Genomic DNA, 55807 nt, shown 5'->3' on the forward strand with positions numbered 1-55807 from the left:
TCGCCGATACCACCGGATGCGCCGGTGACGAGAGCCTTGCGGCCGGAAAGATCAAACATCTCTTTGATTCCTTGTTACTGGAGCGCCTAGACCTTTGCTCAGGCGAGCAAGGCGGCGAGTGCAGCGTCGATATCGGCGGGCGTATTGACGGCGATACCGTTGACGGTCTTGTCGATGCGACGGGCAAGCCCGGTCAGCACCTTGCCGGAACCGAGTTCATAAAGCGTCGTGACATTGTTGGCGGCAAACCACTCGACCGTCTCGCGCCAGCGGACCTGGCCGGTAACCTGCTCGACCAGCAGCCGGGCGATCTCGTCGGCATCGCTGACCGGCGCGGCCAGAACGTTGGCGATGACGGGCACGACCGGATTGCGCTTCTCGACCTTGGCGAGCGCCGCGCGCATGGCATCGGCGGCTGGCGCCATCAGGGCGGAATGGAAGGGGGCCGAGACCGGCAGCATCAGCGCGCGCTTGGCGCCCTTTTCGGACGCGAGCGCCGCCGCCTTCTCGACAGCCGCCTTCTCGCCGGAGATGACCAGCTGGCCGCCGCCATTGTCGTTGGCAATCTGGCAGGAACCGAGCACCGAGGCTTCGCGGCAGACGGCTTCGACGTCTGCGTGCTCGAGACCGATGATCGCCGCCATCGCGCCCTTGCCGACCGGAACCGCCGCCTGCATGGCGTTACCGCGGATGCGCAGGAGACGCGCCGTGTCGGCGATGGAGAAGGTGCCGGCTGCACAGAGCGCCGAGTATTCGCCGAGGGAATGACCGGCGACGAAGGAGACCTTGGACTTGATGTCGAGACCCTTGGCTTCGAGAACGCGAATGACGGCCATCGATACGGCCATCAGCGCCGGCTGCGCATTTGCCGTCAGCGTCAGCGTTTCCTCGGGGCCGTTCCACATGATCTCGGACAGCTTCTGGCCGAGCGCTTCATCGACTTCGGCAAAGACGGCGGCCGCTTCCGGAAAAGCGTCGGCCAGATCCTTGCCCATGCCGACAGCCTGGCTGCCCTGACCGGGGAACGTGAATGCAATGCTCATGGGATAGTCCCTTCCCTAGATCACTATGATTTCGGGTCGGCTCGACACGAAATCATAGTGATCGGTTCTTATGAGGTGGCGCGGGATACGGGCGAAAACTGCACACATTTTTCGCCAAGCCCGCTCCGGCTTCCTCTCCATTCACATTCCTTACCGGCGAGTCAAGCTTGCAGGCCTGCCCGGAGGGCGCCGTCGGCGGCTTTTGCCCTTGATCTTCAACAATCAAGGCGTAAGTTTGCCGCCCGATGTCGTTCTGCCCTCAGACGAACGCCAGGGCAAAGGCGACCACTCCATTCCCGGCGCGCGCGCCCCTTTCCTCCCCAGGTCGACGCCCGCCCTTCACAAGGATACTTATCTAGATGCGCTACAACACGCTTGGCCGCACCGGCATCAAGGTCTCGGAAATCTGCCTGGGCACCATGACCTGGGGATCGCAGAATTCGCTCGCCGAGGCGCACGAGCAGCTGGATCACGCCTTCGACAAGGGCGTCAACTTCATCGATACGGCAGAGCTCTATCCGACGACCCCGCTCTCGCCCGAAACCTATGGCGACACGGAGCGCTTCATCGGCGAATGGCTGGCCAAGCGCGGGCGTCGCGACGATGTCATTGTCGCGACCAAGGTCGCCGGCCCCGGCCGCCCCTATATCCGCGACGGCAGCCCGACCACGCCGGAGGGCATCGAGCAGGCGATCGACGCCAGCCTCAAACGGTTGAAGACCGACTATGTCGACCTCTATCAGCTCCATTGGCCAAACCGCGGCCACTACCATTTCCGCAACGCCTGGTCCTATGATCCGTCCAGGCAGGACAAGGCGCATGCCGCCGCCGATCTCCGGGCGATCCTCGACAAGCTCGGCGACCTCGTGAAGGCCGGCAAGGTTCGCGCGATCGGCCTCTCTAACGAAACGGCCTGGGGCACGATGAAGTTCATCGACATGGCCGAGCGTCACGACCTGCCGCGCGTCGCGTCGATCCAGAACGAATACAACCTGCTCTACCGCGCCTACGATCTCGACCTTTCCGAACTCTCGCATCACGAGGATGTGGGCCTGCTTGCCTATTCACCGCTCGCAGCCGGGCTTTTGAGCGGCAAGTATCTGGGCGGCGGCAGGCCCAAGGGTTCGCGCCTTGATATCAACGGCGACCTCGGCGGCCGCTTCACGCCGCACCAGGAGCCCGCCGTCGAAGGCTATGTCAAACTTGCGCGCGAGCATGGGCTCGATCCGGCGCAGATGGCGATCGCCTTCTGCCTGGCGCGTCCGTTCATGGCGTCCGTCATCATCGGCGCGACGTCGATGGAACAGCTGAAGACCAATCTCGGCGCCGTCGACCTCACCCTGTCGCAGGACATCATCAACGGGATCCGGCGGCTGCACCGCCTCTACCCCATGCCGATCTGAAGCGAGAATCGATCGCCGATGCCGGTGCCCCAGACAAAAGCGGAATTGCTGCAGGCGATCGACGTCCAGTTCGCCAGGCTGATGCGCGAGCTGGAACGCATCCCTGGCGAGCTCTACCGCGAAGCCTCGCTCGACGGGCACGCCAAGGGCACCCGCATGAGCGTCGGCGATCTCGTCGCCTACCTCATCGGGTGGGGCGAACTGGTCATCAAATGGATCGATCGCGATCAGCGCGGCGAACCGGTCGACTTTCCCGAGACAGGCTACAAATGGAACGAGCTCGGACGACTGGCGCAGAAGTTCTACGGCGATTTTTGCACTCTGCCGCCGGCGGAGCTCATCGCCCGACTGCGGCGCAGCAAGGAAACACTCGAAGCGCTGATTACGGCGCGGGACGATCAGGCCCTCTATGGGCGGGCGTGGTACGGGAAGTGGACGCTCGGCCGGATGATTCAGTTCAACACGTCCTCTCCCTACGCCAATGCGCACGGCCGCCTGCGCAAATGGAAGAAAGCCAAGGGGCTGGCCTAGAATCCTAAAAATGCCGGCAAGCCTTGCCTTCTGCGGAAAAATGCGTATAAGCGCGCTGTTCGAAATGCCCGGTCTTCTGGCTGGTGGCTGAACGGAGGGCCGGTTTCCCATAAGGGGAGCCGTTAGGATTGCACGTCTTTCCGGCCTCCCGTGTCTCCGCTCTCGACCGTCTCGATACAACACTTTCTTGCCGGCTCCTGCGAGCCCATAAGAACAGTCGTTGAGGCTTAGCCGCCGAGGTCCGGGCTGATTAACGCAAGAAAGGCAAGCCACAATGGCTCTTTATGAACACGTATTCCTGGCCCGCCAGGACATCACGCCGCAGCAGGTCGACGGTCTCGTCGAGCAGTACAAGGGCGTGCTCGAAGCAAACGGCGGTAAGGTCGGTCGCGTCGAGAACTGGGGCCTGAAGTCCCTCACCTACCGCATCAAGAAGAACCGCAAGGCTCACTACGTTCTCATGGACATCGACGCTCCGGCAGCGGCTGTTCACGAAATCGAGCGTCAGATGCGCATCAACGAAGACATCCTGCGCTACATGACGATCGCCGTCGAGAAGCACGAGGAAGGCGCGTCTGCCATGATGCAGAAGCGCGATCGCGACGACCGTCCGCGCCGCGATGGCGACCGTCCGGAGCGTGGCTTCGGCGACCGTGGTCCGCGTCCGGACCGTGGCGACCGCGAAGACCGCCCGCGCCGTCCGCGCGAAGACCGCGCGTAATCAAGAAGCTTTAGGAGATTAAGACAATGGCTGAAGTTTCTTCCGCTCCGGTTCGTCGCCCGTTCCACCGTCGCCGCAAGACCTGCCCCTTCTCGGGTGCAAACGCTCCGCGGATCGACTACAAGGACATCCGTCTGCTGCAGCGCTACATTTCCGAGCGCGGCAAGATCGTTCCCTCCCGCATCACGGCCGTTTCCCAGAAGAAGCAGCGCGAACTCGCCCAGGCGATCAAGCGTGCACGCTTCCTCGGCCTGCTGCCCTACGTCGTTTCCTAAGAACGGCTGACTCTCCGTCAGTCTTCTGACTCGACGGAAAGCGACTTGTTGGGAGAGGCGCTCCCCTAAGGTGAGCGCCTCTTTCTCTCCCTTCCGCGATGGGCGCGGATCGGAACCGGCGCGATGCGCCAAAATCCCATGCTGGGGACAAGCCTTTGGCCATCCCCTAACTGCACGAAGCAGGACAGCGAACGTGACGAATGTGAACAGGACATCGCTGCTGACCGGCGTTCTCGCCGGCTTTACCGCCGCCCTCTTGTCGATGGGCGCGAACACGCAGTCGTCTCTTGCTATCGTCCTTTATGCGGCTTCCGCCCTTCCGATCCTGATTGCCGGCCTTGGCTGGGGCAATGCCGCCGCGATTGCCGCGATCGTTGCCGCCGGCGGCACGGCCGCCGTGCTCGTCTCGCCCTACTTCGCGCTGCTGATTCTCGTCGTTACGCTGATCCCGGCCGGTTGGCTGAGCCACCTCGCCAATCTCGCCCGCCCGGCGTCCGAACTCGGCGGTCCGGACGAGGCGCTTGCCTGGTATCCGCTCTCCGACATCTTGAGCCATCTCGCCGGTCTTGTGACGGTCGGCATGATCATCGTCGGCCTCATCGTCGGCTACGGCGCGGACATTTCCGACCGGATGGTCGATATCGTCATTCAGGCCGTTAAGGCGCAGGACAGCGCCTACAACCCGGACGCGGCGGCGATCGCCCAGATCAAGTCGCTGTTCACCCTCGCTTTGCCGCTCGTCCAGGGCGCGATCTGGGTGCTGATGCTGTTTACCGCCTACTACCTCGCCACCCGCATCGTGCAGATGTCCGGCCGGTCGTTGCGCCCGCGCGAGGACATCCCCTCGACGCTGCGCATGCACCGCAACGCGATCTTCATTTTCCTCGGCGGCCTGGTCCTCACCTTTCTCGGCGGCGCACCCGCGACGATCGGCGCGCTGGTCTGCGGAACCTTCGGCGCGGGCTTCCTGCTTGCCGGTTTCGCCTCCTTCCATTTCCGCACGCGCGGCAAGTCCTGGCGGCTTCCCGTGCTGTGGATCGCATACCTGTCGGTGCTCGTGTTCACGATCCCGGCATTCTTCTTCCTCCTTTCCGGCCTGATCGATACGCGACGCACCATCGCGGTCACGCCGGTTGGAAAAAACTGACCAACGAACTGGAACTCTGAAAGGAAACCAACATGGAAGTCATTCTTCTCGAACGTATCGCCAAGCTCGGCCAGATGGGCGAAACCGTAAAGGTTCGCGACGGCTTTGCCCGTAACTACCTCCTGCCGCTCGGCAAGGCGCTGCGCGCCAACGCTGCCAACAAGGCCCGTTTCGAAGCTGAGCGTTCGACGCTCGAAGCCCGCAACCTCGAGCGCAAGTCGGAAGCCCAGGCTGTTGCCGAGAAGCTCGACGGCAAGTCGTTCATCATCGTCCGCTCGGCTGGCGAAACCGGCCAGCTCTACGGTTCGGTTGCTGCCCGCGACATCATCGAAGTGCTCGCTGCCGAAGGCTTCAACGTCGGCCGCAACCAGGTCGACCTCAACCAGCCGATCAAGTCGATCGGCCTGCACAAGGTCACGCTGCACCTGCACTCGGAAGTCGAGATCTCGGTTGAAGTCAACGTTGCCCGTTCGGCCGAAGAAGCCGGCCGCCAGGCCAAGGGCGAAAGCCTGACCTCGGCCGACGCCATCTACGGCGTTGACGAAGACGCCCTGAAGCCGGAAGACTTCTTCAACCCGGAAGCCGAATTCGAAGGCGAAGAAGAATAAGCCTTAAAGGCCATTCGACATGCGAAAGCCCGGATCATCGATCCGGGCTTTTTTCTTGGCCGCTGCGCGGCCGTCTCCGGCAATGGCTCTGTGGGCCCCGGCCGTCTTATCCGTGGGCGGCAACAGGCGTGACGCCGATGTTCGCCTGGCCCGGCACAACGCGGACCGGCGCGTCCTTGTCGACGCGCACGACGACCGAAAGGCCGGGCGACAGCATTTCCGCCAGCGGCTGGCCGGGATCGACGACGATGCGCACGCCGACACGCTGGGCCACCTTGGTGAAGTTGCCGGTGGCGTTGTCCGGACGAATGATGCTGAACTCCGAACCGGCGGCGGGCGAGAACCGCTCGATACGCCCCGTCAGCTCGTTCCGTTGCAGGGCGTCGACCGCGATGGTGACGGGTTGGCCCGCCTTCATGCCGTCGAGCTGCGTTTCCTTGAAATTCGCGACGACCCAGACGTCGTTCGGCACCAGCGCCAGGAGTTGCGAGCCGGCCGTCACATATTGACCGATCCGCGCGCCGATCTCACCGAGACGGCCGTCCCGCGGCGCGACGATGCGGGTGTTGTCGAGATCGATCCGCGCGAGTTCGACGGCAGCCTGCGCGCCGGTCACCGCCGCTTCCAATCCGGCACGCGCGCCGAGGGTCGTCGCGAGCGCCTGCTTCGACACGTCGAGCCCGGCTTCAGCCTGGCTCACGGCAGCGTCGGCCTGTTCGAAGCCGGCACGCGCCTGGTCGGCGTCGCTGCGGGTCGAGACGCCCTTTTCGGCGAGCGGGCGGATGCGATCCCAGGTGGCGCGCGCCCGGTTGAAGGCGGCCTTGGCGCTGTCGAGCTGCGCCTGGCTCGCGGCAATGCCGGCCTTGGCGGAAAGCTCCTGTTGAAAGGAATTGGCAAGAGCGGCCTTCTGCCCGGCAAGCGTCGCCTCCGCCTGCGCCAGCTTTTGCGCGTAGATGCGGTCGTCGATCTTGACCAGCAGCTGCCCGGTCTTGACCGTCTCGTAGTCATGCACCGGAACGTCGGCGACATAGCCCGAAAGCTGCGGGCTCATGATCGTTACAAAGCCGCGCACATAGGCATTCTCCGTCGTTTCCACCGAACTGTGGAACGGCGGCAGCCGCCAGGCGTAGAGCACGAGCGCGATACCGGCGATGCCGGCGAAAAGAACGATAATGGTGGTGGGCGAGCGCAAGAATTTCAACATGGTCGTCAACTCTGTCAATCAGGTGGCCGGCGTCAGTGCAGGACCGGACAATCTCTGCCTGAGCCAGTTGTGGAAGATGTGCAGCAACAGCCCGGCGAGCGCGAAAAGCGCGACCGCTGCGGCCAGCAGGAAGGCGTCGTTGTAGGCGAGGATGTAGGCTTCGCGGGTCACCTGCTGCGACAAAAGCACGGTGCCCTCGCCGCCAAGCAGGGTCTTGTCGCCCATCACCTTGTTGTAGGCGGCGGAAAGCTGGTTGACGCGCTGGGCGACCAGCGGGTTCGAGAGCACCATCTGATCCGCAAGAATGCTGGAGTGGAACTTTTCGCGGATCGTGACGAAGGTGCCGAAGGCCGCAGAACCGATCAGGCTGCCGATGCTCTGGGTGAAGAGGAAGATCACGATGAAGCTTAAGATGTAGCTCGGCCCCTTGGCGAGCGCCGCCTTGAAGCCACGCGCCATCGCCGGCGGCAGGAAGAGCGCCGTTCCGGACGCAATCATGGCCTGGCTCAGATACATCTGCTCCGGCCGCGTCAGGCTCGTCGCCTGGCTGTCCAGGTAGGCGCCGGTCGCAAGCAGTCCGAGCGCAAGGATATGCACCCGCTCCGCATGTTGTGGGTTCATCAGCAATGCACAGAGCAGGCCGCCGGCAATCGCGGCGGCAAGGATGATCCAGTAGAGCGTCGCGACCTGCTCGAACTGGAGACCGAGCTGCTGGTAGAAATTCGTCGCGATCGTCGACTGTTCGGAGGCCACCAGGCGGAAAATCAGGAGAACGGCAGCGAAGTGCACGATCTCCTTGGAAGCGATCCAGCGTACGTCGATCAACGGCACCTGGCGATGCAGCTCGATCAGCACCACGGTCGTCAGTGTTGCAATCGAGACGACGAGCAGGACGCCGAGCCAGGGCGCCTCGAACCACCAATAGAGGCGCCCCATGGTCAGGACCACGGCAAGGCACCCGAAGGCGACGGCAACGAGCAGGTAGCTCAGGATATCCAGGCGCTGGATGACCTTGGCGTGCGGCACCGGTGTCAGCGGCAACAGGTAAATGATCGGCAGCGCGATCAGCGCCAGCGCCATTTCCAGCGTGTAGAGCGCATGCCACTGGCCATATTCGATCAGGGTCGGCGAGATCAGCCGGGTGACCGGCGCGGAAATCGTCGTGCAGGTGAGTGCCAGTGCCAGACCGACCGTCAGCTTTCGCGCCGGCGGAAAGGCTTCGAGCATATAGAGGAAGCCGAGCGTCGACATCGGCGCTGCGGCAATGCCGCTGATGAAGCGCACGACGATCGCCGAATGCAGATCGGAGACGAAGACGTTCATCAGCGAGACGAGGACGAAGCCGGCGATGCTGATTTCGGCAAAGCGGCGCAATCCATACTGGGCGCGGATCTTCACCAGCGCGATCGACAGGCTGACATTCGGCGCCATGTAGGCCGCCGAGAGCCAGCCGGCCTCGACGGAGGTCGCCGAAAGCGAACCCTGGACCTGCGAGAGATTGGCCAAGGCGAGGTTCATCCCCAGCCCCTGCGTCAGGAACAGGAGCACGGAGCCGAGGACATAGACCGCCGAAAGCAACAGGCCTTTCTCGACGGGGGCCGGCACGGGGGCTGGCGCCGGTTCCGGCGCAATAACGGTCTCTCCGCGTTGGTCCTCGTCAACCACCTCCGCGGCCTCAAGCTCGGAGGCAAGGCGATTGTCGTTTGCGGCGGTCGTCGCGACTGCGCCCATCGCCGTCACTCCCGCGCCAGCGACTGAACATTGTCGGCGATCGCACGAACCACCCGCTTTGTCACGGCCAGCTCGGCTGCGTCGATGCCTTGCAGCACTTCGGCCCGTATCTCGTCGGCAAGCCTCAAGATCTCGTCGGCAACCGTGCGGCCGAGTTCGGTCATGTGGACCTGCTTGGCGCGCCGGTCGGAGACCTCGACCCGCCGCTCGATGAAGCCCTGCTTCTCCATGCCGTCGAGCAGGCGCACCAGCGTCGGGGTTTCGATGTCGAGCTCGTCGGCAAGCTCCCGCTGGTTCAAGCCATCCTTCTTCGTCAAGGCGAAGAGCGCGCGGGCGCGCGACAACGTCAGCCCCCTCTCCTTCACCCGCGCATCAAACACGGCCCGCAGCTTGCGATTGACCAGCGACAGGGCGTCGAACAGCTCGCGATTCACGGTGGGCTGATACATTTATACCTTTTCCATATTACTAGCATGCTAATTATATTGCCTCTATCTAATCCAAAGAAGGTGAAAATTCAAGATCTGGATTTGAGGCTGGCGAGGACGGCGCTACACTTCTCTTCGTCGGGAAGGTTCGGGTGATTCGCGGCGTCAACGACCAAATTTGTGACGACGGCATAATCCGCACATTTGCGACCCCCCGCCTGTGGATCAGTCGAACAATGGGAACAGCGCCGGGCGCGGTGACGTCGCTCCGCGACTGTGTCCTCCGTGCACTTGACCCGGCCAGCGGTAAAACGCAAACCGGTGCCACACCAGACAGAGGCAGAGATAAAACGACATGAACGACGCGTCGCGAAAGCTATCCCCTATCGGCAAGGATCAGGCGGACCAGCACTATCGCGAGGCGCCGAACAACCTCGAAGCAGAACAGGCCCTGCTCGGCGCGATCCTCGTCAACAACGACGCCTACTACCGAGTCTCGGACTTCCTGAAGCCGGTACATCTGCACGAGCCGCTGCATCGCAAGATCTATGAAGTCGCCGGCGACATCATCCGCATGGGCAAGATGGCGAACCCGGTCACCATCAAGACCTTCCTGAAGGCCGACGAGAAGGTGGGCGACGTCACGGTCGCGACCTATCTTGCGCGCCTTGCCGGTGCGGCCGTGTCGATCATCAACGCGGAAGACTATGGCCGGGCGATCTATGATCTCGCGCTACGCCGTTCGCTGATCACCATCGGCGAGGACATGGTCAACATCGCCTATGACGCGCCGCTCGACATGCCGCCGCAGGGCCAGATCGAAGATGCCGAGCGCCGGCTGTTCGAGCTGGCCGAGACCGGCCGCTACGACGGCGGCTTTCAGTCGTTCAACGACGCGGTGGCGCTGGCGATCGACATGGCGGGTGCTGCCTTCGAGCGCGACGGCAGCCTGTCCGGCATTTCCACCGGCATCCACTCGCTCGACGGCCGCATGGGCGGCCTGCAGCGTTCGGACTTGATCGTGCTTGCCGGACGTCCGGGCATGGGCAAGACCTCGCTTGCCACCAACATCGCCTACAACATCGCCGCTGCCTACGAGCCGGAAGTCCAGGCGGACGGTTCGTTCAAGGCGAGAAACGGCGGCGTCGTCGGCTTCTACTCGCTCGAAATGTCGTCCGAACAGCTCGCCACCCGTATCATCTCCGAGCAGACAGAAGTGTCCTCGTCGAAGATCCGCCGCGGCGACATTTCCGAGGCCGAGTTCGAAAAGCTCGTCGCCTGCTCGCAGATGATGCAGAAGGTGCCGCTCTACATCGACCAGACCGGTGGCATCTCGATCGCCCAGCTTTCCGCCCGCGCGCGCCGCTTGAAGCGCCAGCGCGGCCTCGATTGCCTGGTGGTGGACTATATCCAGCTCATGACCGGCTCGGGCAAGTCCAGCGACAACCGCGTGCAGGAAATCACCCAGATCACCACCGGCCTGAAGGCGCTCGGCAAGGAACTGAACGTTCCGATCATCGCGCTGTCACAGCTCTCCCGTGGCGTCGAAAGCCGCGAAGACAAGCGGCCACAGCTGTCCGACCTTCGCGAATCGGGCTCGATCGAGCAGGACGCCGACGTCGTGCTCTTCGTGTTCCGTGAGGAATACTACGTGAAGAACCTGGAGCCGCGCGACGAGTTCGACCCGAAGTACGAAGAGTGGAAGATGAAGATGGAGCAGGTGAAGGGCACGGCCGACGTGATCATCGCCAAGCAGCGTCACGGACCGACGGGCACCGTCAAGCTCGCGTTCCAGTCGGAATTCACGCGCTTCACCGATCTCGCCGATCCTTCGTTCACCCAGTACGAAGAACACTAGACTGTTTGAAAGAACGCAATTCCGGACGGAAAACCGTTTCACACTTTTCCTGGAATTGCTCTCGAGTTCCGTGGGGGCGGCCGGAGCGGGCTGGGAAAGTGTTTGCGGTTTCCCAGCCCGCTCTCAACCCTCTACCAAGAGGCGCCCAGCAACAGACGCAACAAGGCCACCGAAACGACGCCGATGGCAACAGACGCCAGCAGCGGCAGCCGCATGGCGGCGACAGCCGTCGCGGCAGCGGCAATCGTCTCGGCCGGGCCGGTCACGAAGGCCGTCGGCGCGATGACCGCCATCAACACTGCCGGCGGTATGGCTTCCAGTGCGCGCTTCTGGTTCTCCCCGATCGTCACATAGCGGATCAGGACGAGGCCGCCGATGCGGGTCGCGATTGTCGCGACCGCCATGGCGACGATCGCAAGAAGGGTGTTCAGGTCAACGGTCATGCGTGCGCCTCCCTGTGTGCGCCGGAGAAGAGCGCGACCACGACCCCAGCCGCAGCACCGGCGGCGATGTACCAGACCCCCGGCAGCAATTGATGCGTGAGCACGGCGGCGAAAGCGCTTGCGGCGAGAACGGCACCCGTCTCGCGCCCTTTCCAGAAGCCCATGACCAACACGATGAAGACGGCAGGGAACGCGAAATCGAGACCCGTGACCTTCGGATCCCCCAGAAACGCCCCGAGCAGCGCGCCGGCAAGGCTCGTCAGCACCCAGACGCAGTAAAACGGCACGGCAAGGCCGGCATACCAGGCGGGTGTCAGCCTGCCGTTGCTCGCGCGCATCTCGGCCATCGCCCAGATCTCGTCGGCCAGAAGCAGCATCGACGCATAGCGCGCCGGGCCGGAGAAAGCGTCGAGCTTGCCGCCGATCGAGGCGCTCATCAGCACATGGCGGATGTTGACGAGCAGGGCCGAAAAGCCGAGAGCGGCCCAGGATGCCGGATGCGTCCAGATATCCATGGCGACGAACTGCGACCCGCCGGCAAAGACCAGCGCGCTCATCAGCGCCACTTCGGCCGGCGCAAGGCCCTTGCCCGCCGCCACCGCACCGAACACCAGGCCGATCGGCATGACCGCGACGATCAGCGGCGTCATGGCGATCGCCGCGGCCCGGAACTCCTGAAATGCACTTCTATCCTGCAACGTCCAAGTCTCCATTGGCACGGCCGCGCCGCGCGTGCTTCGCGCGCGCGACCGCAATAGCTCAATGTTCTAGGCGTTGGGTTGGTGGTCGTCTTGAACGAAAGTGATCAACCGGCGCGGAACGCCCCGGGCGTCACACCGGTACGCGCCTTGAAGTGACGGCTGAAATGCGCCTGGTCGGCAAAGCCGCACTGATAGGCTGCATCCACCGCCGACCAACCGTGCCGCAGCAGCGTCTTGGCAGCCCGCACGCGCTTGTCGGTGAGGAAGGCGTGCGGGGTAATGTGGAACTCCTTGCGGAAGGCGCGGATCAGGTGCGCGCGGCTGAGGCCTGCGACTTTCGCCAGTTCCTCGAGCCCGACATCCTCGGCGTAGTTTTCGACAAGATAGTCGCGCGCCCGGTGCACGGCCGAATGCTCCCGCGTCTCGATCGGCGTGATGATCGTGCTGCCATGGCGCTCGAACATGGCGGCAAGCACCGCGAACATTTTTTCCTCCTCCTCGAGCGTCGCCCCCGACACCTCGAGCGTCCGGTGGGCCCGATGGAAGGAGAGAGCCAGGTCCGGCGCCTGCAAGACGCGCTTGGAGAAGGATGGCGTCCCCTTGAAAGCGCGTCCGGTGACGTCCTCGATGATGTTCACCAGCAATTCGGCGCTCGGATAGACCATGCGGTAGCGATAGCCGCTGCCGCCCGGATGACCGTCGTGAATTTCGTCGGGATTGATGAGATAGAAGTATCCGGGGCCGGCCTCCGAGCGCTCGCCCTTGATCTTGCTGATCTGCGAGCCGGCCTCGATGGCGCCGATGCTGAAGGTTTCGTGCGCATGCGGGGCAAATTCGTGGGTGATGAAGGTCGCCGTCAGGCATTCCATGCCCATGAAACGCGAGTCGCGCCAGAAGCGCGTGCGCTCGGCGCCCTCTATCGGCATGACATCGATGGCTTCTTCCTGCGAAATCGTCTGCATGGCAAAACCATAGTGCGCCTGCGCGGCTGCGTCTTGCACAAAAGTGCTCGTTTGCCTGGTCCACCCCGCCCGGGCACCGGGACGGCGGAGCATTTGCGGCGCTCTGCGCTTGGCTGTATTGATCCTTGATCATCCACGCAGAGTGCCCGGCATGCTTCCTCCAGAATTCACTTCCGCTTCCAACCGGCTCACGATCGATCTTGGCGCGCTTGTCGACAACTGGAGGGCGATGAACAAGCGCTCCGGCAAGGCGCGTGCTGCCGCCGTGCTCAAGGCGGATGCCTATGGCATCGGCATCGCGCAGGCGGCCCCTGCCCTTTATGCGGCCGGCGCCCGCGATTTCTTTGTCGCCAATGCCGAGGAAGGTGCGGCACTCCGTCCGCTCGCCCCGGACGGCCGGATCTACATCCTCGCCGGCATGTGGCCGGGCAACGAGGCGCTGTTCTTCGACAACGACCTGGTGCCGGTCATCAATTCGGACGAGCAGCTCGCCGTGTTCATGGCCGCCCTTTCCGAGCATGGCGACCACCCCTGCGTGCTGCATGTCGATACCGGCATGAACCGGCTGGGTCTCTCTGTCGAGCACGCCGTGGCGCTGGCGACCGATCCGGCGCGGCCGGCAAGCTTTTCGCCGGTGCTGATCATGAGCCATCTCGTCAGCGCCGACGATCCCGACCATCGGCTGAATGGCCTTCAGCTCCGTCGCTTCCACGAAGCGACGGCTGCCTATGAAGGCGTCGATGCGAGCCTTGCCAACTCGGGCGGCGTCTTCCTCGGGCCCGACTACCACTTCGACCTGACGCGACCGGGTATCGCCGTCTATGGCGGCGAGGCGGTGAACGAGGTCCGCAACCCGATGAAGCCGGTGGTGACCGCGGAAGCGCGGATCATCCAGGTGCGCGACGTGGCGGCCGGCGGAACAGCAAGCTACGGCGCCTCTGCCCGTTTCGACCGCGACAGCCGCATCGCCACGGTCGCGGTCGGCTACGCCGATGGCTATCACCGTTCGGTCTCCGGCGGCGGCGTCACACTCAGACAGGCAACGCCATCAGGGGCCTTCGGTTTCCTGCACGGCCAGAAAGTGCCCCATGTCGGCCGCGTCACCATGGACCTCAGCCTCTTCGACGTGACGGACCTTCCCGAGAGCGCAGTACGACCGGGGGATTACATCGAGCTCTTCGGCCGGCACATCGCCATCGACGATGTCGCGCGCGCCGGCGGGACGATCGGCTACGAGATGCTGACCAGCCTCGGCCGCCGCTATGTCAGGCACTATATCGACACCGTCTGAAGCGCTCATTGCGATCATTTTTCGGTCACCTTCACTGAAATTCACCTTTTGTTCCGCGCTTTGCGGCATTATGTGACGACACAGGTGATTCTTTGCCGCCGACGTCCGATCACGACGTCGGCGGTCCCACATTCCGAAAGTCGATGCCGATGGCGAAAGCGCGTACCCAATTCATCTGCCAGAACTGCGGCACGGTCCACACCCGTTGGGTGGGCAAATGCGAAGGCTGCGGCGAGTGGAACACGATCATCGAGGACGATCCGACGGCGGGCATCGGCGGCGGCCCGTCGCGCGCACCGAAGAAGGGACGCCCGGTGGCACTGACCACGCTCTCGGGCGAGATCGAGGATGCGCCGCGGATTCAGACCGGGATTTCGGAACTGGACCGGGTGACCGGCGGCGGCTTCGTGCGGGGTTCGGCGCTGCTCGTCGGCGGCGACCCCGGCATCGGCAAGTCGACGGTGCTGATGCAGGCAGCCGCCGCGCTGTCGCGCCGCAAGCACCGCGTCATCTATGTCTCGGGCGAAGAGGCGGTGGCGCAGGTGCGCCTGCGGGCGCAGCGCCTTGGCGCCGCCGACAGCGACGTGCTGCTTGCCGCCGAGACCAATGTCGAGGATATCCTGGCGACGCTGTCGGAAGGCAAGCGCCCGGATCTGGTGATCATCGATTCGATCCAGACGCTCTGGAGCGACATCGTCGATTCGGCGCCGGGCACGGTGACCCAGGTGCGCACCGGCGTGCAGGCGATGATCCGCTTCGCCAAGCAGACGGGAACCGCCGTCGTGCTCGTCGGCCACGTCACCAAGGAAGGCCAGATCGCAGGTCCCCGCGTCGTCGAGCACATGGTCGATGCCGTGCTCTATTTCGAGGGCGATCGCGGCCATCACTACCGCATCCTGCGCACCGTCAAGAACCGCTTCGGCCCGACCGACGAGATCGGCGTCTTCGAGATGTCGGATAAGGGCCTGCGCGAGGTCGCCAACCCGTCGGAACTGTTCCTCGGCGAGCGCAACGAGAAATCGCCGGGCGCCGCCGTCTTTGCCGGAATGGAAGGCACCCGCCCCGTTCTCGTCGAAGTCCAGGCGCTGGTCGCGCCGACCTCGCTCGGTACGCCCAGGCGCGCCATCGTCGGCTGGGATTCCGCGCGGCTCTCGATGATCCTTGCCGTGCTCGAAGCCCATTGCGGCGTGCGGCTCGGTCAGCACGACGTCTATCTCAATATCGCCGGCGGGTATCGCATTTCGGAACCGGCTGCGGATCTCGCTGTGGCTTCCGCACTGGTTTCATCGCTTGCCGGGCTTGCCCTTCCGGCGGATTGCGTCTATTTCGGCGAAGTCAGCTTGTCGGGTGCCATCCGGCCGGTTGCGCATACCGCACAACGCCTTAAGGAAGCCGAGAAGCTCGGGTTCTCGCAGGCGGTCCTGCCGTCCGCCTCGACCGAACTGCCGAAAAACGGCAACGGCCGCTGGAGCGAGATGGAAAGCCTGCCCGATCTGGTGGCGCGCATCGCGGGATCGCGAAACGCGCTGAGACCGGCGGAGGACGAAGACTGAAGATGCGGATGCCGCAGACGGTCCTTTCAAGGGCTGCAAGCAGGCTGCAAATGCCCTGAACTCAGGGCCGATGGCGGATAGGCTTGAGGAGACCCGGACGAACCGGGTCCGGAGTAAGGACAAAATGCCCATTACAATTCTCGACGGTATCGTTCTCGGCGTCGCCCTGTTTTCCGCAATCCTGGCCATGGTTCGAGGCTTCTCGCGCGAGGTGCTTTCGGTCGCGAGCTGGGTGGGTGCGGCAGCTGCCGCCTACTTCCTCTACCCGCATCTTTTGCCCTATGCGAAGCAGTACACCAACAGCGATACGGTCGCGATGATCGGATCGGCCGCAGTGATCTTCCTGATCGCGCTGATCATCATCTCCTTCATCACCATGCGGATCGCCGATTTCATCATCGACAGCCGCATCGGTGCGCTCGACCGCACGCTCGGCTTCCTGTTCGGCGCCGCCCGCGGCATCCTGCTGGTCGTCGTCGCCATGCTGTTCTTCAACTGGCTCGTCGCACCGCAGCAGCAGCCGACCTGGGTCACCCAGGCAAAGTCGAAGCCGTTGCTCGACAATCTCGGCAACAAGCTGATCGCGCTTCTGCCGGAAGAGGCCGACGCCACCATTCTCGACCGCCTGCGCGGCAAGGACACGACCGGCGAAGGCGAAGGCGAAGCGCCGGCAACGACGCCCGGCCAGGCACCTGCGACGACTCCGGACCAGGCGCCCGCCGACGACGCCCCGGCCACCAACGGCTGAGACAGGAACGATTTGCCGACAAAGCCCGCCCCGCGGGCTTTGTCCTTTTGGGGAATAACGCTTGCAGCCGTTTTCAGCTAAGATCGCTTGAAGACTGCGGGCCCGATCACGATATGCGCACCGGTACGGAGCAAAGGCGACTGTGATGACCGATCTCAGATCCATGGAAATCCACGATGAACTCGAAGGCGACGAGCTGCACGAAGAGTGCGGCGTCTTCGGCATATTGGGACACTCGGACGCGGCGGCGCTGACAGCGCTCGGCCTGCACGCGCTCCAGCATCGCGGCCAGGAAGCAGCCGGCATCGTCACCTTCGACGGCAAGCAGTTCTGCACCGAAAAGCGCATGGGCCTCGTCGGCGACCACTACACCGATCCTGCGACTCTCGCGAAGCTGCCCGGCTTCATGTCGATCGGCCACACCCGCTATTCGACGACAGGCGAAGTGGCGCTGCGCAACGTTCAGCCGCTGTTTGCCGAACTCGAAGTCGGCGGCATTGCGGTCGCCCACAACGGCAACTTCACCAACGGCCTCACCCTTCGCCGGCAACTGATCGCCGACGGCGCCATCTGTCAGTCGACGTCGGACACCGAAGTCGTTCTTCACCTGATCGCCCGCTCCAAGCAGGCCTCCTCCTCCGACCGCTTCATCGACGCCATCCGCCAGATGGAAGGCGGCTATTCGATGCTGGCGATGACGCGCACCAAGCTGATCGCGGCGCGCGACCCGATCGGCATCCGTCCGCTCGTCATGGGCGAGCTCGACGGCAAGCCGATCTTCTGCTCCGAGACCTGCGCGCTCGACATCATCGGCGCGACCTATGTCCGCGACGTCGAGAACGGCGAAGTCATCATCTGCGAAATCCAGCCCGACGGCTCGATCACCATCGATGCGCGCAAGCCCGAGGTTTCTCAGCCCGAGCGGCTCTGCCTGTTCGAATATGTCTATTTCGCGCGGCCGGATTCGGTCGTCGGCGGCCGCAGCATCTATGTGTCGCGCAAGAACATGGGCATCAACCTCGCCAAGGAAGCCCCGGTCGAGGCCGACGTCGTGGTTCCGGTGCCGGATGGCGGCACGCCGGCTGCCCTCGGTTATGCCCAGCAGAGCGGCATCCCCTTCGAATACGGCATCATCCGCAACCACTATGTCGGCCGCACCTTCATCGAGCCGACGCAGCAGATCCGCGCCTTCGGCGTCAAGCTCAAGCACTCCGCCAACCGCGCGATGATCGCCGGCAAGCGCGTCATTCTGGTCGACGATTCGATCGTGCGCGGGACGACCTCGGTGAAGATCGTGCAGATGATGCGTGATGCGGGCGCGCGCGAAGTGCATGTGCGCGTCGCCAGCCCGATGATCTTCCACCCGGACTTCTACGGCATCGACACGCCGGACCGCGACAAGCTGCTCGCCAATCAGCATGCGGACCTCGCCTCCATGTGCCGCTACATCGGCGCCGACTCGCTCGAGTTCCTCTCGATCGACGGCCTCTATGAGGCGGTCGGCGGCGAAAAGCGCGACCCGAAGGCGCCGCAGTTCACCGATCACTATTTCACCGGGGACTATCCGACCCGCCTTCTCGACCAGGAAGGCGCCAGCAATGTCCGCAAACTCTCGGTTCTCGCCAGCAACGGATAATCAGACACCAAAATGACGATCGATCTCAAAGGCCGGGTGGCCGTGGTCACCGGCGCATCGCGCGGTATCGGCTATTTCACCGCTCTCGAACTGGCCAAGGCCGGTGCCCATGTCGTCGCCTGTGCGCGCACCGTCGGCGGGCTCGAGGAACTCGACGACGCGATCAAGGCGGCGGGCGGCTCGGCGACGCTGGTGCCCTTCGACCTTGCCGACATGGCGGCGATCGACAAGCTCGGCGGCGCGATCAACGAGCGCTGGGGCAAGCTCGACATCCTGGTTGCCAATGCCGGCGTGCTCGGCACCATTTCGCCGATCGGCCATGTCGAGGCGAAGGTGTTCGACAAGGTGATGAACATCAACGTCAACGCCACCTGGCGGCTGATCCGCTCGCTGGAACCGCTGCTGATCAAGTCCGACGCCGGCCGCGCGCTGATCCTGTCGTCGAGCGCCGCGCACAAGTGCAAGCCTTTCTGGGGCCCCTACTCCGCATCGAAGGCCGCCGTCGAGGCGCTCGCCCGCACCTGGGCCGGTGAAACGCAGCGCCTGCCGCTGCGCATCCTCTCGGTCGATCCCGGTGCCACCCGCACCGCCATGCGCGCCCAGGCAATGCCGGGCGAGGACCCGGAGACCGTGCCGCATCCGTCCGAGGTGGCAGCCAAGCTGCTGCCGCTCGTCGGCCCGGAGCAGACCGAGACCGGCAAGCTCTACATCGTTCGCGAAGACAGGATCGTCGACTACCGGATGCCGGAATAAGCTTCGGCCACATTGCCCAAACAGAAAGGCCACCGTGTCACCACGGTGGCCTTTTCCTTGTGCGCAATTGCCGGGCGGAAGGTCGCTTCGGACCCTTTCCCGATTTGCCTTAGTCCTTGTCCCCGGGCAGGCCATCGCCGCCGGTCGAGGGATGCACCGGCCAGTCGCCGCCATATTTGCGCTGCCAGGAGCGCGCGCCGAAGGGCAGCGTGATCAGATAGCCGAGCGCCGTCACTGCCATCGTCTCCCACGTATAGGTCATCAGCGTCGCGACGTAGAAGACGACGCCGAGAATGGCCGGCAGCACGAGATCGCGGCGCACGCGGCTGTTTTCCGACTTGCCCGACCAGACCGGCAGGCGACTGACGAGCAGGAAGGCGATCAGCACTGTGTAGGCGGATGCAATCAGCGCAAAGGTGCGTTCCGGCGCCAGGCCCAGAAGGCCGAGATAGACCGGCAGCAGCACCAGCATGGCGCCTGCAGGTGCCGGCACGCCGACGAAATACTCCGACTGCCAGGACGCCTTGACCTGGCGCTCCGCCATCACGTTGAAGCGGGCGAGCCTCAGCCCCATCGCGATCGCGTAGATCAGCGCCGCGATCCAGCCGATCGAGCGCGCCTGGTCGAGGATGAAGACGTAGAGCACAAGGGCCGGCGCAACGCCGAAGTTGATGATGTCGGCGAGCGAATCCATCTGGCCGCCAAAATTCGACGTCGCCTTCAGCGCCCGCGCGACGCGGCCGTCGATGCCGTCGAGAAAGGCGGCGAGCAACACCATGGCGACGGCAAGCTCGATGCGGTTTTCAAAGGCGAGCCGAATGCCCGAAAGACCGGCGCAGATCGCCAGCACGGTAATCAGGTTCGGGATCATCAGTCGCAGCGGAATTTCGCGCAGACGCGGGCCGCGCGCGGTATCGCTCGACCCGTTGACGTCGTCTGCCGCCTGCGGCGTTTCGATCGATTTTTCCTGTTCAGGGCCTTCCATGGACACTCCTTATGCGCGGCGGCTGATGACCGGGCCCTTGGCCGAGCCGAACTCGGCGAGCACGGTTTCGCCCGCAACGGCAGTCTGGCCGACGCTGACACGCGGCTCGGTGCCTTCCGGCAGGAACACATCGAGACGCGAGCCGAAGCGGATCAGGCCGAAACGTTCGCCGGCCTCCAGCGCGTTGTTCTCATACTTCCAGCAAAGGATGCGGCGGGCAACGAGGCCGGCGATCTGGACGACACCAATCGCGCCATGTTTCGTTTCGATTACCAGACCGTTGCGCTCGTTCTCGTGGCTCGCCTTGTCAAGTTCGGCGTTGACGAACTGGCCGGCGCGATAGGCGACGCGGGTAATGGTGCCAGCCATCGGCGCGCGGTTCACATGGCAGTTGAAGACATTCATGAAAACCGAAATGCGCAGCATCGGCTCGGAGCCGAGGTTCAGTTCCTCCGGCGGCATCACGGTTGCGATCGACGAGACGCGACCATCGGCCGGGCTGATCACCAGATCATCGTCGATCGGCGTCATGCGCTCCGGGTCGCGGAAGAAATAGGCGCACCAGGCGGTCAGCACGAAGCCGATCCACATCAACGGCTCCCACAGGAAGCCAAGCACCAGCGACACGACGAAGAAGATCGCGACGAAGCGATAGCCTTCCTTGTGCACCGGGACGAGCGTGTTGCGGATCGTATTGACCAGGCTCATGAACTCTACTCCAGATTTTCCGTGGGATGTGAACTAGCGCGAAATGCCCCGGCGGGCAACGTCGCCCGCCCGACAGCGACAAAACGCGTCGCGCTCAGCAAAGAAACAAACACCATCAGACCGCCGGCTCGCCGCGGGTGACGATGCCGAGATCGTCGCTTTCGCGCACCCGCTTCAATTGCTCCTCGGCCTGCGTCGCTTCGCGCTGGCGGCTCCACATCGAGGCATAGAGACCGTCGCGGTCGATCAGCTCGCCATGGGTGCCGCGCTCGGCGATGACGCCGTCCTTCAGCACGATGATCTCGTCGGCGTTGATGACCGTCGAGAGCCGGTGCGCGATGACAAGCGTCGTGCGGTTGCGCGATACGACGTCGAGCGCCGACTGGATCTCCTGCTCGGTCCGCGTGTCGAGCGCCGATGTCGCCTCGTCGAGGATCAGGATCGGCGGGGCCTTCAGGATCGTGCGGGCGATTGCCACACGCTGCTTCTCGCCGCCCGACAGCTTCAGGCCGCGCTCGCCGACCATGGCCTGGAAGCCCTCAGGCAGCGTGCGGATGAACTCGGCGATCTGCGCGGCCTCGGCCGCCGCCTCGACTTCGGCTTCGCTCGCCGAGACGCGACCGTAGCGGATGTTGTAGGCGATCGTGTCGTTGAAGAGCACCGTGTCCTGCGGCACCATGCCGATCACCGAGCGCAAGCTCTTCTGCGTCACCGTGCGCACGTCCTGGCCGTCGATGGTAATGGCGCCTTCCTGCACGTCGTAGAAGCGATAGAGGAGACGGGAAAGCGTCGACTTGCCGGCGCCCGACGGGCCGACGACGGCCACCGTCTTGCCCGCCGGCACCTCGAAGGTGATGCCTTTGAGGATCGGGCGTGCCGGATCATAGGCGAAATGAACGTCCTTGAAGGCGATGGCACCCTTGCCGATCACAAGCTCGCTCGCATCCGGGCGGTCCACCACTTCGGCACGGACATCGAGCAGATCGAACATGTGCTCGATGTCGGTCAGCCCCTGGCGGATTTCGCGGTAGACGAAGCCGATGAAATTGAGCGGGATAGCCAGCTGGATCAGCATGGCGTTGATGAAGACGAAGTCACCAAGCGTCTGCTCGCCGCGCTGAACGGCGAGCGCCGACATGATCATCATCACGGCGGTACCCGCACCGAAGATCAGCGCCTGGCCGAAGTTGAGCCAGCCGAGCGATGTCCAGACCTGGGTCGCCGCCGCCTCATAACGCTCCATCGACTTGTCGAAGCGGCGGGCTTCCATCTCCTCATTGCCGAAATATTTGACCGTCTCGAAGTTCAGCAGCGAGTCGATCGCCTTGGTGTTGGCGTCTGTGTCGCTGTCGTTCATCGAACGGCGGATGGCGATGCGCCAGTCGCTGGCGCGCACGGTGAACCAGATATAGAGCCAGACGGTGACCGCGGTCACGAAGAGATAGCTGAAGCCGTAGCCCCACCAGAAGATCACCGCCGTCAGCAGAAATTCGATCAGGGTCGGCACGCTGTTCAGGATGGTGAAGCGGACGATCGTCTCGATGCCCTTGGTGCCGCGCTCGATGACGCGCGACAGGCCGCCGGTGCGCCGCTCCAGATGAAAGCGCAGCGACAATTGGTGCATGTGAACGAAGGTCTTGTAGGCAAGCTGCCTGACCGCATGCTGGCCGACACTTGCAAACAGCGCGTCGCGGAGCTGGTTCAGGCCGGCCTGCAGCAGACGCGCAAGGTTATAGGCAAGCACCAGCATCACCGCGCCGGTCATGAACGCAGGCAGGAAGCCCAGCACATCCGGCTTGCCGTTCAGCGCGTCGGTCGCCCATTTGAAGGAATAGGGAACGAGGATCAGGACGATCTTGGCGATGATCAGGATGACGGTCGCCCAGATCACCCGAAGCTTGAGATCGGCCCTGTCCGACGGCCACATATAGGGCCAGAGATTGGCGATCGTGTGCAAGGGATTGCTGGTATCGGCCGAAACGGTCTTTTTCTGGGGTGCCACGTTCTGATCCGCTCTTACATTTGCGCGCTGCGGGCGGTCTGTCGCCCGCTCGAGCTCTGCGCCGGGCCTTCCCTGTAAACAAAGACCTGCGGCGCCGTCATCACCGTTCAATGAAAAGCGGCGCCTATCGAAGGCGCCGCCCTGTCGCATGGTTCCCTTGATCGTAGCCGATTGAAGGATGAAACCATGCGCAATTCAAAGTGCTACAGCAAGCTTTGCGCGTCTGACAGGACGCGCGGCGCTGTAGCTCTGGAGATAGGCATCCGCCGCAGCCGCCGCAATGTCGGCGGCTGCCGATCGGCTGCTTATTGCTCGTGTTTCATGTGCTTCTTGTGAATTTCCCGCGATTCTTCGTCCGGCAGCGCCTTGTCCGGCACGCCGAAGATCTGGCCCGGGCGAATCCGGTCCGGATCCTCGATCTGGTCCTGGTTGGCCAGATAGATCGTCGTGTACCGCAAGCCGGCGCCATAGACGCGGCGCGAGATCTGCCACAGCGTGTCGCCGCGGCGGATGATCACCGAACTCTTGCTCTCCTTCAGCGGAGCCTGCTCGAGCGTCTGCGGCTGGTCGGAAGAGGTCGCGGCAGCGGCAGTTTCCGGAGCGGCCTGCGCCTCGGAAGCGTCGTTTGCAACGGCGCTTCCTGCACCCATCACCTTTGCCAGTTCGCCCGGTGCCGGAGCATTGTCCTTCAACTTTTCGGATGAGGCCGGCGTGGCGCTACCCTGCTCGGCGAGGACCGCGCCAACCGTCGCATCAACCTTGGCAAGCGCCGTCGCCATGCTCGATGCGTCCTGAGGCGCTGCTTTCAATGCGGCGAGCGCGCTTGCGGCCGCCTTGGACGCCCGCGCCGCCGATGTGGCAAGCGTCTGGTCGGAACTGTCGGCGAGACGGAAGTCGGCAAGCGACTTCAAGGCGATCTCGGTTGCCGAGCGGGCGGCTGCCAGCTGCTCGCCATTCGGCACCTTGCCATTGGCGTAGAGCCCCTTCAGCAGGGCCAGCGCCTTTCCAGCTTCCGCACGCAGACCATCGAGACCCGCGGTTGCGGACGGCGTGCTCGAAGGCGCCACCGCTGCGACCTGCGATCCCGCGGGCCGGTCGAAGGGAACCGAAGCGCGCATCACCACCTTCGTGCCGTCTTCGTTCAGCATGTCGGCGCGGATGATATGGCTGCCCACCGTCAACTCGATCTGGCCGTCGACGACGAAGTGCCCCTTGTCGTCGGCCTTCATCTCGCCAAGCAGCTTGTCGTCGGCATAGACGCGAACCAGCGCGCCTGGCTTGGCGCTCCCGGCGACGTACATCCTGTTGCCCTCGATCTCGACCGCACTCACCTGCAGGCCGGGCACCCCGGAAAGCTTGGCCGGCGCTGTGGCCGTGTCGGCGGCCTGCGGCGTCGCTGAAGCAACTTCGGCCGGCTTGGCGTCCGCAGCCGCTGCCCCTTCAGCCGCATCCGGCGTCGTGATCAGCCGGCTCGCCGCGCCCGGTTTCGAGACCATGGCGAGCAATTGACCGGACGGATCCTTGGGAACGGAAACGGTCGCGACCTCCTCCGAGCTCTTCACAGCACCATTTTCGCCGGTGCTGCGCAGGGTCAGCTGATGGTCGCCTGCCGGAAGGGGGGTGTCGAAGACCGCGGCAAAGTCGCCGGTCGCGCCGACGTCGGCGGTGCCGACCACGGTGTCGCCACTCAGGATCTCGAGCTTCGAATTTGGCTGCGCATGGCCGGCGATCACCGTCGATCCGTCGGGCTCGACACGCAACACGTCGAAACCGGGAATGGCGGGATCGGTGGCCGCCGCGTCGGCGTTTGGCTGCCCCTGCTGCGGCGCGGTATCGGTCTTCGCGGTCTCGGCGGATCCGCCTGTCGCCTGCGGGCCGCCCGGCGCCGCATCGCCCGACTGGCCCGTGCCGCCTGCCGCTTGCCCGCCCGCCGGCTTCTTACCGTCGTCGCGCAGGTTCGGTTGAATTACGAAAACCATCAACGCTGTTGCTGCCACGAGGACAGAAATGGCCACCCAGCCGGCCTTATTTTTGATCATGCCACTCTCCACACGGAGCGGAGCAACGCTCCGCGCATGCCCTCTCATCGGCCTGCGGTGCGGGCTTGCGCCTATCATTATAGCGCAACAGCAAGCAACTCGTCCGATTTCTTCAATCAATCACTGAAATTGCTAGCGATTCGCGATTCGGCATACAAGCAGCCGAAGGCGCGGCAACCCACAGAAAGCCGGGTTTCCCCTCATTTTTCTTGACCCATGCTGCGCTGCAATGTTTTTTGGGGGGCATGAGCACCGATACCACCACGATTCGATCCATCTGCGTCTATTGCGGTTCACAGCCGGGACGTGACAACGCCTACATGGAGGCCGGGCGCGCGCTCGGCCGATCCATCGCCGATCACGGGCTGCGCCTCGTCTATGGCGGCGGCACCCGCGGCATCATGGGAGCGGTCGCAAGCGGCGTGCTTTCCAACGGCGGCGAGGTCACCGGGATCATCCCCGAATTCCTGATGGACAAGGAGGCGACCCGTCATTCGCTCGGGCAACTGAACGAACTGATCGTGACGGCCGACATGCACGAGCGCAAGCACACGATGTTCGAACGTGCCGACGCCTTCGTGGCGCTGCCGGGCGGCATCGGCACGCTTGAAGAAATCGTCGAGATCATGACCTGGGCGCAGCTCGGCCGTCACCGCAAGCCGATGGTGTTCGGCAACATCAACAATTTCTGGCGACCGATGATGGACCTCCTGCAGCACATGCGCGAGGAAGGTTTCGTCCACACGGCGCATCTCGTACAGCCGCTCGTCGTCAACGACCCAGCCGACATCGTGCCGACCATCCTCGCGGCCGCCAGCGGCAACAACGGTCGCGAGGGCGAGGCCGAGATCATCTCCAAGCTCTGAGCTTTCGAGTACCCGGACAACAAAAAGGCGCGCTCACCGGCGCGCCTTTCTCATTTTGTCTCAATCGTCTCGCGCTATTCGGCCGGGCTCGCCTGCAAAGCGGCACGACGCGCGCGACTTTCGGACAGCATGGCGCCGGTATAGATCACCAGCGCGGCCCAGATGAGGCCGAAGGCGATCAGCTTTGCGGTGCCGAAGGGCTCGTGGAAGACGAAGACGGCGATCACGAAGATCATCGTCGGCGCAATGTACTGCATGATCCCGATGGTCGAGAGGCGCAGGAGCTTGGCGCCGTTGGCATAGATCATCAGCGGCACGGCGGTGACGATGCCGCAGGACAACAGCCACAGCACGTCAGCCATGCCGGTGTCGCCGAAATGTCCCTGCCCCGTCGCCTCCAGCCAGATGATGTAGCCGATTGCCGGGATGCTGAGCAGCAGAACCTCCAGGAAGAAGCCCTGATTGGGGCCGACCGGCAGGGTTTTGCGGAAGAAGGCGTAGAAACCCCAGGACAGGCAGAGGCCGATCGACACCCACGGCAGACCGCCGGCATCGAAGGCGAGTACGCCGACGGCGGAAGCAGCGAGCGCGATTGCGACCATCTGTGCCGGGTTCGGCCTCTCCTTCAAGAGCACGGCGCCGAGGAAGATCGAAAACAGCGGGTTGATGTAATAGCCGAGCGCGGTTTCGATGGCGCGGCCCGCACCGATCGCCCAGACATAGATGCCCCAGTTGATGGTGATGAGTACGGCGGTCAGCGCCGCCATGCACAGCATGCGCGGCGAGCGCAGTGCCGTCTTGATATCATCGGTGCGCCCGAGCCAAAGCAGAACGAGACCCGCGAGCGGCACCGACCACACGATCCGGTGCGCCACCACTTCCGGCGCCGGAATATGGGCGACAGCCTTCATGAAGAAGGGCAGGAAGCCCCAGAGCAGGTAAGCGGTCAGCGCGAAGGCAAAGCCCTTCGCGGAATCGGTATTTTCGGCGGGTGCTTTCGGCTCGGCCATATCATCTTTTCCTGGTGTTTTGCCGGAGAGCCCTGGCAGCAATGGCCGCTCACCGGTCAGAAGGGAGGGCACAGCCAGTCGGCCGGCACAATCTCCCATTGGTGCGTCCTACCCCAATGGCCGGTGATGCACCAATTCATTTCCGTGAAGGGAGAATGAGTTTTGCTCACCCTCCCCCAGGCCCAGTTCATCAGCGTTTCCGGGCCGATCGCCGAAATTACTCGGCGGCGATCAGTCCGGCGTGGTCGCGGTTCTTGAGTAGCTTGAAGACGATACTGTCCATCAACGCCTGGAAGGAGGCATCGATGATGTTGTCGGAGACACCCACCGTCCACCAGCGTGCGCCCGTGCCATCGGTCGATTCGATCAGAACGCGGGTGATCGCCTCGGTCCCGCCATTGAGGATACGGACCTTGTAGTCCGCCAGCTCGAGATCTTCGATTTCCGACTGGTACTTGCCGAGATCCTTGCGCAGCGCGAGATCGAGCGCGTTGACGGGGCCGTGGCCTTCGGCCACCGACATCATCGTCTCGCCGTCGACGATCACCTTCACCACCGCTTCCGACACGGTCTTCAGGTGGCCGTTGGCATCGAAGCGGCGCTCGACCATGACGCGGAAGCTCTCCACGTGGAAGAAGTCCGGCACCGTGCCGAGGATGCGGCTGGCGAGCAGCGCGAAGCTCGCATCCGCCCCCTCATAGGCATAGCCGGTCGCTTCGCGTTCCTTGACGATGGCGATCAGCTTGTCGAGCTTCGGATCGTCCTTGCTGACCGCGATGCCGCGGCGCTTCAGCGCGTTGATGAAGTTGGCCTTGCCGCCCTGGTCCGACACCATGACCTTGCGCAGGTTGCCGATGCTCTCCGGCGCCACGTGCTCATAGGTGCGCGGATCCTTCAAAAGGGCTGAGGCATGGATGCCGGCCTTGGTCGCAAAGGCCGATGCGCCGACGTAGGGGGCCTGTTGGTCCGGCGAGCGGTTCAGAAGCTCGTCGAAGGAATGGGCGAGCTTCGTCAACTCCTGCAACCGGTCGGCGTCGATCGCCGTCTCGAAGCGACTGGAATAGGTCTCCTTCAACGCAAGCGTCGGGATCAGGGTCACGAGGTTGGCGTTGCCGCAACGCTCGCCGATACCGTTCAGTGTTCCCTGGATCTGGCGCACGCCGGCCTCGACCGCGGCAAGCGAATTGGCGACCGCCTGGCCGGTATCGTTGTGGGCATGGATGCCGAGATTGGCACCAGGCACGCCCGCCGCGATCACGGCCGCGACGATCTCGCGGACCTCCGGCGGCTGCGTGCCGCCATTGGTGTCGCAGAGCACGACCCAGCGCGCACCGGCGTCAAAGGCCGTCTTGGCGCAGGCGAGCGCATAGGCCGGATTGGCCTTGTAGCCGTCGAAGAAATGCTCGCAATCGACCATTGCCTCGCGACCGGAGGCGACCACGGCTTCGACGGAGGCGCGGATGTTGTCGAGGTTTTCCTCGTTGGTGCAGCCGAGCGCGACTTCGACGTGATAGTCCCAGCTCTTGGCGACCAGACAGATGGCGTCGCTCTTGGCGGCCAGAAGGGCATTGAGGCCCGGATCGTTGGAGGCCGATACGCCCGCGCGCTTGGTCATGCCGAAGGCGACGAAGGAAGCCTTCAGCGTGCGCTTGCGCGTGAAGAACTCCGTGTCCGTCGGGTTCGCGCCGGGATAGCCGCCTTCGATGTAGTCCATGCCGAATTGGTCGAGCAGGCCGGCAATCGCAATCTTGTCCTCGACGGAAAAGTCGATGCCGGGCGTCTGCTGCCCGTCCCGTAGCGTCGTGTCGAAGAGGTAGATGCGTTCCCTGGTCATGGCTCTCGTCCAAATGCTCTGTGTTTGCCTGTCTTGTCGGCTCGTTGTCTTACTCGGTCTTGCCTGCGAACTGGTCCGTGGCGCGGATCAGCCGGTCGAGGATGCCGGGCTCCGAATAGGCGTGCCCCGCCCCTTCGATCAGATGGAGTTCCGATCCTGGCCAGGCCTTGTGCAACTGCCAGGCATATTTCGCCGGGCACGGCATGTCGTAGCGCCCGTGGATGATGACGCCGGGAATGCCGTGCAGCCGGTGGGCGTCGCGCAGCAATTGGCCCTCTTCCATCCAGCCGGCATTGACGAAGAAGTGGTTCTCGATCCGCGCGAAGGCGTCAGCATAATCGTCGTCGGCGAAGGGCTCGCTGGTTGCGAGCTCCGGCAGCAGCGTGATCGTCTCGCCTTCCCAGATGCTCCAGGCCTTGGCGGCCGCAAGGCGTGTCGTCTTGTCCTCGCTCATCAGGCGGCGGTGATAGGCGTGCATCATCTCGTGGCGCTCGTTCTCGGGAATGGGCGCGATGAAACGCTCCCACTTGTCCGGGAACATCTCCGAGACGCCGAACTGGTAGTACCAGTCGAGCTCGGCCTTGGTCAGCGTGTAGATGCCACGCAGCACCAGTTCCGAAACCCGCTCGGGATGCTTCTCAGCATAGGCAAGCCCCAGCGTCGATCCCCAGGAACCACCGAAGACCAGCCATTTTTCGACGCCCGCCATCTCGCGCAGCCGCTCGATATCGGCGACGAGATGCCAGGTGGTGTTGGCTTCGATCCTGGCATTCGGCGTCGACTTGCCGCAGCCGCGCTGGTCGAACAGCGTTACATCGTAGAGCGCCGGATCGAAGAGGCGGCGGTGGTTCGTCGAGATCGTACCGCCTGGCCCGCCATGCAGGAAGACGGCAGGCTTTGCGCCCGGCGTTCCGGCCTTTTCCCAATAGATGGTGTGACCGTCGCCGACGTCGAGATGGCCCGACGCATAAGGTTCGATCTCCGGATAAAGCGTACGCAGAACAGTCGTCATTTTCAGTCTTTCGTGAGCGGCCAGTGCACGGTGTCGTAGTCGGGATGCTGGCGATTGGTTTCGAGAACGATCAGATGACGGGTTGCGGAGACCTCGCTGCCGTCATCGGTTTCCTTTTCCTTGAGCCCCGTCAGCCGAGAGAACCAGATGACGCGGGACTCGATACCGGATTGGTACGCCGGCTGCACGTCGTCCGGATCGTCGAGCGAACCGAGCGCGATGTTGACGAAGTCCTCGTCGGGCATGTCGTAAAACAGCGGCGTGCCGCAATCGCTACAGAAGCCGCGGCGCACAAGATGCGACGAACGGAACCAGGACGGCTGGCCCCGGGTGATATCGAAACTGTCGCGCGCGACGTTGGCGAGTGGCATGAAATAATTGCCGGTCGCCTTCTGGCACATGCGGCAATGACAGATATGCGCATCCGCAAGCACGCCCTCGGCGCGGTAGCGAACGGCGCCGCATTGGCATCCGCCCGTATAGATGCGCGCGATGGTCACCGGAATGCCCCCGACGGATGCCATTGTTCGGTCTCGTGGTCCGGATGCTGGAACGAGATGATGCTCTCCTGTCGCGCATAGAAATCCGGGTCCTTGAGCACTGGTTGCTCGAAGATGGTATCGACCCAGGGCAGCCGCGATGCGTGGTTGACCTGGATCTTCGGTGCCAGATCGGTGCGGTCGTCAAAGGTGCCGATCGCGATTTCGAGGCCGCCCGGATGCCGGTAGGTCATCGGCGTCCCGCATTTCGGGCAGAAGCCGCGATCGATGTTGACCGAGGACTGGAAATAGCTTGGTTCGTCCCGCACCCATTCGACGCCGTCCTTCGGCGCGGTTACCAGCGCCGAGAAGAACGAGCCGAACTGCTTCTGGCACATGCGGCAATGGCAGATCGACGCGCGCCCGAGCTCACCCTTGATGCGGAAGCGGACCGCGCCGCATTGGCATCCACCTGTTCGAACGTCTTCGGTCATCGCTTCTCCTCCGGGGGCCAGGTCTCGGTGTCGTGGTCGGGATGCTGATAGGAAACGAGTTTTTTCAGGAACTCCACGGCATCGGGGTCTTCCATAGTCCCGACGCCGGGCAGTTGGGCCACATGGTCCGTATAGGGCAGCTTGCTTTCGATACCCCATTGGATCGTCGGCGTGATGCCCTGCGGCTCATCGAAGGCGGCGATCGCCAGTGCCATGCCGTCGGGCGCCTCATAGGTCAGCGGCGTGCCGCAGTCGCCGCAAAAGCCGCGCCAGCCGAAGTTGGACGACTGGAAGCGCTTGCGTTCGCCACGCGTCCAGGTGACATGGGCGCCGCGTACCGAAACCAGCGGCAGATAGAAATTGCCGCTCGCCTTCTGGCACATGCGACAATGGCAGACGGACGCGTCGCCGAGCCTGCCCTCGATGCGAAAACGCACTGCGCCACACTGGCAACCGCCTGTGTAATAGGGCCTGTTGTCCAGACTCATCGCAGTCCCTCCTCAGCCCGGCGCATGGCAGACGGCCTCGACATTGTTGCCGTCGGGATCGAGTACGAAGGCCCCGTAATAGTCCGGGTGATAGTGCGGCCTCAGCCCCGGCTTGCCGTTGTCACGCCCGCCGGCGGCAATCGCCGCTTCATGGAAGGCGTCGACCTCGGCGCGGCTGCGCGCCGAAAACGCGTAGTGCCGGCCCGGGCCTGTCACGGCCGTCTCATGCAGCCAGAAGACCGGTCGCTCGCGGCCATAACCGCCGACCTTGACGCCGCCGGTATGCTCCAACGGCACCATCATCAAGAGCGAAGCGCCTAGCGGAGCAAAGGCGTTGTCATAGAACGCCCGCGCCCGGTCGAAATCCGCGACGGGAATGCCCGTATGGTCGATCATCGCACGAACTCCTCTTTCATGCATGTTCTCCGCTCTTCGCCGCCCTCGGATGGCCTTGTTCGTAGCGATCAGAGGGGCCAGGCGGTGCTCGCCGCCCGGCCCGCCATCACCTTTTGATGTCCCAGGTCGTCACCCGCTCGCCGGTTGCCGGATCCTTGCCGTCCTTGATCTGGACACCCCGCGCCAAGAGGTCATCGCGGATCTTGTCGGCTTCCGCGAAGTTCTTCGCCTTCAACAGGTCCAGGCGAGCCCGCACGCGACTGTCGATGTCGCGTACCAGCCCCTCGTCGAGTTCGACCGCCTGCGGCACGACGCCGATGAGCGTAGCACTTGCGGCAAAGGTGCCGAGCAGCTTCGGATCGGCCGCAGCCTTCTGGGCGAGCGCATGAACCGCCTGAACGGCGGCGACCGTGTTGAGGTCGTCGGCAAGTGCCGCAACCACGGCAGGATCGGCCTCACCCTTGGCATCGCCCGGCACCGGCCATTTGGAGAGCAGATGTTCTGCCTCCTCAAGCCGCTTCACCGAGAAATCGATCGGCTCGCGATAGTGCGTCATCAGCATGGCGAGCCTCAGCACATCGCCCGGCCACTGCCGGCCGGCGAACTTTTCCGTGTGCAGCAGTTCGTAGATGGTGACGAAGTTGCCTTCGGACTTCGACATCTTGCGGCCTTCGACCTGCAGGAAGCCGTTGTGCATCCAGACATTCGCCATCACCTCAGTGCCGTGGGCGCAACGGGACTGGGCGATCTCGTTTTCATGGTGCGGGAAAATGAGATCGAGCCCACCGCCGTGAATGTCGAAGACTTCGCCGAGATAGCGGCTGCTCATGGCCGAGCACTCGATGTGCCAGCCGGGACGGCCCCTGCCCCACGGGCTTTCCCAGCCCGGCTCGTTGTCGGCAGAAAGCTTCCACAGCACGAAGTCGCCCGGGCTTTTCTTATGCGCTTCGACGGCGACGCGCGCACCCGCCTGCTGTTCGTCGAGGTTGCGCTTCGAAAGCTGACCGTAGTCGGCCATCGACTTGGTATCGAACAGCACCTCGCCGCCCGCCTGGTAGGCATGGCTCTTGGCGAGGAGCTTTTCGATGATGTCGATCATCTGGGCGATGTTCTCGGTGGCCCGAGGCTGGACGTCAGGGTCAAGGCAACCGAGCGCCCTGGCATCGTCAAGAAACTGCGTTTCGGTCTTCTCCGTCACACGCCGGATCGCGTCGTTGAGCGGCAGGGTCGGATAATCCCGCAGCGCCCGCGCGTTGATCTTGTCGTCGACGTCGGTGATGTTGCGCGCATAGGTGACGTGATCCGCGCCATAGGCGTGGCGCAGCAGCCGGAACAGAACGTCGAAGACGATGACCGGCCGGGCATTGCCGATATGGGCATAGTCATAGACCGTCGGGCCGCAGACATACATGCGAACGTTGTCGGGATCGATCGGTCGGAACTCGACCTTCTCCCGCGTCAGCGTGTTGTACAGCTTCAGTGTCGGCGTTCCGCCCATTGCCAATCTCCAAGATGCATACGACCGTAAAATACCGTGCCCGGGAGGCCCGCGCGTTTATCATCTTGGATTTTAGGAGACGAAAACGGCCAGGCCAGCGGAGCGCTAGCGAATAATCTTCCGGCAGATAATGCAGATAACCGTTTTCATGGGCTCACTTATCGCGCGTCGCCCGATTTCGGTCAAGAGGTCAGCCGCGTGCAAGCACAGCCGACTATAGAAAGGATTCCGCGGTCATGGATTTGTCATGATTAGGCTTATCTGAGATCGCCATGCGGAAAACAGATTCGCGGTGTAGTTGGTAACACACCACGAGATCCTGTCTCCGGATAGCAAGGAGGAGCGTCGTTTTCGTGAAGACGTGCGAAAGCGGCAGTGTATCCGGCTCGGGAAAGCATCAAGGAGTGAGTGCAAGTGAAAGCCGCAAAGACCAAAGACATCGCCAAATCCGCCAACCTCGTCGAACAGTATCGCCCGCTCGGCCTGAAGGCCGTGCTTGCCGCAGCGCTGCAGGCCAAGGCGAAGCCGGCTGGCAAGCTGACCAAGCGGCCGGTCTGACGCCTTCCCGCGCTCTTCTTCTAGAACAGCGACATCTGCCCGCCATTGGGCTCGGTCGGCTTGCTCTTGCCTTTTAGCTGGGCATCCGCGGCCGGCCTCGGCATTACGGCGTCCTGGATTTCGGGACCGGTGTTGGCGACCTTGTTGACCTTGTCCGATACCGGGATCGCCTCGAAATAGTCCTCGGCCACCGGACCGAAGAGGTCCGCGACCTCGCGCGGCTCCTGCGTCTTGCAATCCAGCCAGCGGGCGAAATCCTCGGGTTCAATGACGACCGGCATACGGTCGTGGATCTGGCGGATCGAGGCGTTGGCAGCCGTCGTCAGGATCGCGGCGGTGTCGACCTCGGAGCCATCGGCCGAGGACCAGGTTTCCATCAGGCCGGCGAAAGCGACGATCCCGCCCTTCCTCGGGCGAACCCAATAGGCTTGCGACGGCTCTTGACTGCCCTTCGGCGGCCGGCGCCATTCATAGAAGCCGGATGCCGGCACGAGAACGCGCCGGTGCCGCATGGCGGCGCGAAACGAGGCCTTGTCGATCGCAGTTTCGGCACGGGCATTGATGAGCAGCGGAAAGTCGCGTGGGTCCTTGACCCAGCCCGGCATGAAGCCCCAGCGCACGAGCACGGCCTTGCGCTCCGGCAGATTGCTGCCGGGTGCCGCACGCTCGCCGGCGACGACAACCATGATCGGCTGGGTTGGCGCGATGTTGAAGCGCGCCGGAAAGTCGTCGCTTTCCAGCAGGCTGAACAATTCCATCATTTCATCGGGAGTCGCCGTCAGCGCAAAACGTCCGCACATGACATCGATGTGGCACTTCACGTAGGATGGGTCAACGCTACCGAGACGATTTGATTCCCCGATGCCGACCAAGCCCGAACTCGCTTCCTCCGTCATTCTCGAACGCGACGGTCGCTACCTGCTCGTTCGGCGGGCAAACCCGCCGTCGGCCGACATGTATGCCTTTCCGGGCGGACGGGCGGAGCCCGGTGAGACGCCGGCGGACACAGCACTTCGCGAACTGTTCGAGGAAACCGGTATCAAGGCTCGCAATCCGGTGCTGTTCGAAATCTACGATCTGCCGGGCAAGGAGTCCGAAGGGCGGCACTTCCTGCTTTCGGTGTTCAGGGCCGAGGCCGATGCCGACGCGGTTGCCATCGCCAGCGATGACGCCGCAGGGCTCGGCTGGTTCACGCCTGAGGAGATCTTCACCCTGCCGATCCCCGACAGCGTGCGCAAATGTGTGGAAAGGCTCTCCGGTGCCGACACGGAGCCGGCGAAAGCGGGTAGCGGCCTTGAAACCGCCGCCAATTCGGGCTTGATGAAATGATGATCCCTGCCCCGATCCTCGCAAGGCTCGCGCTCGCCGGCCTCGCCTTGACAGTCTCAACCGGCGCTGCAGCGCAAAAGACGCCGACGAAAGAACCGGCCAAGACCGAGACCGCGGCCCCTGCCCCTGCCGCCGCGGAGGAAAAGCCGACGCCCTACGACCAGCGGCTGATAAGGCTCTCCGAGATCCTGGGCTCCGTGCATTACCTCAGGAATCTCTGCGTCAAGGAACCGGAGGATGTCTGGCGCCGCTCGATGCAGGACCTGATCGACAAGGAAACGGCCAACGAAATCAAACGGCGCGAGCGGATGACCGCCGCCTTCAACCGCGGGTATCGCACCTTCGCATCGGTTTATACGGCCTGCACGGGGCCGGCGATCGTCGCGGAGCAGCGATATCGTGCCGAAGGCGCAACACTTGCGTCAGAAATCGTCGCCCGCTTTGGAAATTAGCAATAAATTAACCTCTTTTCTCACGACCCCGTGTCGTTTCGGGAAAAGGCTGCTAAGTTCGTTAAGAGAGTGGTAAGAAGTGGCGAGTCCGTCACGGTCGTTCAGTTGCAGTTCAGCCGGACGGCCAAAGAATGAACCGCTTGCACAATGGAAGTCGCATGGAACGAATGATGGAACCAAGCCTGACCGACATCGATGACATGATCGTCCACGAGAAAATGCAGGCTGCGCTGGAACACCAGAGCGAGGCCTGGGCGGACGGCATGGCCGACGGTATCGAGCCGGAAATCATCGCCGATGCGGCCATCGCGCTTGCCATGCGGGAAACCGTTCGGCTTCATGGCGAAGACGGCGCCGAAGCAATGCTCAATTCGCTTCGCGAGCGCGTTCTCGCCGGCGAATTCTCGCCCCAGCGCACGCTTCAGTAATATCAGGACTGCCCGATGTCTCGGAATCTCGCAAACCGGGCCCTTCCGGTTCGCCTCGCCACGCTGCTTTTGGCCGGTGTCGCCTTGTCCACCCCGGCAGCGGTTTCTCCCGCCTTCGCGCTCAGCGAACTGCAGGGCGAGCAGCAACCCGCCCCCGCCCAACAGCCTGCTGCCGGCGACCAGAAGGCGGCGCCGCCCGCAGCCGAGCCGGTTGCCGAAGAGCCGGATGAGGAAGAGAAGCTTCCACTCGAAATCCCGATGCCCGATCCGCTGATCAACAAGTCAGCGACAGTCACCAAGGACGAGCCCCCTGAGGCCGAGGAGCCTGAGACGGCCGGCCCCGTCGAGGTGCTGACCGACATATCCAAGATCCCTGCTCCGGTCGCTCGCATGCGCGAGCTGATCGTCGAGGCGGCTGCATCCGGCGACATCGAACGGCTGCGTCCGCTGCTCGGCAAGGGCGCGAACCAGACCCAGGTTACCGGCGTCACCGGCGACGAAGACCCGGTCTCGATCCTGAAGAGCCTTTCCGGCGACCAGGAAGGCGTCGAGATTCTTGCGATCCTGCTCGACGTGCTGTCGACCGGCTTCGTGCTGGTGGACAAGGGAACGCCGCAGGAGGCCTATGTCTGGCCCTATTTCGCGGAAAAGAAGCTTTCCACGCTGACGGCACCGGAAAAGGTCGACCTGTTCCGGCTTGTGACCGCCGGCGACTTCGCCGACATGGAAGAATTCGGCAGCTACAACTTCTATCGCGTCGGCATCATGCCCGACGGAAAGTGGAAATTCTTCATCGCCGGCGACTGAGCGCCGGCGACCTGCTTGCCGATGACAGCCGAACATCCTACCTCTTCGCCAAGAGATCACCGGTGAGAGCGGGCCCGAGTCGGCCGCGGCGACCCACGTGATCGTTTCTAGGTTAGCGCGGGAGCCTCCCCTCCCGTCGAACAGGATTCGAACGATGCCCAGAGTTCGCCTCGACGATCGCGCGATCGTCTCCATTTCCGGCAAGGACGCGGAGGATCTTCTTCAGGGACTGATCACCACCGACCTCGAAGCGCTTTCGCCCGACGAGGCACGTCCCGGCGCGCTGCTGACACCGCAGGGCAAGATTCTGTTCGAGTTCCTGATTTCGCGCGACGGTGATGGCTTTAGGCTGGAAACGGCACGCGACCACGCAGAAGCGCTGCTGAAGCGCCTGACGATGTACAAGCTTCGTTCGGCAGTAGAGCTTTCGATCAATACTTCTAACGTCGTCACCGTGATATTCGACGAAGCGGCGCCTGACGGTGCCTTCCGGGACCATCGCTTCGAGAAGGCCGGCATCACGCTCTTCCGCGCCTATGGTGAGCCAACCGGCGACACGGCCGGCATGGAAGACCTCGAACGGCTCCGCATCGCGGCGGGCATTGCGAATGCCGGTGCCGATTATGCGATGCAGGACGCCTTCCCCCATGATGTGCTGCTCGACAAGAACGGCGGCCTCTCCTTCAAGAAGGGTTGCTATGTCGGCCAGGAAGTGGTGTCGCGCATGCAGCACCGCAGCACGCCACGCCGCCGGGTGGTGATCGTTTCCGCGGATGCCGCCCTTCCCCCGACAGGAACGACGATCACCGCGAACGACAAGGTGGTCGGCGCGTTGGGCACCGTCCAGGGCAAGTCGGCGCTCGCGATCGTTCGGATCGACAAGGCCGGCGAGGCGATGGCGAACGGCATCCCGCTTTTTGCCGGCGACGTGCCGGTGAGAATGGTTCTGCCCGAATGGACCGGGCTTACCTTCCCGACCACGACCGACGAGGCGAGCGCGTGACGACCGCCCGCGCCTGGCAGCGCATGCTTTCCGGCCGAAGGCTGGACCTTCTCGATCCGTCGCCGCTCGACATCGAGATCGGCGATATCGCCCACGGCCTTGCGCGCGTGGCGCGCTGGAACGGCCAGACAGCCGGCGACCATGCCTTTTCCGTGGCCCAGCACAGCCTGATGGTCGAAGACATCTTTCGCCGCAGCAACAGGTGCAGCACCGACGACTGCCTGCTGGCGCTTCTGCACGACGCGCCGGAATATGTGATCGGCGACATGATCTCGCCGTTCAAGGCGGTGGTCGGCGGCGGCTACAAGTCCGTGGAAAAGCGGCTGGAAAGCGCCATCCACCTGCGCTTCGGTCTGCCACCACACTGCTCCAAGGAGTTGAAGGACCGCATCAAGAAGGCCGATCATGTCGCGGCCTATTTCGAAGCGACGGTGCTTGCCGGCTTCTCGGCCGAAGAGGCGCGCAAGTTCTTCGGCCAGCCGCGCGGCATTACTCGCGAGACGCTGCTGATCGACCCCTTGCCGGCAGTCGAGGCGCAGCGCCTGTTCACCGAGCGCTTCCTCGCGCTCGAGGCGCAGCGCCTGCCCGCGCGCGCGGAAATCTGACATGCCCGACATCATCGTTTCACCGCTTTCCCGCATTGCCGAAATGGCCGTCCGACACGGCTGTACGGAGATGATCAGCCTCGTTGCCAAGGGCCAGGACTTTCATCGGCCGGGCGTCATCGCCAAGGCGCGGCACCTGACGCTCGGCATGAACGACATCACCTTTGCAGGCACCGGCGATCTCGTCGCGCCGCAGGAAACGCATGTCCGGCAGATCATCGCCTTTGCGCGCGAATGGGACCGAGCGCGGCCGCTCCTCGTCCATTGCTGGATGGGCGTTTCCCGTTCGCCGGCGGCCGCGTTGATCGCGGCGCTTGCGGCCGAACCGGATCAGGAGGATGCGGACCTGGTGCAGCGGCTGCGCCACGCCTCCCCCTATGCGACCCCGAACAGCCGACTTGTCGAAATCGGCGACGGCGTGCTTGCCCGCAATGGAAGGCTGATCGCCGCGGTGCGCGCGATCGGCCGGGGTGCAGATGCCGACGGCAACGCACCCTTCGTCCTGCCGCTTGCTTCCGAAGGAGCAGCCGTTGCCGATTGAGACGCAGCCGACGACCGTCGAGATCGGCCTCAATGCGGCGATCGTCGCCGTCGTCAACCGCAGCCCGCGCATCCTCGCCGTCAGCGAAACCGACGGGGACGCGCGCGACAGCCTGCCCTTCGGCCCCTTCGATCCGGCGCTCCACCGGACCTTTGAGACGAGCCTGCGCGATCGCGTCGAAAAGCGCACGGCGCTGAAGCTCGGCTACATCGAGCAGCTCTACACCTTCGGCGATCGCGGCCGGCAGCGGCTGCCGGGCGAAGAAGGCAAGCACATGGTCTCGGTCGGCTACTTGGCACTGACGAGAACCGATGCCGAAAACACCGAGCGGCTGGCCGAAGCCGGCGCGCACTGGCGCGACTGGTACGGCTACCTGCCCTGGGAAGACTGGCGGCACGGCCGCCCGGCGGTGCTCGATCAGGCGATCCTGCCAGCACTTGCCCGCTGGGAGACCGGTGTGTCCGGCGACGAGCAAGCCGTCCGGATTGCCGGGCGCCGGGCACGCATTCGCCTGGCCTTCGGCCTCGGCGATTTTCCCTGGGACGAGGAACGGGTGCTGGAACGCTACGAGCTGCTCTACGAGGCAGGGCTCGTGCCCGAGGCGATCATCGACGGCCACGGCAACGGCCAAGACATTCTGACGGTCGGACTGGCGATGCGCCACGACCACCGCCGTATCGTCGCGACCGCGATGGCAAGGCTGCGCGGCAAGATCAAGTACCGGCCGGTCGTCTTCGAACTGATGCCGCCCGAGTTCACGCTGACCGATCTGCAGGCGACCGTCGAGGCGATCTCCGGACGCCATCTGCACAAGCAGAATTTTCGTCGTCTCGTCGAAGGCGCCGAGCTGGTGGAGCCGACCGGCATGACGCTGTCTTCCACCGGCGGACGCCCGGCGGCACTCTTCCGCTTCCGCCGCCAGATCCTCGACGAACGCCCTGCCCCGGGGCTCAAGGTCGGCGGACGATGACGGCAGTACCGACCCCCGAAAGGCGGATCGGCACCTAAAAACATCCGGCAGAACGCCCTACATGTGCGGGGATGATGTTATAATCGGCGCAGCGGGACGCGACCGAACTTTCGCCGCCCGCCGCTGAGCGATACGGCGTTTACGACCGAGGTGACAACCCATGCTGCTCGTACTGACCCTGCTTACGTCGCTGCTCGGCACCTCGCCCCAATCGGGAACCGACGAGAAGCCGAAGATGCCCGACTACTTCAAGAACCAGCAGGGCGGCGGCATGCAGCCGCAGACAACCATCTGCAACCTCAACAGCCAGGACCTGAACGGCCAGTTCCGAACATGCCGCTATGACTGCGGCACGCAGATTACCGTCGGCGAACGCTTCTCCTGCCCGTTCATCATGCAGCGTTGACGTTCAGGATCTGGGTTAGCTTTTTGAACAGACGCAGCTCCGGACGGGAACCGCTTCGCACTCTTCCTGGAGTTGACCTGTTGTTAGCGCAACTCCGGACGGAAAACCGCTTCGCACTTTTCCTGGAGTTGCTTATCTTCCGATCACCACATCAAGGCCGATATCGAGCGTCGGGGCAGCCATGGTGATCTTCGAGGTCGAGATGTAGTCGACGCCGCTCTCGGCGATTGCCCGCACCGTATCGATCCTGACGTTGCCTGACGCTTCCAGCCGCGTCCGGCGGGCATCGACCGCGTAGGCATTGGGGGAGAGCTGCCAAAACGCGCGATTGACCGCGACGGCCTCGCGGAGCAACTCCGGTCCCATATTGTCGAGCAGGATCACATCCGGTTGGGCCGTCAGCGCCTCGCGCATCTGGTCGAGGCCATCGACCTCGATCTCGATCTTGACGAGATGGCCGCAATAGGCGCGCGCCGCATGGACGGCGCTTGCGACGCCGCCGGAAACGGCGATGTGGTTGTCCTTGATCAGCACGGCGTCATCGAGCCCATAGCGATGATTGGAGCCGCCGCCGAGGCGCACGGCGTATTTCTCCAGCGCGCGCAGCCCGGGAATGGTCTTGCGGGTGCAGCAGACCTTCGCAGGCGTGTGGGCGACCTCGTCGGCGAATTTTGCGGTATAGGTGGCGATGCCCGAGAGGTGCATGAGGAAGTTCAAGCCGACGCGTTCGGCCGACAGCAGCCCGCGGGCGCGCCCGGAGATGCGGGCAATCGCCGTTCCCGGCGCGACCCGGTCGCCATCCGTGACCAGTGCCTCGAAGCGGATCGACGGATCGACCAGGCGGAAGGCGGCGCGCGCAAGATCCAGCCCGGCGACGACGCCCGCATCGCGCACGTTCATGCCCGCTGTTGCGCTCAGGTCCGGCCCGATGGTCGAAAGCGTGGTGATGTCGCCGGCACGGCCGAGATCCTCTATCAGGGCAGCACGCACCTGGTCCTCGATCATCAGCGCAGGCAATTCGGGGCGGAGGGCTGCGGTCATCTGCTTTTGTCCTTGAGCTTCTGTCTGTGCAAGCGGCGGGCGTGGGATCACGCCGCTTCCGTCTCCGCCAGTTCACTCGCTAGGCGGTTGGCCTCGGCGAGCGTCAGATAGGTGCGTCGGCGCCATTCCGGCCGCTCCTGCGGGCAATCGGCGCGGAAGTGGCCACCGCGGCTTTCCGTGCGGCGCAGCGCGCCGACGGCAATCAGCTTGGCGGTGGTGATGATGTTGGTGAAGCGCATGCGGCTGTTCTCGCGCTCGAGTATCGCGATTTCGCGGATCGCCTTCAAAAGGCTCTCGCGGGTGCGGATCACGCCGACGCAATCGCTCATCACCTGGCGCAGGATCTTCAGTTGCGGGCTGTCTTCGACTGTCACCGGATCGTCGTTCTCGCCGGCATTGTCGCCCCATTCGGTGAGTTGCGGCGTCGGCAATGTGCCCTTGATGTTTTCGGCGATGCGGGCCGCAAAGACCACGGCTTCGAGCAACGAGTTGGAGGCAAGCCGGTTGGCGCCGTGCACGCCGGTCGAAGTCACCTCGCCGGCAGCCCAGAGCCCGTCGATCGAGGTGCGGCCTTCGGCGTCCGTCAGCACGCCGCCCATATGGTAGTGCACTGCCGGAACCACCGGGATGGCTTGCGTCACCGGATCGATGCCGGCGGCGATGCACGAGGCATAGACGGTCGGGAACATCTCGGGGAAATGCTTGCCCACCGCCTTGGTGCAATCGAGGAGGGCGCCGCGGCCGGCCTGAACCTCGGCGAAGACACCACGCGAAACGATGTCGCGCGGCGCAAGCTCGCCGTCCGGGTGGATGTCGAGCATGAAGCGATGGCCGGCAGCGTTCAGAAGGTGAGCACCGTCACCGCGAAGCGCCTCGGTCGCGAGCGGCGCCGGGTCCTTGCCGATATTGATCGCGGTCGGGTGGAACTGCACGAATTCCGGATCGGCGATGATCGCGCCAGCGCGGGCGGCCATGCCGACTCCCTGGCCGCAGGCTTCCCACGGATTGGTGGTGACAGCATAGAGATGGCCGACGCCGCCGGAGCAGAGCACCACGGCGCGGGCTGGAAACGACACGCGCTTCTTCGACTGGCCGGCATCCGGCCGCGCGATGACACCGGAGATGAACCGGCCTTCGCGGACCAGTTCCTCGACTACATAGCCTTCGATCACGCGGATCGACGGCGTGCGGCGGACGGCTGCGATCAAGGCTTCCATGATTGCCTTGCCGGCCATGTCGCCCTTGACGCGGACAATGCGGCGCTCGGAATGGGCCGCCTCGCGCGAGAGCAGCAGCTTGCCCTCGAGGTCGCGGTCGAAGGGCACGCCATATTCGAGCAGATCGTGAATGCGCGCCGGGCCCTCGGCCACCATCATGCGCGTCATCTTCTCGTCGACGATGCCGGCGCCGGCCGCAAGCGTGTCGGCGACGTGCTTTTCGAAGGTGTCGCCGGGGCTCATGGCGGCGGCGATGCCACCTTGGGCCCAGGCCGAGGAAGCGCCGTGGCCGATCGGGGCTGCGGCCAGAATGGTCACCGGCCTCGGGCTGAGCTTCAGCGCGCAGAAGAGCCCGGCCAGGCCACCGCCGACGATGACAATGTCGTCAATCCCGTTGAAGGATTGCGGGCGGAAATGGTCGGTCAGCATGATTCATTCTCCTCCAATGCGCATGCCTGCGTCCGGGATACCGCCCGGCCGAAATTGTTACTTCTTGAGGTTCACCATGCGTTCGACCGCCAGGCGGGCCCGATCGGCGATCGCGGGGTCGACGAGCACCTCCTCCGTCATGGTCAGCAGGCTGTCGAGGATCTTCGGCAGCGTGATGCGCTTCATGTGCGGACAGAGATTGCACGGCTTGACGAACTCGACGCCCTCGATCTCGGCCTGGATGTTGGACGCCATCGAGCATTCGGTGACGAGCAGAACCTTCGAGGGGCGGTTGTCCTTGACATAGTTGATCATGCCCGAGGTCGAACCGGCGAAGTCGCAGACGGCGATCACGTCCGGATGGCATTCCGGATGGCCGATGATCTCGATGCCGGGATTGGCTTCCTTGTAGGCCAGCAGCTCGGCGGCGGTGAAGCGCTCGTGCACCTCGCAGTGGCCCTTCCAGGTCAGGATCTTCTTGTTGGTCTGGCGCGCCACGTTCATCGCCAGATATTCGTCCGGGATGCACAGCACCGTGTCTGACTCCAGACTCTCGACGACATCGAGCACGTTCGACGAGGTGCAGCAGATATCGGTCTCGGCCTTCACGTCGGCGGACGTGTTGACATAGGTGACGACGGGGACGCCGGGATAGCGCTGCTTCAGCAGGCGGACATCGGCGCCGGTGATCGATTCCGACAGCGAGCAACCGGCCTTGGCGTCGGGGATCAGGACCGTCTTTTCCGGGCTCAAGAGCTTGGAGGTTTCGGCCATGAAGTGCACGCCGCACTGGATGATGATCTCAGCATCGACCTTGGCGGCGTCACGCGCCAGCTGAAGTGAATCGCCGACGATATCGGCGACGCAATGGAAGATGTCGGGCGTCTGATAGTTATGCGCGAGGATGACGGCGTTGCGCTCCTTCTTCAGCCGGTTGATGGCGTGAACATAGGGCGCATAGACCGGCCACTCGATCGCCGGGATGAAGTCCTTGACCTTCTCGTAGAGGTGCTCGGTCTCGCGCGCGACGGCCGGCGTGAAGGCGAGTTCGGGCCTTTCGATGATGCCGAAGCGCTCGGCGGCGCTGACAAAGACCGGTTTCGCCACGGCCGCGGTGCAGGGTGCAAGGCGCGTCATCGACATCTCCTCTCCGCCCCTCTTCCTGGGCGGGTTTTCAATTATGCTCAAACTGAGCATAATTGAACCAAAACAAAAGCGGCAAAGCCGCATGGGTTGATTTAGAAAGTTTTGTGACAGAATTCAAGAATGGAAGCGCCGGTTTTCGCGGCGCTTCCGATTTTGCTTCGCGATCAGGCCAGAGCCGGCCGCGCGACGCCCTTTTCCTCGATCGGCCAATGGACGATCGCCGCAAAGATGCCGAGCGCCACGCCGAGCCACCACACCGGATCGTAGGAGCCGAAGTGGTCGTAGAGGTAGCCGCCCATCCAGACGCCCAGGAACGAGCCCACCTGGTGCGAGAGGAAGACGATGCCACCAAGCAGGCCGAGGTGCCGCGTGCCGAACATGATGGCGACGAGTGCGTTGGTCGGCGGCACGGTCGAAAGCCACAGCAGGCCCATGACGATCGCGAAAACGATGACGGAGACCGGCGTCTGCGGCAGCAGCAGGAAGGCCGTGACCGCCACCGAGCGGGCGATATAGATCAGCGCCAGGAAATAGGGCTTCGAATAGTGCTGAGCGATAATGCCAGCCGACAGGGAGCCGATGATATTGAAGAACCCGATCAGCGCCAGCGCGATCACCGCGTAACGCGCGTCGATGCCGATATCGCCGATATAGGCCGGGAAATGCGCGGTGATGAAGGCAACCTGGTAGCCGCAGACGAAGAAACCGGAGACCAGGAGCAGGTAGCTCTTGTGGCCAAGCGCCTCCTTCAGCGCCTCGCCGATCGACTGCTTGTACTGCGCCTCGCTCTGACGACCGGAAGAAGCGTTGCCGCGCAGCGGGATCGCGAAGAACGGCACCAGCAGCATGAGGACGCCCAGATAGACCAGGCTGTCCGACCAACCATAGGCCGAGATCAGCCCCTGGCTCAAGGGCGCAAACAGGAACATGCCGGCCGAGCCCGCCGCCGTGCAGATCCCGAAGGCGAGCGAGCGCTGATGCGGCGTGACATTGCGCGCGAAGGCGGAGAGCAGGATGCCGAAGGAGCCGGAGCCCACCGCCATGCCAACGAGAACGCCGCCGCCGATGTGCAGCCAGATCGGCGCATTGGCAAAGGCCATGATGAAGAGGCCCGCAGCGTAGAGAAGGCCCGACATGGCGAGCACCCGCCAGGTGCCGAACTTGTCCGCAATCGCGCCGAAGAAGGGCTGGCTCAAGCCCCAGCAAAGGTTCTGCAGCGCCATGGCAAGGCCGAAGGTCGTCCGGTCCCAGCCGGTATCGGCGAGCATCGGCAACTGGAAAAAACCCATCGCCGAGCGCGGGCCGAAGGTGAGCATCGCAACGATCGAGCCGGCAGCAATGATCAGCCAGGGCATCTCCTGGCGGGCACTGGACGGCGCGGATGCTCCGGAAACAGCGGACATGGAATCTCTCCAATTGATGGAGCGCGATCCTAGGCGGCTGCTAAAACAGATAAAAGCCAATTAAATTGACGCCGCAATCACCGGAATTGATGCCTTGATCAAGCGGCGCTGCGGAACCGGTCGCGAAATTGTCTCGGCGTCATGCCCTTGGCCGCCTTGAACTGGCGATTGAAGTTGGCAAGCGAACGATAGCCGACGGCATCGGCGATATGGGCGATCGAGCGCGCCGACCCACTGAGCAGCGCGCAGGCCTCGCCGATCCGCAGGCGCATCAGATATTCCGAGACCGGCATGTTGAGGTGGCGCAGGAACAGGCGATGCAGGCCGGAAAGGCTGAGCGCGGCCAGATCCGCGAGTTCGTCCATCGACGGGTTTTCGGCGTAATGCAGGTGGATATGGTCGAGCACGCGGTCGAGGCGGCCACGGTCGACCGATCGGCCCGACGGCGTGACGACCCGGCTCGACAGTGGTGTTACCGCCTGCCCGCGCGCCAGGATCGTCAGCATCGACAGGACATCCGGCAGGCGCTCCTCCGGCGCCAGCCGGCGCAGCCCTTCGAACAGCGGTCGCACGCGCGCGGCCACTTCCGGCGTGAACTGCAGCCCGGGGGCCGAACGCTCGAACATCGCCTTGACGCCTGCGAGTTCGACGAAGCCCTCCTCCAGGCGCTCCACCCATTCCGGATGGAACCAGAGCACCAGCGCCACGTGCGGTTCGGCCTCGTCGACCTTGCCTTGGGAGTGCCAGGTGTGCGGCAGGTTGGAGCCGACCAGCACGAGATCGCCGTCGTCATAGGCGCCGATATGGTCACCGATGAAGCGCTGGCCGCGCGAGTTGAGCGTCAGCGTCAGTTCGAACTCCGGATGGTGGTGCCATTGGAACGGGATGGCATCGTCGAGCCGGCGGTCGAGCAGGATCGATGAGGCATTGGTCGGCCTCGAAATCTTCTGCAAAACAGCCTTCATATTGCGCTCTCACCCCTGCACAGGCCAGAATAGTATCAATTTTGTCAGGCTGCGTGCAACAGCAGCAGCAGTGAAAGGTCTAGGTTTCTCATCACCAACCAACCTTCCCGAGGCGAGGAGATACCCATGCAGCCACTCAGAGACAGCCACCCGACAGCGGCCCATTCCGACATTCAACTGAAGGACATCCGGAAGCGGCTGCCGTTACGCGTGCTTTCGGAAGCGGACTGGCAGCACTGGGTCACCAAGGGCTACGTCATCGTCCGTCAGGCGGTGCCGCCGGCCAATGTCGAGCGCCTCGTCGACCTGCTCTGGCGCTTCGACGAAAAGGATCCGGCCGATCCTTCAACCTGGTATGCGCCACAGCGGCGCGAACACAAGATGAAGGAACTCAACAACACCGGCATGCTGGAGATCTACAATCACCAGTATCTCTGGGACAACCGCCAGGAGCCGCGCATCTATGGCGCCTTCGTCGACATCTGGGATCGCGAGGACCTGTGGGTGACGATCGACCGTGCCAACCTCAACCCACCGAAGAAGGTCAAGGGCAACCCCAACGGTTTCATCCACTGGGACGTCGACACCACGATCCGGCCGCTGCCGATCGGCGTCCAGGGCGTGCTCAGCCTCAAGAAGCAGGACGGTGACGTCGGCGGCTTCCAATGCGTGCCGGAGCTGTTCGAAAACTTCGAAAGCTGGGAGAAGACGCAGGCCGCCGATCGCGATCCGATGCACCCCGACATGACGGGTCTTTCAACCGTCAACATCGAGATGGAGGCGGGCGACCTGATGATCTTCAACAGCCTGCTTGCCCACGGCGTGCGGCCGAACCATTCCGACGGCCGCGTGCGGATGGCGCAGTACATCTCGATGCATCCGGCGGAATGGGAGAATGTCGCCGAGCGCGAGGAGCGGGTCAGGCTGTGGCGTGAACTCGACCACCCGAAGCGTGACGCCTTTCCTGGCGATCCACGCGAATGGGAGAAGCACAACGCCTCCCCCGCCAGTCTTTCGGATCTCGGCGCCAAGCTGCTTGGCATCACGCCCTGGGCGTGAGCGCCAAGCAATTGCAGGAAAGCGCGAAACGGTATTCCGTTCGGAACGACGCCTGACTTAAGCCGAGGCACGTACCTTCATCGGCCAGCGTTCGCCACGCCGGCCGATGACCTTGACCTCATCGCCGAGCGTCACGGTGCCTTCGCTGCGCGGCACCGCATTCCAGCCGAAGAGTACGCCGGCCACGCGGCGGTCGGCCGACATGCGCTTCTCGGCCAGTCCCTGGATCGGGTTGCCGCCGATACGCTCGCCGGTGACCTGGTCTTGCGTCGTCATGATGCAGCGGGCGCAGGGTTTGACGAGATCGAAGCGAATGCCGCCGATTTCGACACTTTCCCAGAAATCCTCGTCCCAGGCGTCGTCGCAATCGACGAGGATATTGGTGCGGAAACGGTCCATGCCGACGGCTTCCTGGCCCTTTTCGACAAGCGTCCGGTTGAGATCGGCGAGCGAGCCTGTGGTCGTGATCAGGATCGGGAAGCCGTCAGCAAAGCCAACCGGCGCCGCCGCTCCAGCCCATTCGGCACCGACGAGACGTTCGGCCGAAGCGTCCATATGGGCGAGCTTGACCGGGCGGCCGAACCATGAGGAGAGGACTTCGTCCGTCGCTTCGTCCGACACGGCGGCATCGACCTCGCTGCCCCAGACGACGACATTCAGCCGGCGATCGGGATCAAAGCGAACCGAGACCTCCCTGTCACCCATCTTCAGACGCACGCCGCCTTCGATGTGATTGGCCTCGACCTGTGCCAGCGGCTGCAACTCGCGCTGGGTGATGAAGCGACCATCCGGCTCGATCAGCATGAAGCGCCGGTCGCCCTCGACGCCGTCGAGATGGATCGAGACCGTCTCGCGGGCAATGGCGCGGCCGCTCTTCAGCGGATGAATGTTGAGACCGATCACCTTCATGGCGCTTCCTTCGTGTTCAGAAACTGATTCATGCGCCTGACGATCCGATTCACCAGGCGGCTGCAATCCGTTGAAAGGCCTAGATCATTTCTCGGTTCGAGGGAAACGGAGAAATGTTCCGGTGCAATCTGCGCGCCCGATGCCGCGCAGAAAACCTGATCCGGCTCTAGATCTCGTCCAGCATCATCGCAAGCACGTCGCGCAGCCGCTGCTCGCGTTCCCGCGCCAACCGGCGACCGGCCTCGGTCTTGAAGCCATCGGCCAGCCGGAAAAGCTTGACCTCGAAATGATCGATGGCGAACGCCTTGTCGTCGAGCTCCCGTGCCTCCGCCAGCGGATCGAGCGGATCGTACAGGCCGCTGCCCATGCGTCCGGCGATGTAGAAACAGCGGGCGGCACCCACCATGCCGATCGCGTCCAGCCGGTCCGCATCCTGGAGGATCTTCGCCTCCAGCGTTTCCGGCGGGATGTTGGCGGAGAAGCTGTGCGTCAGGATGGCGTGTGCCACGGCGGCGGTTTCTCCCACATCCCAGCCGAGACCTCGCAGAATTCCGGTCGCCTTGTCCGCCGCCAGTCGCGATGCCTCGGCGCGCAAGGGCGAATTCTTTTCGACCGAAACGCAATCATGCAGCAATACGGCGGCGGCGAGCAGACCTGCATCACCGCCCTCTTCCGCCTGGATGCGCGCGGCATTCTTCCAGACGCGGATCAGATGCGCGGCGTCGTGCGAGCCGTCATCGGCGGCAAAGGCGTGCGGCAGCAACGCAGCCGCCAGGTCCTCGTGCGGCGCGAAGGCGGCCGCGAGCTTCGAAATCTCTGTCATGATGTCCTATTGCAGTTCGGCAGGCTTTGCCGGCGCCGTCGGTGTGGCGCCGACGCCGGACAGGATCTTCTGGTAGAAGAGCCCTATTCCGATCAATACCCCGCCAAGGCCGATGAAGGACAGGGCCCGCAGGAAACCTTCCAGGTTCGACATATCGATCAGGAAGACCTTGAGGACGGCGACGAAGACGAGAACGGCCGAGGCGATGCGGATGCTCTTGGCATGGAAGCGCGAGCCGAGCACGAGCAGCAGCACGCCGAGCAGCAGCCAGACGACCGAATAGGTGTAGGTCTCCCCCTGCAGGAATCCCTTCCAGTCCGCGATGTTTTCCCCCTGCCACGCGCGGCGTACCGTGAGGCTTGCCCAGGCGAACGCAAGCACCGCGCCGCTGACGGCAAGCGCCATGACATAGGGCAAGGGCCGCTTGTCGCGTGCATACCAGGCGAGCCCCGCATAGCCGAGCCCCGGCAGCAGATAGCCGATCAGGAGCAGATCGAAGAAGGGGATACGCCCCAGCAGCTCGCCGCTGACATAGGGGTTGAGGCCAAAGAGATGCGCCGAGAGCACCGACAGCATCGACAGTACGCCGAGCCCCATGCCGCCATAGCGGAACACCGGGCTTGGCGACTTCATGTCGAGGCTGATGAAAATGGCCGAGGCGCCGATGGCCAGCAGCGTGTAGATCGACTGTTCGCCGAGCGTCGGCACCGAACTGTCGAGCACGCCGCCGTTCATCGCATGGCGCACCAGGATCGCGAGCGTCAGAAGCACGAAGAGGCTGGCCAGCGCCTGCAGCAGGTTGCGCACCCGCGTGTCGGGCCAGGATCTCAGGAAATAGGCGGAGCCTGCAAGCAGTGCGGCGGGCATGCCGTAGCCCGGCAGCAGCGCGTTGAAGACGGGCGTGGTGCCGAGATTGCCAGCACCGACGATCGTCGGTTCCCAGGCGATACGCCCGAGGACGACGACGGCCGCGGCACCGGTCATCCAGGGCAGTATGGGCCAGGTGCGGATGCGGGTCGCGAGCGCATAGCCCGTTCCGAGCACGGCAATCGCAAGCGTCGTGACCAGACCATCGGTCCAGGCATGCAGCGCAAGGACGAAGAAGGCGAAGGAGCCGGCGACCAGCAATCCGGCGGCCGTGTCGCGCGCCAACGCCTCGCCGTCGCGGCGATAGAGCCAATCTGCAAGCGCCAGCAGCGCGGCCCCGGCAACAAGCGAGAACAACCCATGCGGCAGGTCAAAGGCATAGTTGCCGGTCATCAGGAACGACATGGCGACGAGCGCGATCGGGACGACCGCAGCAATGCCGGCCCAGAGTGTCGCATATTGCGGATGGGTGACGAGCCGGCGCGACGGCACGAAGCCGCCGAGTGCGACGAACAGCGCTGCCAACAGCATCGCGGTGATCATGGCCGTCCGCCCGGGCAGAACGGTGGCGGGCATGGCATCCGCGAGCGACGGATCGAGATAGGCGAGCACGCCGCTCAATGCCATCAGGCTCCAGACGCCAGCGACAGCGCCGACGGCTGAAAGTACGGCGGGATAGACTGCCGTTGGCCGCAGCGCCCCAAGGATCGCCAGTCCGGCGATAACGACCGCAAACTCCACCGCCGGAAAGCGGACCGCATAGACTGCCGGGCTGACGAGGAGGAGTGCGAGCACGGTGACGACGATCGCGGCCGAAATGGAGATTGCCGCATGCGGTGGAACGAACAGGCGTTCCCATGGCCCGGCGACGGCCCGGGGTCGGGTTGTCGCTTCGGTCGGCTCCGGCATTTCGGGCCCTTCGGTCGCATCACGCGTTTCCGGCGCTTCTGCCACTGGCTCCCGTTCGAGGGCGGCCGGCCAGATCAGCCCGACGCCGGCGATCACCACGAGCAGGATGAAAGCGACCGGCCGTGCTTCGAAGGGCGATACCGCAGCGACATAGAGGAGGCCCCAGAGCCCGACGCCAACATTGGCAAGCGTCGGCACCACGGTCCAACGCCTGAGCCGCGACGCAAGCAGCGTCGCGAGCCACACGATCGCGAGAAAGCCGAAGAGAACCCAGGGGCGCGGTTCGTTGCTCGAAACCAGCGCCGGCGTGATCAGGGAGGCAAGCAGGCCGAGACCGGCAAGCGCCTGTCCGTGCAGCAGCGACAGGCCGACGGTCGCAAGCGATATCGCGGCCAGGAGCACAAAGGCCGTGCCCGTGCCGATATAGTCATAAACGCCATAGGCGGCATAGGCGACGCCAAACAGGGTGACCGCGCCGGCAGCCGTCAGGATGCCCGGGATCATCGCGTTCTGGAACTCGTTGGCGATCACGGGCACGGCGCGCCGGCGAATGACTTCGCCTGCCGCCATCAGCAGGAGACCGAACAGGGCAGCGAGCGTCAGGCGAACTGCCGGGCTCAGCAGGCCGGCATCGATCGAATATTTCACCATGAACACGCCGCCGAGTGCCAACGCGATGCCGCCGACCCAGACGGCCCACCGCGCGCCGAGGCGGCTTTCCAGGCTTTCGCTCTGCCGGGGCGCGGTTGCCACCGGCTGCGGCGCCTCCGTGCTGGCAGCGATCGCCTCGACGCCCTCGTCCGCCGTTTTCTCCGCGTCGTCGATAATCCGGGGGCCTTCGGGTGCGCTGGCCGACAGGACGGTGGCCGCGTCTTCGACCGCCTCCGCTTCCACTGGCAGTTCGGATGCGGCCGCAAGCTCCTCGGTCGCTACCGCCGCTTGAGCGCGTTCGCTCGGAGCGCCCTTCAGCGCGGCGATTTCCGCCCTCAGCGCAGCCAGTTCGGCGCCGAACCGCTCGGTCATCCGGCGATTGCCCATAAAGGTGGATAGAGCCAAGATAAAAGCAGCTAAAGCAATAAGTTCGAACATGTTTTCCCCTGGCAGTCGCAATCGGCGGCGCGCGCAACCATACAGACTTTTGCACCGCCACCAAACCTCTGCAGCACCGCAAGTCCTATCAGACGCGCAAGGGTCGCTGCAGCACTTTGATTTGCTCGGTGTCTTATCCCGAAATCGAATGAGATTTCAGGAAACATGCTGTAGACGGCCGAGCGCTGTAATCTCTTCACGGAAATGTCGCAGAACTGTCACGGGGCAGCTGGTAGAGGCGGATGAACACCGCTGCCTCGCGTGGTGGTTTCCATCGTTCAACCAGGAGACCCGATCATGGACAAGCATCTCGGCCAGACGGAAGAGACCGAATTCAAGACGCTGACGGAACGCAGGGAAGAGCTGGAGGATGTCGGCCACAACTGTTCCACCAACCCGACGATGGGCGACATCATCCATCGCCGCTTCTCGCGCCGCGCGTTCATCGGCGGCTCGCTCGCCGTCGCCGCGATTTCGACGACCGTTAGCCCGCTCGCCCTCCTGACCGCCGAAGAGGCGCGCGCCGAGGAAGGCTCGCTGTTCGACTTCACCGAGATCGAAGCCGGCGTCGACGAAAAGCACCATGTCGCCGAGGGCTATGATGCGGACATCCTGCTGCGCTGGGGCGACAAGATCTTTGCCGATAGCCCGGAGTTCGACCCGAAGAACCAGACGGCGGCCGCCCAGGAAAAGCTCTTCGGCTACAACAACGACTATGTCGGCTTCATTCCGCTCGACGGAAGTGCCGATCACGGCCTGCTCGTCGTCAACCACGAATACACCAATGCCGAACTGATGTTCCCGGCCTTCGCCAGCGTCGTGAAGGAAAAGGTGACCAAGGACGGCAAGGAAGTCGAGGAAGAGAAGGTCGTTCTCGGCGAATACTCCAAGGAGCTGGTCGACATCGAGATGGCCGCCCACGGCGGCACGATCATCGAGGTCCGCAAGGTCGACGGCAAGTGGCAACCGGTTCTTGACGGCAAGAACAACCGCCGCATCACCGTCAACACCGAGATGCAGATCACCGGCCCGGCCGCCGGCCACGACCGCCTGAAGACGCCGTCCGACCCGACCGGAAAGAAGGTGTTCGGCACGCTCAACAACTGCGCCGGCGGCGTTACCGCCTGGGGCACCTACATGATGGCCGAGGAAAACTTCAACGGCTATTTCGGTGGCGAGATCGCCGAAGACCATCCGGAATACAAGCAGCTGAAGCGGCTTGGCGCACCGGGCGGCCAGTACGAATGGGCCTCCTTCTACGACCGTTTCGACGTTTCCAAGGAGCCGAACGAAGCCAATCGCTTCGGCTGGATCGTCGAGGTCGACGCGCTTGATCCGACGTCGGTGCCGAAGAAGCGCACGGCTCTCGGCCGCTTCAAGCACGAAGGCTGCGAATCGATCGTCAACAAGGACGGCCGCGTCGTGCTCTATTCCGGCGACGACGAGCGCTACGACTATGTCTACAAGTTCGTGACCAAGGGGACCTTCAACCCTGATAATCGCGCCGCCAACATGGACCTCTTCGACGAAGGCACGCTCTACGTCGCCAAGTTCGACGAGGACGGCACCGTCACCTGGATGCCGCTTGTTCACGGTGAAGGCCCGTTGACCGAAGCCAACGGCTTTGCCTCGCAGGCCGATGTGCTGATCAACACCCGTCTTGCCTCCGACGCGCTCGGCGCCACCAAGATGGACCGTCCGGAAGACATCCAGCCGAACCCGAAAACGGGCAAGGTCTACGTCATGCTGACGAACAACACCAAGCGCAAGGCCGACGAGGTCGACGCCGCCAATCCGCGCGCCAAGAACGCCTTCGGTCATATCGTCGAGATCACCGAGACCGACGGCGACTTCGCCTCACTGAAAAGCCGCTGGGATGTTCTCTTGAAGTGCGGCGATCCGAGCGTCGCCGAAGTCGGCGCTTCGTTCTCGACCGCAACCACCAAGAACGGCTGGTTCGGCATGCCCGACAATTGCGCGATCGACACCGATGGCCGCCTCTGGGTCTCGACCGACGGCAACAACCAGAAGGAAACAGGCCGCACCGACGGCATCTGGGCGATCGACACGGATGGTGCTGCCCGTGGCACGTCGAAGCTCTTCTTCCGCGTGCCGGTTGGCGCCGAGATGTGCGGACCCTGCTTCAACCCGACGTCGGACACCTTCTTCCTGGCCGTCCAGCATCCGGGTGACGCCGGTCTTGCGACCTACGAGACCCCGGCCACGCGCTGGCCCGACTTCAAGGACGACATGCCGGTGCGTCCCGCCGTCGTCGCCGTGACCAAGCAGGGCGGCGGCCGCATCGGCTGATCACGCTGCAATAACAACGAGAACGCCGCGCACGACCGCGCGGCGTTCCTTGTTTAGGTTTGTTTTAGCGTCTGAGATTGTCGATCGGGAAGATCGCGCAGGTTTCGGTGCCGTGGGCGAGCAGCTTGCCGTTGCCGTCGCGCAGCCAGGCCTCCGACGTGGCGATGGTGCGGCCGCGATGAACGATGCGCCCTTCGCAGAAGACCTCGCCCATGCCGGGCAACAGTGGCCTGACGAGGTTCACCTTGAATTCGACCGTCGTATAGGCCTCGCCGGGCTTGACCGTGGTGAAGACGGCGCAGCCGAGCGCGGAATCCATGATCGTCGCCGTCCATCCGCCGTGTACGGTGCCGAGCGGATTGAGATGTTCCTCGGTCGGCAGTCCCTTGAAGACCACCCGGCCCTCCTCGACTTCGCTCAACCCGAACTTCAGTGTCTTCGACATCGGCGGCGCCGGCAGCTCGCCGCTCAACAGGTCCTGCATTGCCTTGAGACCGCCGTCGCGGGCGACGCGGTCGAGCGACAGGACGCCGACGCCGGATACGGACATGCCGGGATATAGCTCTTGGTACATAAATCACTCCTGGGGATCAGGCGGCTGAGGATTGCGCTTTCAGCGCCTTGAGCGCCGCATGGACGAAGCCGTCGCGCGCGGAAGATACGTCGAGGCCGCGCGGCTCATAGACGTGGCGGTGGAGGAAGAAGGCGGTCAGCCGGAAGGCGGCGGCGAGGCTGTCGTGATCGGCAGCCCTTCGCGCTTCGGCCGAAAGGAAATCCGGCAGCGCCAGCATGCGGTCGGCATAACGCTCTCCCGCCTCCCGGCAGACCGCCCTGCCCGATTTCGGCGAGACGTAGACGAGATCGGTGCGGGTGCCGGTTGCCACGCACTCTGTGAGATCGAGCCCGAAGCCGAGGTCATTGAGGACCGCGAGCTCGAAGCGCACGAACAATTCTCCGGCATCGGCCGGATCGGTCAGATGATCGACGATGACGGCGAGCGCCTCGTAGAGATGCGGATGCGGGTCACGCTCGGGAAGCAGACGCAAGAGCGCGCCGAGCGCCTGAATGCCATAGACCGATGTCGCCGTCTCCATCAGCCGGGCCGCGCGCAGTTCCACAGGCTCGATGCGGAATTCGCCCATATGCTCGTCGAGGCGGGCGCGCCATGTCACTTCCACCGAATTGCCCGGCTGCAGCACCGGCTGCATGGTGCGCGAGCGGCCAGAGCGCACCATGCCGAGATGCCGGCCATGGGTGGCGCTCATGACCTCCACGATGGCCGAGCTTTCGCCGTGCCGCCGGATCCCGAGAATGATGGCCTGGTCGCTCCATTGCATGGTTATGGCATACACCCGTGGTCGAAAGCGGATCAAGCTGTCTTGCAAGAGCAAACCGCCATTCCCGACTGTCGCCTTTCGGCCACACTCATCGGTTGCCTCATTTGCGACATGCTGTCGCCGCCCCGACGCCGTCTTTGACATTAGAACGGAAGGGCGGCAAAAGCCGTGTCTCCCGCCCGAAAATGACAATCAGCAGGATAATAAATTTCATTATGTGTGTGTCCCGGAACAGCGCCGGCCGCCTGGCGCAGCTCATCGCCCTTCTTCTCGCCACCTCGACGCTCGCAAGCTGCGTGACCACGTCGGGGCCCGCCAAGCCGAAGGGACCGGACCCATACTACGTGGCGATGTACG

Annotated in this window: 57 protein-coding genes (2 of these 57 cut by a window edge); 26 read left to right on the forward strand and 31 right to left on the reverse strand. The window is 63.8% G+C overall.

Annotation, left to right across the window (positions count from 1 at the left end; translation table 11 throughout):
- Together fabG and fabD are read right to left on the reverse strand one after the other, a co-directional pair.
- A protein-coding gene (gene fabG, locus C1A35_RS19055) for a 3-oxoacyl-[acyl-carrier-protein] reductase (protein ID WP_034803959.1) crosses the window boundary here: on the reverse strand, positions 1-59 show its start. Its footprint begins 679 nt before the window's first position; the window shows 59 of its 738 coding nt (coding positions 1-59); its start codon is at positions 57-59; the stop codon falls past the left edge of the window.
- 39 nt (positions 60-98) lie between these two features.
- The gene (fabD, locus tag C1A35_RS19060; protein ID WP_104665824.1) at positions 99-1043 is read right to left on the reverse strand and encodes an ACP S-malonyltransferase; all 945 of its coding nucleotides are present in this window, start codon (positions 1041-1043) and stop codon (positions 99-101) included.
- A gap of 359 nt (positions 1044-1402) precedes the next feature.
- On the opposite strand from fabD, the gene C1A35_RS19065 reads away from it, so the two are divergent.
- The 6 genes from C1A35_RS19065 to rplI all read left to right on the forward strand — a co-directional run bounded on the left by C1A35_RS19065 (position 1403) and on the right by rplI (position 5728).
- On the forward strand, positions 1403-2446 hold the full coding sequence (locus tag C1A35_RS19065) for an aldo/keto reductase (protein WP_104665825.1): 1044 nt from the start codon (positions 1403-1405) through the stop codon (positions 2444-2446).
- 18 nt (positions 2447-2464) lie between these two features.
- Complete coding sequence (locus C1A35_RS19070; RefSeq protein ID WP_104665826.1) at positions 2465-2977, forward strand: ClbS/DfsB family four-helix bundle protein; 513 nt, start codon at positions 2465-2467, stop codon at positions 2975-2977.
- A gap of 274 nt (positions 2978-3251) precedes the next feature.
- Positions 3252-3698, forward strand: a complete 447-nt coding sequence (gene rpsF, locus C1A35_RS19075) for a 30S ribosomal protein S6 (RefSeq protein ID WP_034803973.1) — start codon at positions 3252-3254, stop codon at positions 3696-3698.
- 26 nt (positions 3699-3724) lie between these two features.
- Positions 3725-3973 carry a 30S ribosomal protein S18 gene (rpsR, locus tag C1A35_RS19080; protein ID WP_025426448.1) on the forward strand — a complete coding sequence of 83 codons (249 nt, stop codon included), beginning with the start codon at positions 3725-3727 and terminating at the stop codon, positions 3971-3973.
- 193 nt (positions 3974-4166) lie between these two features.
- A complete protein-coding gene (locus C1A35_RS19085) occupies positions 4167-5120 on the forward strand; it encodes a DUF2232 domain-containing protein (protein ID WP_104665827.1) in 954 nt (317 codons plus the stop codon).
- 32 nt (positions 5121-5152) lie between these two features.
- A complete protein-coding gene (rplI, locus tag C1A35_RS19090) occupies positions 5153-5728 on the forward strand; it encodes a 50S ribosomal protein L9 (protein WP_034803982.1) in 576 nt (191 codons plus the stop codon).
- 106 nt (positions 5729-5834) lie between these two features.
- On the opposite strand, the gene C1A35_RS19095 is transcribed toward rplI, so the two are convergent.
- The 3 genes from C1A35_RS19095 to C1A35_RS19105 form a co-directional block, all read right to left on the reverse strand.
- Positions 5835-6932 carry an HlyD family secretion protein gene (locus C1A35_RS19095; RefSeq protein WP_104665828.1) on the reverse strand — a complete coding sequence of 366 codons (1098 nt, stop codon included), beginning with the start codon at positions 6930-6932 and terminating at the stop codon, positions 5835-5837.
- Between the two features lie 18 nt (positions 6933-6950).
- On the reverse strand, positions 6951-8564 hold the full coding sequence (locus tag C1A35_RS19100; RefSeq protein ID WP_440271543.1) for an MFS transporter: 1614 nt from the start codon (positions 8562-8564) through the stop codon (positions 6951-6953).
- A 104-nt stretch (positions 8565-8668) separates the two neighbouring features.
- Complete coding sequence (locus tag C1A35_RS19105; RefSeq protein WP_104665830.1) at positions 8669-9112, reverse strand: MarR family winged helix-turn-helix transcriptional regulator; 444 nt, start codon at positions 9110-9112, stop codon at positions 8669-8671.
- Positions 9113-9446: 334 nt separating this feature from the next.
- On the opposite strand from C1A35_RS19105, the gene C1A35_RS19110 reads away from it, so the two are divergent.
- Positions 9447-10949, forward strand: coding sequence for a replicative DNA helicase (locus C1A35_RS19110; protein ID WP_104665831.1), 1503 nt, complete (start codon positions 9447-9449; stop codon positions 10947-10949).
- A gap of 131 nt (positions 10950-11080) precedes the next feature.
- On the opposite strand, the gene C1A35_RS19115 is transcribed toward C1A35_RS19110, so the two are convergent.
- The 3 genes from C1A35_RS19115 to C1A35_RS19125 all read right to left on the reverse strand — a co-directional run bounded on the left by C1A35_RS19115 (position 11081) and on the right by C1A35_RS19125 (position 13055).
- Positions 11081-11392, reverse strand: a complete 312-nt coding sequence (locus tag C1A35_RS19115; RefSeq protein ID WP_104665832.1) for an AzlD family protein — start codon at positions 11390-11392, stop codon at positions 11081-11083.
- Positions 11389-12042: an AzlC family ABC transporter permease gene (locus C1A35_RS19120; protein ID WP_104665909.1), complete on the reverse strand. Its 654-nt coding sequence runs from the start codon at positions 12040-12042 to the stop codon at positions 11389-11391. Before C1A35_RS19120 ends, C1A35_RS19115 begins: the two co-directional genes overlap by 4 nt.
- 155 nt (positions 12043-12197) lie before the next feature.
- Positions 12198-13055 carry an AraC family transcriptional regulator gene (locus tag C1A35_RS19125; protein WP_104665910.1) on the reverse strand — a complete coding sequence of 286 codons (858 nt, stop codon included), beginning with the start codon at positions 13053-13055 and terminating at the stop codon, positions 12198-12200.
- 151 nt (positions 13056-13206) lie between these two features.
- Between C1A35_RS19125 and alr the strand changes: the two genes are divergently transcribed.
- The 5 genes from alr (at position 13207) to C1A35_RS19150 (ending at position 19036) form a co-directional block, all read left to right on the forward strand.
- Positions 13207-14346, forward strand: coding sequence for an alanine racemase (gene alr / locus C1A35_RS19130; RefSeq protein ID WP_104665833.1), 1140 nt, complete (start codon positions 13207-13209; stop codon positions 14344-14346).
- A 149-nt stretch (positions 14347-14495) separates the two neighbouring features.
- Positions 14496-15899: a DNA repair protein RadA gene (gene radA, locus C1A35_RS19135; protein WP_104665911.1), complete on the forward strand. Its 1404-nt coding sequence runs from the start codon at positions 14496-14498 to the stop codon at positions 15897-15899.
- Between the two features lie 124 nt (positions 15900-16023).
- Complete coding sequence (locus C1A35_RS19140) at positions 16024-16647, forward strand: CvpA family protein (RefSeq protein ID WP_034803987.1); 624 nt, start codon at positions 16024-16026, stop codon at positions 16645-16647.
- A 145-nt stretch (positions 16648-16792) separates the two neighbouring features.
- Positions 16793-18283, forward strand: a complete 1491-nt coding sequence (gene purF / locus C1A35_RS19145; RefSeq protein ID WP_104665834.1) for an amidophosphoribosyltransferase — start codon at positions 16793-16795, stop codon at positions 18281-18283.
- A 12-nt stretch (positions 18284-18295) separates the two neighbouring features.
- Complete coding sequence (locus C1A35_RS19150) at positions 18296-19036, forward strand: SDR family NAD(P)-dependent oxidoreductase (RefSeq protein WP_104665835.1); 741 nt, start codon at positions 18296-18298, stop codon at positions 19034-19036.
- Between the two features lie 109 nt (positions 19037-19145).
- Here C1A35_RS19150 and pssA read toward each other — a convergent pair whose 3' ends face one another.
- The 4 genes from pssA to C1A35_RS19170 form a co-directional block, all read right to left on the reverse strand.
- The gene (gene pssA, locus C1A35_RS19155) at positions 19146-20021 is read right to left on the reverse strand and encodes a CDP-diacylglycerol--serine O-phosphatidyltransferase (protein WP_104665836.1); all 876 of its coding nucleotides are present in this window, start codon (positions 20019-20021) and stop codon (positions 19146-19148) included.
- 9 nt (positions 20022-20030) lie between these two features.
- Positions 20031-20729 carry a phosphatidylserine decarboxylase gene (locus C1A35_RS19160; protein ID WP_104665837.1) on the reverse strand — a complete coding sequence of 233 codons (699 nt, stop codon included), beginning with the start codon at positions 20727-20729 and terminating at the stop codon, positions 20031-20033.
- A 115-nt stretch (positions 20730-20844) separates the two neighbouring features.
- On the reverse strand, positions 20845-22731 hold the full coding sequence (locus C1A35_RS19165) for an ABCB family ABC transporter ATP-binding protein/permease (RefSeq protein ID WP_104665838.1): 1887 nt from the start codon (positions 22729-22731) through the stop codon (positions 20845-20847).
- 305 nt (positions 22732-23036) lie between these two features.
- Entirely contained in the window at positions 23037-24770 is a 1734-nt protein-coding gene (locus C1A35_RS19170; RefSeq protein ID WP_104665839.1) for a LysM peptidoglycan-binding domain-containing protein, read from the reverse strand.
- 245 nt (positions 24771-25015) lie between these two features.
- On the opposite strand from C1A35_RS19170, the gene C1A35_RS19175 reads away from it, so the two are divergent.
- Complete coding sequence (locus C1A35_RS19175; protein ID WP_104665840.1) at positions 25016-25636, forward strand: TIGR00730 family Rossman fold protein; 621 nt, start codon at positions 25016-25018, stop codon at positions 25634-25636.
- Positions 25637-25710: 74 nt separating this feature from the next.
- On the opposite strand, the gene rarD is transcribed toward C1A35_RS19175, so the two are convergent.
- The 8 genes from rarD to cysS all read right to left on the reverse strand — a co-directional run bounded on the left by rarD (position 25711) and on the right by cysS (position 32847).
- Positions 25711-26646: an EamA family transporter RarD gene (gene rarD, locus C1A35_RS19180; RefSeq protein ID WP_104665841.1), complete on the reverse strand. Its 936-nt coding sequence runs from the start codon at positions 26644-26646 to the stop codon at positions 25711-25713.
- A gap of 217 nt (positions 26647-26863) precedes the next feature.
- Positions 26864-28480 (reverse strand): citramalate synthase, encoded by a 1617-nt coding sequence (gene cimA, locus C1A35_RS19185; RefSeq protein WP_104665842.1) that lies wholly within the window; start codon positions 28478-28480, stop codon positions 26864-26866.
- A gap of 49 nt (positions 28481-28529) precedes the next feature.
- A complete protein-coding gene (pip, locus tag C1A35_RS19190; protein WP_104665843.1) occupies positions 28530-29492 on the reverse strand; it encodes a prolyl aminopeptidase in 963 nt (320 codons plus the stop codon).
- Positions 29493-29494: 2 nt separating this feature from the next.
- Positions 29495-30016: a GFA family protein gene (locus C1A35_RS19195; RefSeq protein WP_104665844.1), complete on the reverse strand. Its 522-nt coding sequence runs from the start codon at positions 30014-30016 to the stop codon at positions 29495-29497.
- Positions 29989-30465: a GFA family protein gene (locus tag C1A35_RS19200; RefSeq protein WP_104665845.1), complete on the reverse strand. Its 477-nt coding sequence runs from the start codon at positions 30463-30465 to the stop codon at positions 29989-29991. Before C1A35_RS19200 ends, C1A35_RS19195 begins: the two co-directional genes overlap by 28 nt.
- Positions 30462-30953 (reverse strand): GFA family protein, encoded by a 492-nt coding sequence (locus C1A35_RS19205; RefSeq protein ID WP_104665846.1) that lies wholly within the window; start codon positions 30951-30953, stop codon positions 30462-30464. Before C1A35_RS19205 ends, C1A35_RS19200 begins: the two co-directional genes overlap by 4 nt.
- Before the next feature lie 12 nt (positions 30954-30965).
- Positions 30966-31349, reverse strand: a complete 384-nt coding sequence (locus C1A35_RS19210; RefSeq protein ID WP_104665847.1) for a VOC family protein — start codon at positions 31347-31349, stop codon at positions 30966-30968.
- Positions 31350-31455: 106 nt separating this feature from the next.
- Positions 31456-32847 carry a cysteine--tRNA ligase gene (gene cysS / locus C1A35_RS19215; protein ID WP_104665848.1) on the reverse strand — a complete coding sequence of 464 codons (1392 nt, stop codon included), beginning with the start codon at positions 32845-32847 and terminating at the stop codon, positions 31456-31458.
- Positions 32848-33261: 414 nt separating this feature from the next.
- On the opposite strand from cysS, the gene C1A35_RS36415 reads away from it, so the two are divergent.
- Positions 33262-33405: a hypothetical protein gene (locus C1A35_RS36415; RefSeq protein ID WP_199772971.1), complete on the forward strand. Its 144-nt coding sequence runs from the start codon at positions 33262-33264 to the stop codon at positions 33403-33405.
- 20 nt (positions 33406-33425) lie between these two features.
- Here C1A35_RS36415 and C1A35_RS19220 read toward each other — a convergent pair whose 3' ends face one another.
- The gene (locus C1A35_RS19220; protein WP_104665912.1) at positions 33426-34205 is read right to left on the reverse strand and encodes an SOS response-associated peptidase; all 780 of its coding nucleotides are present in this window, start codon (positions 34203-34205) and stop codon (positions 33426-33428) included.
- 61 nt (positions 34206-34266) lie between these two features.
- Here C1A35_RS19220 and C1A35_RS19225 point away from each other — a divergent pair, with 61 nt between their 5' ends.
- The 9 genes from C1A35_RS19225 to C1A35_RS19265 all read left to right on the forward strand — a co-directional run bounded on the left by C1A35_RS19225 (position 34267) and on the right by C1A35_RS19265 (position 39946).
- A complete protein-coding gene (locus C1A35_RS19225; protein WP_104665849.1) occupies positions 34267-34734 on the forward strand; it encodes an NUDIX hydrolase in 468 nt (155 codons plus the stop codon).
- A complete protein-coding gene (locus tag C1A35_RS19230; RefSeq protein WP_104665913.1) occupies positions 34734-35186 on the forward strand; it encodes a TIGR02301 family protein in 453 nt (150 codons plus the stop codon). Before C1A35_RS19225 ends, C1A35_RS19230 begins: the two co-directional genes overlap by 1 nt.
- A 158-nt stretch (positions 35187-35344) precedes the next feature.
- Positions 35345-35614: a hypothetical protein gene (locus C1A35_RS19235; RefSeq protein ID WP_093232155.1), complete on the forward strand. Its 270-nt coding sequence runs from the start codon at positions 35345-35347 to the stop codon at positions 35612-35614.
- Positions 35615-35629: 15 nt separating this feature from the next.
- Entirely contained in the window at positions 35630-36421 is a 792-nt protein-coding gene (locus C1A35_RS19240; protein ID WP_104665850.1) for a hypothetical protein, read from the forward strand.
- Between the two features lie 154 nt (positions 36422-36575).
- Positions 36576-37424, forward strand: coding sequence for a CAF17-like 4Fe-4S cluster assembly/insertion protein YgfZ (gene ygfZ, locus C1A35_RS19245; protein ID WP_104665851.1), 849 nt, complete (start codon positions 36576-36578; stop codon positions 37422-37424).
- Positions 37421-38029, forward strand: a complete 609-nt coding sequence (locus tag C1A35_RS19250; RefSeq protein WP_104665914.1) for a YfbR-like 5'-deoxynucleotidase — start codon at positions 37421-37423, stop codon at positions 38027-38029. Before ygfZ ends, C1A35_RS19250 begins: the two co-directional genes overlap by 4 nt.
- 1 nt (position 38030) lies before the next feature.
- Positions 38031-38570: a tyrosine phosphatase family protein gene (locus C1A35_RS19255; protein WP_104665852.1), complete on the forward strand. Its 540-nt coding sequence runs from the start codon at positions 38031-38033 to the stop codon at positions 38568-38570.
- Entirely contained in the window at positions 38506-39540 is a 1035-nt protein-coding gene (locus C1A35_RS19260) for an NUDIX hydrolase (protein ID WP_199772972.1), read from the forward strand. The genes C1A35_RS19255 and C1A35_RS19260 overlap by 65 nt, the downstream gene beginning before the upstream one ends.
- Before the next feature lie 160 nt (positions 39541-39700).
- Positions 39701-39946 (forward strand): hypothetical protein, encoded by a 246-nt coding sequence (locus C1A35_RS19265; protein ID WP_077961811.1) that lies wholly within the window; start codon positions 39701-39703, stop codon positions 39944-39946.
- Between the two features lie 132 nt (positions 39947-40078).
- Here C1A35_RS19265 and nadC read toward each other — a convergent pair whose 3' ends face one another.
- The 5 genes from nadC to C1A35_RS19290 form a co-directional block, all read right to left on the reverse strand.
- On the reverse strand, positions 40079-40987 hold the full coding sequence (nadC, locus tag C1A35_RS19270) for a carboxylating nicotinate-nucleotide diphosphorylase (RefSeq protein WP_104665854.1): 909 nt from the start codon (positions 40985-40987) through the stop codon (positions 40079-40081).
- A 47-nt stretch (positions 40988-41034) separates the two neighbouring features.
- Positions 41035-42633, reverse strand: a complete 1599-nt coding sequence (locus C1A35_RS19275; RefSeq protein WP_104665855.1) for an L-aspartate oxidase — start codon at positions 42631-42633, stop codon at positions 41035-41037.
- A 57-nt stretch (positions 42634-42690) separates the two neighbouring features.
- Entirely contained in the window at positions 42691-43770 is a 1080-nt protein-coding gene (gene nadA, locus C1A35_RS19280) for a quinolinate synthase NadA (protein WP_104665915.1), read from the reverse strand.
- Between the two features lie 173 nt (positions 43771-43943).
- Positions 43944-45182 (reverse strand): MFS transporter, encoded by a 1239-nt coding sequence (locus tag C1A35_RS19285; protein ID WP_104665856.1) that lies wholly within the window; start codon positions 45180-45182, stop codon positions 43944-43946.
- 98 nt (positions 45183-45280) lie between these two features.
- Positions 45281-46147 (reverse strand): helix-turn-helix domain-containing protein, encoded by an 867-nt coding sequence (locus C1A35_RS19290; RefSeq protein ID WP_104665857.1) that lies wholly within the window; start codon positions 46145-46147, stop codon positions 45281-45283.
- Between the two features lie 126 nt (positions 46148-46273).
- On the opposite strand from C1A35_RS19290, the gene C1A35_RS19295 reads away from it, so the two are divergent.
- Positions 46274-47206 (forward strand): phytanoyl-CoA dioxygenase family protein, encoded by a 933-nt coding sequence (locus tag C1A35_RS19295; RefSeq protein WP_104665858.1) that lies wholly within the window; start codon positions 46274-46276, stop codon positions 47204-47206.
- A gap of 57 nt (positions 47207-47263) precedes the next feature.
- Here C1A35_RS19295 and C1A35_RS19300 read toward each other — a convergent pair whose 3' ends face one another.
- The 3 genes from C1A35_RS19300 to C1A35_RS19310 all read right to left on the reverse strand — a co-directional run bounded on the left by C1A35_RS19300 (position 47264) and on the right by C1A35_RS19310 (position 51803).
- Entirely contained in the window at positions 47264-48115 is an 852-nt protein-coding gene (locus tag C1A35_RS19300; protein WP_104665859.1) for an MOSC domain-containing protein, read from the reverse strand.
- A 166-nt stretch (positions 48116-48281) separates the two neighbouring features.
- On the reverse strand, positions 48282-48938 hold the full coding sequence (locus tag C1A35_RS19305; protein WP_104665860.1) for an HD domain-containing protein: 657 nt from the start codon (positions 48936-48938) through the stop codon (positions 48282-48284).
- Positions 48939-48944: 6 nt separating this feature from the next.
- Positions 48945-51803, reverse strand: a complete 2859-nt coding sequence (locus C1A35_RS19310) for a DUF2339 domain-containing protein (RefSeq protein WP_104665861.1) — start codon at positions 51801-51803, stop codon at positions 48945-48947.
- A 297-nt stretch (positions 51804-52100) separates the two neighbouring features.
- On the opposite strand from C1A35_RS19310, the gene C1A35_RS19315 reads away from it, so the two are divergent.
- Positions 52101-54113 (forward strand): PhoX family protein, encoded by a 2013-nt coding sequence (locus tag C1A35_RS19315; protein ID WP_104665862.1) that lies wholly within the window; start codon positions 52101-52103, stop codon positions 54111-54113.
- Positions 54114-54177: 64 nt separating this feature from the next.
- Here the strand turns inward: C1A35_RS19315 and C1A35_RS19320 are convergent, their stop codons facing one another.
- Both C1A35_RS19320 and recO read right to left on the reverse strand, forming a co-directional pair.
- A complete protein-coding gene (locus C1A35_RS19320) occupies positions 54178-54687 on the reverse strand; it encodes a PaaI family thioesterase (RefSeq protein WP_104665863.1) in 510 nt (169 codons plus the stop codon).
- A 16-nt stretch (positions 54688-54703) separates the two neighbouring features.
- Positions 54704-55450: a DNA repair protein RecO gene (recO, locus tag C1A35_RS19325; RefSeq protein WP_104665864.1), complete on the reverse strand. Its 747-nt coding sequence runs from the start codon at positions 55448-55450 to the stop codon at positions 54704-54706.
- Positions 55451-55665: 215 nt separating this feature from the next.
- On the opposite strand from recO, the gene C1A35_RS19330 reads away from it, so the two are divergent.
- Positions 55666-55807, forward strand: the start of a protein-coding gene (locus C1A35_RS19330) for a L,D-transpeptidase (protein WP_199772973.1). Its footprint extends 602 nt past the window's final position; the window shows 142 of its 744 coding nt (coding positions 1-142); its start codon is at positions 55666-55668; its stop codon lies beyond the right edge, outside the window.

It is taken from the genome of Ensifer adhaerens, assembly GCF_002940685.1.
Classification (GTDB): domain Bacteria; phylum Pseudomonadota; class Alphaproteobacteria; order Rhizobiales; family Rhizobiaceae; genus Ensifer; species Ensifer adhaerens_E.

Coding starts and splice junctions, on each gene's coding strand:
- fabD (WP_104665824.1), bottom strand. CDS start 1,043: ATGAGCATTGCATTCACGTTCCCCGGTCAGGGCAGCCAGGCTGTCGGC.
- C1A35_RS19065 (WP_104665825.1), top strand. CDS start 1,403: ATGCGCTACAACACGCTTGGCCGCACCGGCATCAAGGTCTCGGAAATC.
- C1A35_RS19070 (WP_104665826.1), top strand. CDS start 2,465: ATGCCGGTGCCCCAGACAAAAGCGGAATTGCTGCAGGCGATCGACGTC.
- rpsF (WP_034803973.1), top strand. CDS start 3,252: ATGGCTCTTTATGAACACGTATTCCTGGCCCGCCAGGACATCACGCCG.
- rpsR (WP_025426448.1), top strand. CDS start 3,725: ATGGCTGAAGTTTCTTCCGCTCCGGTTCGTCGCCCGTTCCACCGTCGC.
- rplI (WP_034803982.1), top strand. CDS start 5,153: ATGGAAGTCATTCTTCTCGAACGTATCGCCAAGCTCGGCCAGATGGGC.
- C1A35_RS19095 (WP_104665828.1), bottom strand. CDS start 6,932: ATGTTGAAATTCTTGCGCTCGCCCACCACCATTATCGTTCTTTTCGCC.
- C1A35_RS19105 (WP_104665830.1), bottom strand. CDS start 9,112: ATGTATCAGCCCACCGTGAATCGCGAGCTGTTCGACGCCCTGTCGCTG.
- C1A35_RS19110 (WP_104665831.1), top strand. CDS start 9,447: ATGAACGACGCGTCGCGAAAGCTATCCCCTATCGGCAAGGATCAGGCG.
- C1A35_RS19115 (WP_104665832.1), bottom strand. CDS start 11,392: ATGACCGTTGACCTGAACACCCTTCTTGCGATCGTCGCCATGGCGGTC.
- C1A35_RS19120 (WP_104665909.1), bottom strand. CDS start 12,042: ATGACGCCGCTGATCGTCGCGGTCATGCCGATCGGCCTGGTGTTCGGT.
- C1A35_RS19125 (WP_104665910.1), bottom strand. CDS start 13,055: ATGCAGACGATTTCGCAGGAAGAAGCCATCGATGTCATGCCGATAGAG.
- alr (WP_104665833.1), top strand. CDS start 13,207: ATGCTTCCTCCAGAATTCACTTCCGCTTCCAACCGGCTCACGATCGAT.
- radA (WP_104665911.1), top strand. CDS start 14,496: ATGGCGAAAGCGCGTACCCAATTCATCTGCCAGAACTGCGGCACGGTC.
- C1A35_RS19140 (WP_034803987.1), top strand. CDS start 16,024: ATGCCCATTACAATTCTCGACGGTATCGTTCTCGGCGTCGCCCTGTTT.
- purF (WP_104665834.1), top strand. CDS start 16,793: ATGACCGATCTCAGATCCATGGAAATCCACGATGAACTCGAAGGCGAC.
- C1A35_RS19150 (WP_104665835.1), top strand. CDS start 18,296: ATGACGATCGATCTCAAAGGCCGGGTGGCCGTGGTCACCGGCGCATCG.
- pssA (WP_104665836.1), bottom strand. CDS start 20,021: ATGGAAGGCCCTGAACAGGAAAAATCGATCGAAACGCCGCAGGCGGCA.
- C1A35_RS19160 (WP_104665837.1), bottom strand. CDS start 20,729: ATGAGCCTGGTCAATACGATCCGCAACACGCTCGTCCCGGTGCACAAG.
- C1A35_RS19170 (WP_104665839.1), bottom strand. CDS start 24,770: ATGATCAAAAATAAGGCCGGCTGGGTGGCCATTTCTGTCCTCGTGGCA.
- C1A35_RS19175 (WP_104665840.1), top strand. CDS start 25,016: ATGAGCACCGATACCACCACGATTCGATCCATCTGCGTCTATTGCGGT.
- rarD (WP_104665841.1), bottom strand. CDS start 26,646: ATGGCCGAGCCGAAAGCACCCGCCGAAAATACCGATTCCGCGAAGGGC.
- cimA (WP_104665842.1), bottom strand. CDS start 28,480: ATGACCAGGGAACGCATCTACCTCTTCGACACGACGCTACGGGACGGG.
- pip (WP_104665843.1), bottom strand. CDS start 29,492: ATGACGACTGTTCTGCGTACGCTTTATCCGGAGATCGAACCTTATGCG.
- C1A35_RS19195 (WP_104665844.1), bottom strand. CDS start 30,016: ATGGCATCCGTCGGGGGCATTCCGGTGACCATCGCGCGCATCTATACG.
- C1A35_RS19200 (WP_104665845.1), bottom strand. CDS start 30,465: ATGACCGAAGACGTTCGAACAGGTGGATGCCAATGCGGCGCGGTCCGC.
- C1A35_RS19205 (WP_104665846.1), bottom strand. CDS start 30,953: ATGAGTCTGGACAACAGGCCCTATTACACAGGCGGTTGCCAGTGTGGC.
- C1A35_RS19210 (WP_104665847.1), bottom strand. CDS start 31,349: ATGATCGACCATACGGGCATTCCCGTCGCGGATTTCGACCGGGCGCGG.
- cysS (WP_104665848.1), bottom strand. CDS start 32,847: ATGGGCGGAACGCCGACACTGAAGCTGTACAACACGCTGACGCGGGAG.
- C1A35_RS19220 (WP_104665912.1), bottom strand. CDS start 34,205: ATGTGCGGACGTTTTGCGCTGACGGCGACTCCCGATGAAATGATGGAA.
- C1A35_RS19225 (WP_104665849.1), top strand. CDS start 34,267: ATGCCGACCAAGCCCGAACTCGCTTCCTCCGTCATTCTCGAACGCGAC.
- C1A35_RS19230 (WP_104665913.1), top strand. CDS start 34,734: ATGATCCCTGCCCCGATCCTCGCAAGGCTCGCGCTCGCCGGCCTCGCC.
- C1A35_RS19235 (WP_093232155.1), top strand. CDS start 35,345: ATGGAACGAATGATGGAACCAAGCCTGACCGACATCGATGACATGATC.
- C1A35_RS19240 (WP_104665850.1), top strand. CDS start 35,630: ATGTCTCGGAATCTCGCAAACCGGGCCCTTCCGGTTCGCCTCGCCACG.
- ygfZ (WP_104665851.1), top strand. CDS start 36,576: ATGCCCAGAGTTCGCCTCGACGATCGCGCGATCGTCTCCATTTCCGGC.
- C1A35_RS19255 (WP_104665852.1), top strand. CDS start 38,031: ATGCCCGACATCATCGTTTCACCGCTTTCCCGCATTGCCGAAATGGCC.
- C1A35_RS19260 (WP_199772972.1), top strand. CDS start 38,506: ATGCCGACGGCAACGCACCCTTCGTCCTGCCGCTTGCTTCCGAAGGAG.
- C1A35_RS19265 (WP_077961811.1), top strand. CDS start 39,701: ATGCTGCTCGTACTGACCCTGCTTACGTCGCTGCTCGGCACCTCGCCC.
- nadC (WP_104665854.1), bottom strand. CDS start 40,987: ATGACCGCAGCCCTCCGCCCCGAATTGCCTGCGCTGATGATCGAGGAC.
- C1A35_RS19275 (WP_104665855.1), bottom strand. CDS start 42,633: ATGCTGACCGACCATTTCCGCCCGCAATCCTTCAACGGGATTGACGAC.
- nadA (WP_104665915.1), bottom strand. CDS start 43,770: ATGACGCGCCTTGCACCCTGCACCGCGGCCGTGGCGAAACCGGTCTTT.
- C1A35_RS19285 (WP_104665856.1), bottom strand. CDS start 45,182: ATGTCCGCTGTTTCCGGAGCATCCGCGCCGTCCAGTGCCCGCCAGGAG.
- C1A35_RS19290 (WP_104665857.1), bottom strand. CDS start 46,147: ATGAAGGCTGTTTTGCAGAAGATTTCGAGGCCGACCAATGCCTCATCG.
- C1A35_RS19295 (WP_104665858.1), top strand. CDS start 46,274: ATGCAGCCACTCAGAGACAGCCACCCGACAGCGGCCCATTCCGACATT.
- C1A35_RS19300 (WP_104665859.1), bottom strand. CDS start 48,115: ATGAAGGTGATCGGTCTCAACATTCATCCGCTGAAGAGCGGCCGCGCC.
- C1A35_RS19305 (WP_104665860.1), bottom strand. CDS start 48,938: ATGACAGAGATTTCGAAGCTCGCGGCCGCCTTCGCGCCGCACGAGGAC.
- C1A35_RS19310 (WP_104665861.1), bottom strand. CDS start 51,803: ATGTTCGAACTTATTGCTTTAGCTGCTTTTATCTTGGCTCTATCCACC.
- C1A35_RS19315 (WP_104665862.1), top strand. CDS start 52,101: ATGGACAAGCATCTCGGCCAGACGGAAGAGACCGAATTCAAGACGCTG.
- C1A35_RS19320 (WP_104665863.1), bottom strand. CDS start 54,687: ATGTACCAAGAGCTATATCCCGGCATGTCCGTATCCGGCGTCGGCGTC.
- recO (WP_104665864.1), bottom strand. CDS start 55,450: ATGCAATGGAGCGACCAGGCCATCATTCTCGGGATCCGGCGGCACGGC.